This window comes from Burkholderia sp. COPS, assembly GCF_019425585.1.
GTDB lineage: Bacteria > Pseudomonadota > Gammaproteobacteria > Burkholderiales > Burkholderiaceae > Burkholderia > Burkholderia cepacia.
Genome location: NZ_WIXR01000018.1, coordinates 111,847 through 167,733, shown reverse-complemented (window position 1 = coordinate 167,733; position 55,887 = coordinate 111,847). Strand labels below are relative to the sequence as shown.

The window sequence follows — 55,887 nt, the reverse complement described above, 5'->3', positions numbered from 1 at the left end:
AAACTCGGGGGTATGCTGACCGGTTATGAGAAAACCGAGTATGCCGGGCAGCACACTTCGCAAATGGCTGTAGTCGTCCCATGCGAGCGGCGCGAATGGCATGTCGCCCAAGCGACTTCGCGGGTGCATTGTCTGAATCCGTTGATCGTAGAACTCCTCGAAGTAACGCACATTTTCCCCGTAGCTCAAACCTAAGGGCTCGTCGAACGTTCGGTAAAGCCACGCACCCGCATCACGAGAACTTGGCGACGGTACTCCACATCGTTTCAAATGACGTAAAACAAGTTCAAAGGATGCGTCCAACGCGATGAACGTGTTGATCGTGGCTTCCTCGCGAAACTCGTATTCCAATGCAAGCATGTCTGCCTTGATAAGAGCGTAAATTCCGCGAAGAAGCACCAAGTTATGGAGTGAAATTCTATTCCAGAAGACGGCTTGAAGTTCTGTTTGTAGCCAATCGCGGGGGAAACACTGAAATTTTGTCTGCCCGATCGCGGCCCATGCATCTTGCAGACCTCGCCATTCCGCATGCCCTCGTGTTTGTAACAATAACTTCCTGATCTGAACGAGAGTGCCGGCCCTCGTCAGATTCACATCGCCGTTAACATATGCGTGACATCTGGGAAGTAGACGAAAGGTACATCGCTGCCCACCGTCAAACTCCTCGGTCATCATCAGCGATCCGAGCAGGCGGATTTCTTCTGGATTGAGCCACATAACCTCACTATGCGGCAAATGATTCGGCCACTCAGTACAACGGGCTACCATAAATGCCAGATTCTCGTCGGCCCAAAATGCGCTATGACGAGTACTTATCCTTATTTTCGGATAAATCCCAGAAGGCCGAAATAGTGTTATTCGCATCTGATGCCGACCATCGACCGCAACATTCCGCCGACTTTCGAGAACAACCTGATTTATTTCTCTGCACTTTCTTCTCACTTTCCCCTCTGATATTTTTTCTCGAGCAATATTTAATCGCCATTTCTACGGCATGAGACTTTTGGTACAGCATTCTCACTCATGAAATTGTCGAAATCCGATTGTGCCAGACTCGCAGACGAGCAGCGCCCCACGGCTACCCGACTTGCATGAATATGCCCCCTTCCGTACGTTTCCCACCAGTAAATTGGAAAGTGCCTAGCCGCAGGGCGATCAATTGATTTGGCCCCGTATGATTATGTGCCCCCTCCATTTCCGCCGTCAGTAGAGAAAAGACGCGGGTGTGAGCCCCCGCGACTTTGCCCTAGACGCAGGGTCCCCCGCTTTCCAGCGACCCCGACACTTGCGGTCGGCGCAACAATGCCCGATCGGGGCGCATCGCAAACACCCCCTTCGAAAACACGCCTCTGATGCCTGTCAAATGCCGGAGAGCCGCACCCCGTCTAGCTTCGCGGTCGACGCAGACGGTCGACACCTGTCCCCTCAGTGCAAAACGAGTTGGAGATTTGGAGATAAACGCCTGAATCGGCCGCAAAGCCTTGTGGGGTAAGGCCTCGCATGTCTCCAAACGATTTGGAGAACGCTGGAGATACTGGAGATAAACCGGGCTGGATTGTTACGTCTGCGGCAAGATTCTCGGCAACCACCGGCCCGGTTCCATCTGGAGCGGATCGCTCAAAGTAACTTTGACGCACGGGCGAAAAATGCCGCGCAAACGAATGCCCGCCACCGCCCTACCGGACGGCGGCGGCGTCTTTCACAGTTCGAGTGTGAAGATGGACGGCAACACGCGGTAGACCATGAACTTGCCGTGACCGGGGATGTATTCCTGCCGGTACGGGTAGCCGTCGCTACGTGGCATCAGCACGCCCCGCTTCATGAGTGCCTTGGCGACGATCTTGTGATCGAAGCCGGCGCACACGTCCTTCCGAAACACGGCCGCTTCGATCAGGTATTCCGTCTCGACGCTTTCCGCATCGTCGGCGCTCATCTTGCCGCCGAACTCGGCGTAATACTCGCGATCGGAGGCGATGGGCGTGCGCCGCTCGTCGCGCTTCACGTGCTGCTTGAAGCCCGCTCGATGCGGCACGTTCGGCCGATGGTCGTCCTGCGCCCGGTTCATCCACACGAAACGGTTGTCGCCATGTGCGGCGAGGAAATGCTGTACCTGCCGCACGGCTTCGGCCTCGTCCGAGTTGCCCGTGCCGCCGCGCAGTTCGAGCCAGCCTTCGAAGCAGCGACGGGCGGCCTCGACCGCTTCGCCCTGTGGCCACCCGGTCAGCCCGTGCGCCGTCGCCAGCTCGCCGGCCACCGCGACGAGGCAGAACCGCTTGGCGACGCGCGCGACCTGCGAATGCGAACCGTCCGGCACCCATTGCCCGACCAGCTCGTCGACGCGCATGCGCAGATGCTCGGCCAGCTCGCCGGCCTGCGACGACGCCCACTCGATGAACGCGGGGCCGGCCGTGCCGTAGTGCATGCCGGCGTGGCGCTCTAGATGCTCGATCAGCGCGGCCGGCGTCGGGAAGCCGTGCAGCTTCTCCACGACGCCCATTTCGCCCACCTCGGCCGGGATCGCGGGCAAGCGCACCTCGATACCGCCTTTCATCGGCTTGTTGCCCTCAGCCATCAGCGCAGACACGCTCTTTTCGCCGTTCGACAGGAACAGCAGCCGCCACGTGAGCACGGGCTTGGCCGAGCCACGCGATGCACGGGCCTTGCCCGACTCGTTCGCGAGCATGTAAATCACATCGCCAACCAAGCGCGGCTCGACCTGCCCGATTTCGTCGAGGATCAGCAGCGCGTCGCTATGCTGCGTGGCGACGGCTTCGAGCGCGTTGTCGGTCGCCTTCCAGCTCCGCACGTAGTCCGGTGAGCCGAACACGGACGCGGCGATGACACCGCCCGTCGACTTGCCTTTCGACGTCGTGCCGAGCAAGTGAAAGCCGCCCGACTGAAGCCCGGAGAAGTGCAGCAGCGGACCAGCGAAGGCGGTATCCCCGCGCATCACCTCGCGATATCAAAAATCCGAGCCAAGCCTCATTTCGCCTTAAGCGCGACTGCGTCACCCATAAGGGCACGCAGCTCGGCCTCTAATTCATCGATCGACTGCTTGATGTCCTGCGACACACTTTCGTGTACTTTGATCCAACTCTCGTAGGGGTTCTGATTGTTCGGGCTTTTCACTTGCAACTGATATAGGTTTGCGTTGCTCACAAGTTGCTGACGAAGCGCCGCAATATGGTCCGCCGTTGCTTTGCTAAGGAAAATGCGCTTTTCACGGTGACTCTGGTCAAAGCACTGAAAGGTGTCCCAGACCCGCGTTGAGCAGTCCTCATCCGTGTCTCCGCCATTGCGGGTGGTCGGGTCGACCAATTGCCTAACAGCCTCATAAAGTGCGAGAAGTGCGCTATGGACCGCTTCAATTGCATCGAATCTTCTTCGAATCAGTTCCCCGTGGACCGCCAATTGCCGGCTTCCCTCGCGACCAAGGGCTGCACGCAGCTCTTCGAGCTTGTGATCTGCCTCGAAACGCAACGTCGATCGGACGTGCTCGACCGCCAAGTCACTTTCGGTCTTCAGCCTTGCCTTATGTGACTCTAGACGCTGGTCAAAGAGATGGCTAACTGCGCGACTAGCTTGCGCCGCAATCCAGTTCCGAAGCGCCCATACGGCAAGAAAGACGACTACCGATACCCCACCGATCTTCATTAACAACAAGCTCAAGGAGATTCTCCTCACGTAATTTTGGCCGGCGCACGACAACCCGAGACGACTAGCAGCCCGACTGGCTGCACGCATCCAGCAGGCAAAGCACGGTGCAGCATACCGCTTGCATGTACTCCGGCGATATCCCCGGATAGCAATGCGTACGCGCTAACGTCCTCGCTACATGCAGCGACATGTCCGAAACTGTTCCCTTACGGACATAGATGCGCAGCCATGTCCGAAAATAAGGCCTTGATATTTACGGACGTATGGTGATATTCGTACATCCCTTTCGGACAACCCTAAGGCACTGAATGTCCCGCACCTTCGCATACGCCCGCGTCAGCACGGCTGACCAAACACCAGCAAATCAACTTCGTGAAATAGAAGCAGCTGGCTTTGCAATCGACAAACGTCGAGTCGTTACGGAAAGCGTTTCCGGTAGCGTTAGCGCAGACCAGCGACCGGGGTTTGCCGAATTGCTCCTGAAGATGGAAGAAGACGACGTGTTGATCGTCACGAAGCTCGACCGCCTCGGCCGAAACGCAATGGACGTCCGTGCGACTGTTGAGATGTTGGCGGATCGCGGCATTCGGATTCATTGCCTTGCACTCGGAGGCGTCGACCTGACAAGTGCAGCCGGCCGAATGACGATGCAGGTCCTAAACGCCGTGGCCGAATTTGAACGTGACTTGTTGATCGAACGAACACAAGCCGGTATCGCACGTGCTAGAGCCGAAGGAAAATCCATGGGTCGGCCTTCAGCGCTGTCCAAGACGCAGCAGGACGAGGTTCGCCAACAGTTGAGCGAGGGCGTAAGCGTGGCAAGCCTTGCAAAGCTATACAGTACAAGCCGTCAAACAATCATGCGGGTACGCGATGCAAAGTGACTTTTCGCACTAACCACTTACATCTAGTCATTCGATACCGACTAGCTGCCGCCCATTGCACGAAGAAAGCCGCGCGCAAGGCATGCCGGGCGTGCCAATACTTTAGGTTCTTCGCGGATTCCCGTGGATGTCGCTGCCCCCCCGCCGCGGAAACTGAACACTCCGAGAATATAAAATTCAAGTACTGCGACTGAAAATCTCGTATAGACAAGACTACGTCGCAGCTCATTTTCGACTGTCAGTTAGGCTAAATTGTGCCCCCACTTCCTGAAAGCTCATTACTCTGAACGCAACTTGCAGTGTACTCAAATATATAGGTTCCAGCCGGCAAGGGCGCCCCATATACCTCAGACTTCAAATGGACATTGAAATCATGCGTCGTCCCCGTCCCAGCACCAATCCGATAGCGGGGCAATTCGCTTGGCGAATCTATCAATCCGACTCGTAAATTCGGCACAGAAATCAATTGTGGATCAAAGTGCCCACTTGCAGTGAATCTAAAGAGAGGCTTCAGAAGCTCGATCACCAACCTCCCGCTATTTACCGTCTGGCTATTTTGCGACAAGCTTTGCGATGTAACTCTCACTGCATTCGCGGCGGTTCGCAGGCTATCTACCGCTCGAATTTCCTCGACTGCACTCTCATCGGCCTTACCGCCCGTCAACTCTGCAGCGAACTGCAAAAAACGGTCAGTTTGGTAAATAAGGATTCTTTGCTCTGCATTTTCATGCGCGTCTCTTAGCAAGTCCTGCCTAGGTCCGACGGTTCTACCCGACGGACGCTCCCACCAATCTTCCTTCCTTTCAGAAGTGACCAAAATCATCGGAGTCGCGGAAGCTTTAGCGTGCGTGAGTATCTGACGCCACATGAAATAGTCGCCATATGGCCGGTCACCATCCTTTTCATCATCAAGGTAGCCAGGCGCAATCTGATTCTTCTTTCTCCGCTCGCCCTCAGCCCTTGCCACTTTGAGCTCATCCTCAGAGAATGGTTTGCCGACGGCACCTTCAAAAAGAGCGATCAGATCTTCTAGAATGGGATCCTTGTCAAGGTAATTTGGAAATGCCTCACGAGCGACTTCAATATCTTTTCCAGCCTGATCAATCGCGGTCGACAGGGCGGATTCCAATTTTTCGATCAACTCGGCGGAGATTATTCTATTATTCTTGAGTTGCTCGATGTTTGCAGCGTGACTTTTTCGAATCTTTTCAAGCTCATCGGACGCCTGCCTGAATCCATTCGATGAACCAACAATAACTTTAGCCCTATTTCGGAAAAATTCTTCGGCAGTTTGGTTTGACAACCACAGTCGCCCCTTGAAAGACCGAAGGCTGCGAAGAATGCTGTTACGGGTATTTTCGTGGTAACGATAAAGATCGAGCAAGACGTTGGCATCCAACGTTAATAAACCTTTGCCCCATATACCCTTAATCTCCGCCTCGTCTGGATGAAAATACCAGATAAACTCGTTTTTCATTTTTCCCCCGAACGTCTTAAAAATTATTATTCAACAACACCAGAGCGCCAGATCATTCAGTGCGAGCCAACACTCGTTTGAATCGCACCAGATGTCTTGCACGGCAGAAAATTTCCCCTCGGATTCAAAAATTACCATGCCATAGCCCCGTATACCGCACCATCGTCTGCTTTACGGGGTTTTCCCCGAGCAATTGCTGTTGGCCGACCGCCGAGAATCTGCCCCGAGTACACCTGAAATCCGCAAAGAGCCACACTTTAGCCACCATCATCGAGCGCAGCCGGGGTTACTGGAATACCTGACTCCCCCCTGCTCAGGCCAAGGCTCAAGTTCGTGGGGAGATTCTCGATAGCGATGAGTTCAAAGTTGTCGGTGATGATCCTATCGTCGCTCAGAATCGCGTACGAGGGATACCACTTGCTGGCTTCCTTATCGAATTCATATACGAGTTGTCGAGCTGCCGTGCCGCGAGCTTTGAGTTTCCCAATCAAGTGCGCAGCTTGAGCGGCCGCGTCAGACAACGCAGCATGCGCGGCGTAATGTTGGCTTACGTCCTTACCCCGGAGCAGAAACGATACGTCACAATCGTCTTGGTGCGACTGGATCGAGAGTATCGGATTACGACGTTCCGCAAGCCTATCTAGCAACTTTTGAAGCCACGTCCGAAACGCCGCGTATGTTCCCTTGCCAGCCTCAGAAGCAATGGCGGTTATGAAAGGGTTCCAGACAAGCACCACGTATGGAACACCGACCCGAATCAGTTCGTGGACGGAATCCGCAGCATTGTGCGAAAGCTGCAAACGTGTGACGCGGAGTGGCGCATCGCTTGTTGCGCGCGTCAACCACTCTTCATCTACCTCCCTCGGGTCCGTGGCAAAGTCGATCCACGCGCTATCCGGCAATATCGGTAGCCGCACTGGAGGGGGTGCGGCCTCGTCGGTATCAAGGCCCAGCCCGCGAAAATTCAAGACATCGCCGCCCGCGTAGTACCCCAACACGGCAACGACAAACTTGCGTCCTTCCTCTGTCTCGAATTTTGCACTTTCGATAATCCGGCCTTTTGGCCGACCGGGATCGTGGTTATGAAGCAGGGCGTGCGGAGTGCTGTTGATTCGACTGACAAGGATAAACGGATCGACAGGCACCACAAGCTCGCCGTCGTCGCCGCGCACGTCGGACCAGATCACCGCTGGCGAAACCTTTCCGAATATCCCATTCGAGTAGCGCAGAATCGCGGCGTCCAGCCATTCACGGGCCGCAGATGTGTCCCAAAGGTCGGTCATGGCGTTCCCCGTATCGTTTGGTTCTCGACGCTCGGTCTGTGCCTTGCATCGCGTCCATTCCATTCTATAGCGCCCCATCGTATTCAAGATAGCAGCAAGCGATCACCATAAATCAACAATACGCCGGGTAAGCAGCGGCGTGGGGCAATTCTTTGCGCGGAGCGCTCCAGACGGAGGTGTAATTGGCAGAAAGACTGAATGGATGGCGCAGCCCGCCGTGCTACCTATCTCCAACATCATCTCCAAGAAACTGTGTGTTCTGGAGATAGACTTGGAGATAGCCGCAGCCTTGCCAGACAAGGCCGCCAAGCCGAAACAAGTACTTGTCTCCAAATCTCCAAAAAAATTTGCTTCCGGCGGCGTCACAACGGTTACCGACAGCATCTGCCTCGGTCGATAGCGTCTACGCTTCGATGCCTGTTGGTATTTTTGTTGGTATCCATGGGATATCTGCGCCTGAAAATCGCTTCCAGCCTAGAGATATGAATTCTGTCGGGGACCAGTCAGGCCTCAAGCCATTCCCAAGATTCGCACGTATTACCTGCCTGGGCCCATCCAGTGGCCTTCTAGCTCGCAGCGTTAGTCAAAGTTGCTCAGTGACAGCTGGAGACTCTGTCGATCTCTTTGTTGATATCAGAAAATTGAGACAGCAGACGCTGGTGACACGCGCACCAATCTGAAGTCGCCTCGCCAGGGCCGCCATCGGCAACGTCGCCACATGAGGCCCTCACGAACAAGTCGTGCATGAAATTAAGCCGTGTGACAGCTAAGGCAGATATGTATTATGAGATAACTGGTGCCATGACCCTTTAATGCACAGATTGTCCATATATGCCGAACCTGACGCTTTGGAACGACTATAGTCGCGAAGACGTACACGCCATTTTTTCCCCCGATACGAAATTCACACCTCAAGCGGGAACCTGGGGGCTTCAGGGCATGGTTCGGGTCCCTGCTCGACGTGGAGACTGGGTGTTCTTCGTTACGTTTGGGCAGGAGCAAGGAGATCACGTTTTTGATGAGTCGATCACGGAAAGCGGTGTTCTAAGCTGGCAATCCCAACCCAATCAGCGAGTTGCTGACGATGTGATCCGCGAGCTCATTCGTCACGACGAGCGAGTCAACAATATTCACTTGTTTCTGCGCACGAAACGCCGCGCGCCCTACTGCTACCTGGGAACGATCAGCTACGTTACACATGATGCTCTGCGAGAAAAGCCCGTGCATTTCCAATGGCAATTGCACGAATGGCCAGCACCTAAGGAAGTGCTAGATCGGATCGGCTTGGTCCCAACGGCCGATCATTCGATGCCCGCTGAGCCGGCATCTCCGCATCCAGCAGGCATCACGTTTGTCAATCCAGCGTTACCGAAACGTTCCCGAGAAGGGGTAGCGTCCGAAGACTTTCGTCGTAGAAAGTCGCCCGACTATTCTGCACAAGACGCTCGAAATCGCGCGTTGGGCTTGGAAGGCGAACTGCTTGTGATCGAGCATGAGAAAGCAGCGCTTATTGCTGCTGGCCGCAACGATCTAGCAAATCGAGTAACCCACGTCTCTGTGGTGGAAGGCGACGGTGCAGGCTATGACGTTAGATCTTTCCGCCCCGACGGACGCGATCGATATATTGAAGTGAAGACGACCCAAGGCGACGCTCATACCGCCTTTTATATTTCTCCCAATGAGATCGCGTTCAGCGTCAAGAACCCTGAAGCCTATGCCTTGTATCGACTGTATCAATTTGATCGCAATTCGCAGTCGGCACAAGCATTCGTCCTTGAAGGCGATCTGACTGCGCAGCTCAGCTTGAGTCCGATGGCATACAAGGCCGAGCTTCAAGGAGGGCCGAAGGTCACCGAGGGCCCAACTGTTCCATAACAGTCGCGGCGCGCAGCACAAGTTACGAATCGGTTGACTCCCCGCCCTCACCCAAGTACACTTCGCGCCGCGGGGTGGAGCAGTCTGGCAGCTCGTCGGGCTCATAACCCGAAGGTCGTAGGTTCAAATCCTACCCCCGCAACCAATACCGAAGCCCGCTTTGCGAAAGCAAGCGGGCTTTTTGTTTTCCGCATGCACTGCTGCGTGTGCACCGCCTGGCAGGCATCGCAGACAAATCGCGGAACACGCAGCCGCCGGCACCGCCTGCGACACACGATCGCATCCGGCCCGATCGCCACGGCTCCGCACCAGACATTGCGTAGAATTCCGAACCTTCTTCAGCATCCGGACTTCCGCAATGATTCGAACGATCGCGGCACTCGCCGCGCTTTCCGCGATTACCGGCACGGCGAACGCCGCCGACACCGTCACCGCGCCCGCGAAGCAGCGCTATGTCAGCCCCGGCATCGCCAACATCGCGAACGCAGCGGCACCGCGCCCGGATAACCCCTCCCCCGACTCACGGTGCCGTGAACTATCCGCCGGCATCGACGCCGTGACGCACACCCCCGACCGCGGCCAGAAGGTCGTGCGCGGGATGGGCCCGGACGGCAAGCCGCGCAACGAACTGCGCGCTTACGACAAGCGCGCCGATCTCGAAGCCGAGCATCAACGGCTCGGCTGCCGATAACGAACGCCACGCCGCCCGGTCCACTCACACCGGGCGTCCGCCATCACGCGATCACGCGTTCGCGCCGCCGTCGATCGTCAACCCCGTCCCGTTGATCGACCGCCCTTCCGGCCCGACGACGAATGCGACGAGCGCCGCGACGTCGTCGGCCTTGCCGTACTGCGGGATCGCCATCCGCGAACGCTGCGCGCCGGCGTGTTCGCCGTCGGCCGGATTCATGTCGGTATCCGTCGACCCCGGATGCACGATATTGACCGTGATGCCGCGCGGACCCAGATCGCGCGCGAGCCCCTGAGTCCAGCCGATCAGCGCGGCCTTGCTCGCCGCATAGAGGCTCATCCCCGCATCGGGCACGCGCGTGGCGAGGCAACTGCCGGTCGACACGATGCGCCCGCCCTCGCCGAGATGCCGCGCCGCCGCCTGCGACGCGACGATCGCCGCGCGCACGTTCACGTTCAGCGTCGCGTCGATATCGTCGAGCGTGAGATCGTCCAGCCCGCCGGCCCGGAAAATCCCCGCGTTGTTGACGAGGATGTCGAGACCGCCGAACGCCTCCGCGGCACGATCCACTGCGTCGCGCACGGCCACCGGATCGGCGCTGTCGGCCTGGATCGCGACGGCGCGCCGGCCCAGCGCCTCGATGCCGGCAACGACGGCCTGCGCCCGATCGGCCGATTTCTCATAGGTAATCGCGATGTCCGCGCCGTCGGCCGCCAGCCGTTTCGCGATCGCCGCACCGATGCCGCGGCTGCCGCCCGTGATGAGTGCACGCTTGCCCTGAAGTCGATTCATGTCGGTTCCTTTCCTCATTTATGTAACGACCAGCACAGAATGTGGCAAGTTGCGCGACACAGTCAATTGATTTATTTTATCGATCGATACAGATATCGACGAAGGAACGGACGCAATGGCTGAACGGGGCCGACCGAGGAGCTTCGACAAGGAAGCGGCGCTGGAACGCGCGATGGAGGTGTTCTGGCGCCTCGGCTACGAGGGCGCGTCGATGACCGACCTGACGGCCGCGATGGGCATCGCATCGCCGAGCCTGTATGCGGCGTTCGGCAGCAAGGAAGCATTGTTCCGGCAGGCGCTCGAGCACTACCGCGCAACGGAGGGAAAAGAAATCTGGGGGGGCGTCGAGGAGGCCGGCAGCGCACACGACGCCGTGCGGAACTACCTGATGGATACCGCACGCGTGTTCACGCGGCGATCGAAGCCGGCTGGCTGCCTGGTCGTGCTGTCGGCGCTGCATCCGGCCGAGCGCTCGGATACGGTTCGGCAAACGCTGATCGCGATGCGCGAGGGTACGGTCGAGAGCCTGCGCGAGCGCCTCAGGCAAGGTGTCGCGACCGGCGAGATCTCGGCGCACGCGAACCTCGACGCGATCGCGCGGTACTACGTAACCGTCCAGCAGGGGATGTCGATCCAGGCGCGCGATGGTGCGAGCCGTCGCGATCTCGAGGCCGTCGCGATGGCTGCGCTGGCCGCGTGGCCAGCGCTCGTCGGTATGGGCGGCGCGTAGCGGCAGGACGCCGCCGCACACGGCCGCCCCGCGCGTTACTGCCTTTCAGCGTGCTGCACGTCCTTCGACGCATGCCACACGCGATAACGCACCTCGAAACCGTCCGGCACATAGACGACGAGCGGCAGGCGGCTGTTGTAGCGCAGCAGCTGGCCATCGCCGCGCACCTGCACGAACCGCTGCTGCGGCGCCTGGCCCGGGCACGCCATCAGCGTCGACGCCGGGCCCTTCACGTCGGTGAGCTGGTAGTACGTATAACCCCAGCCCTTCACGTCCTCGGCGGTCAGCTCGCCGCCGAACCACTGCTGGTTGCAGTCGGTCTGCAACGTCTTGCCGATCATCAGCTCGACGCGCGCATCGCCTTCGTTCTCGAGCGCGGGCAGCGCGATCACGACGCGCTGCTGGCCGGCCGCTGCCTGCGGAAACATCTTGATCGACTCGGCCGGCACGGCGGGCGCCGATGCAGGCGCGGCCACGCAGGCGGCGGCTGTCGTCACGCACAAGGCGGCCAGCGCGGCCCGGATCGCGAATTTCATCGAGGTACTCCTGAAAAACAAATGAGCTCCGGATGCTAACACTTTCGTCGCATCACCTTACGGCGCAGTAATTTGACGACACAATTGCAAACAGCTGGCAATCCCCTTGCGCGGTACTTATAGGGGAACCAACGGAGAACATCATGCTGAAGCTCATTGCTGCCGCCGGCGTTGCGACCTTGCTGGCCGGCTGCGTCGTCGCCCCGGACGCCGGATACGGCTACGGCCAGCCCTACTATTCCGATCCGGGCTACGCATACGCGCCGTCCCCCGTGTACGGCACAGTCAACATCTGGGGCGGTGGCGGCGGACGCGACTGGGATCGCGGCCGGCGCGACTACCATCGCTGGGACGGCGATCGCGGCAACCGCGGTAACGGCTGGGGGCACGGCGGCGGACGCCGCGGCGACTGGAACGATGGCGGCGGAGGCGGCGGCCATCGCCACTGACGCACAATTGCAACCGTTTGTATCCGCGCACGGCCCGCCGATGGGTGGTCGTGCCGGTCTTGTGTTACTCAGACGAACGGACTCCCGCGCAAAAAACAAAGGCCCTCGCACGAAGCGAGGGCCTTTTGTCGTCCGGTGCGGCGAAGCGAACGGCGGCGGCGCAGGCCGCCCGGCACCGGCCGTTCACGCGTCACGCATCCGCCCGCTTACCACCCGGCCGGCTGCGCGTAGCCGCCCCGCACCGGCGCGCCGCACACGTACGCACGCTGGTAGCGGTCGTAGCAATAGTTCGGGCCGTCGTCCTGGTACTGTGCCTGCTGGTAGGTCGGATAAGCAGGCTGCTGGTACGCGGGGGCCTGGTAGTACGTCGGCGGCTGATAGGCCGGTGCCTGGTACACGGGCGCCTGATACGCGACGGGCGGATTCATCGCGGACGTCACGATCGCGCCCAGCACCGCGCCGCCGATCAATGCGCCGATGACGGCGCCGCCGTCGCGGCCATGCGCGGACGCCGGACCCGCCACGGCAAGCGAACCGGCGAGGACACACACTGCGGCAATTTTTTTCATGATGGGCTCCCACGCGAAGTGGTACTGGATGCGATGCATTGTGGCGGCAGGCGGCCGTAATAGATGCAGCAAGTGGTAACGCGCGATTACCGCTGTCACGCACACCGAAATGCGGCGCCGCCATGCTAGGATTTTCGGCATACAGGAGACGCCTTCATGCAGCCCGAAACCGCCCGCCGTTTCGATACAGAATTCGCCCCGCGCATCGCACAGGCGATCGCCGCCTTCTTCGCCGATCACGTGCTGACCGACGTCGTCCCGTATGGCGGCCACGGGCACCCGACGCGCGTGCAGATCCGCAGCGCGCCGCACGAGCATGTCAGCGGCTTCGAGCATCCGCTGAATCTCGAACTGACCTGGGACACCGACGAAATCGAGCGGCTGATGGAACCGGACGGCCCGCGGCGCTTCGAGCACTACCTGGCTGCCCTCCCGAAAAAACTGGGCGCATGGGAAGGTGCGCGCGACATCGATCTCCTGTCGCGCACGCAAGCCGACCCGCTCGTGCGGCTCGGCGGCCTCGACTTCGAAGGCTGAGTGCCGGCGTCGCGCCATGCGGCCCGGTGATACACTCGGCCGGCCACGCCTCGGCGCAGTTGCGCCGGCCGGGCCGCTCATCGCCGCCTCCACCCTCCCGCATGGTTGCGCACGCAACCGGCAGCCGGGCGCGCGGACAACCACGCATCTGCTCCCGCCATGAACGCCGATACCGGCCTGCCGCTTCCGCAACGCTACTGGGCGATCGTCTGCGTCGCACTGGGCATCACGCTCGCCGTGCTCGACGGCGCCATCGCAAACGTCGCGCTGCCGACGATCGCACGCGACCTGCACGCGTCCGACGCCGCATCGATCTGGATCGTCAACGCATACCAGCTCGCGGTCACGATCACGCTGCTGCCGCTCGCCTCGCTCGGCGAGCGCATCGGTTATCGCCGCATCTACGTCGCGGGGCTCGCGCTGTTCACCGCGGCGTCGCTCGGCTGCGCGCTCGCCGGCTCGCTGCCGATGCTGGCCGTGATGCGCGTGATCCAGGGTTTCGGCGCGGCCGGCATCATGAGCGTCAACGCGGCGCTCGTGCGGATGATCTACCCGTCGCCGATGCTCGGGCGCGGGCTGTCGATCAACGCGATGGTCGTGGCGCTGTCGTCGGCGATCGGGCCGACGGTCGCGTCCGCGATCCTGTCGTTCGCATCGTGGCCGTGGCTCTTTGCGGTCAACGTGCCGATCGGCATCGCCGCGGTGATCGGCAGCCTGCGCGCGCTGCCGTCCAACCCGCTGCACGATGCGCCGTACGATTTCCCGAGCGCGCTGATGAACGCGTGCGTGTTCGGTCTGCTGATCACGGCGGTCGACGGGCTCGGCCACGGCGAAGGCCATGCGTACGTCGCGGCCGAACTGGCCGTCGCGTTCGTCGTCGGCTACTTCTTCGTGAAGCGCCAGCTGTCGCAGCCGGCGCCGCTGCTGCCCGTCGACCTGATGCGCATCCCGATGTTCGCGCTGTCGATCTATACGTCGATGGCGTCGTTCACGTCGCAGATGCTCGCGTTCGTCGCGCTGCCGTTCTGGCTGCAGCACTCGCTCGGCTTCTCGCAGGTCGAGACGGGCCTCTACATGACGCCTTGGCCGCTCGTGATCGTGTTCGCCGCGCCGCTCGCGGGCGTGCTGTCGGATCGTTATTCGGCGGGCATCCTCGGCGGAATCGGGCTCGCCCTGTTCGCGGCCGGGCTGCTGTCGCTCGCGACGATCGGCGCGCACCCGGGCACCGTCGACATCGTGTGGCGGATGGCGCTGTGCGGTGCAGGCTTCGGGTTGTTCCAGTCGCCGAACAACCGCGCGATGCTGTCGTCGGCGCCGCGCGAGCGCAGCGGTGGCGCGGGCGGCATGCTGAGCACCGCGCGGCTGACCGGTCAGACGCTCGGCGCCGCGCTCGTCGCATTGATTTTCGGGCTCGTCCCCGATCGCGGGCCGACGATCGCGCTCTATGTCGCCGCGGCATTCGCGGCGGTGGCCGCGCTCGTCAGCATGCTGCGCATCGCGTCGCCGCGACCGGACGCGGCAACCTGATACCGTCGCGCGCCGCCCCGCGCGTCATTCAGCGTCGAGCGCGTCCATCACGAAACGCACGCGCGCCTGCACGCTCTCGCGCGGCAGTTCGATCAGCCGATAGCCATACGACGTATAGCACTCGACCATCGCGTCGTAGGTGCGCACGGCTTCCGCGAAATCCTGCCGGCGCTCGGTGTCCTGCGCATAGATGTCCGGCCACGGCGGCGCGATGAACACGCGCGGGTGATAGCGGAAATGGTTGGCCGCGGCCTCCGCATGCGCGGGCACGGCCAGCCCCGTCAGCCGCAGATAGCCAATCACGTCCGGCACGCCGCGATCGAAGAACACGGGCCCGCGCGCATGCCGCGCGAGATCGTACGAGCGCATCTCCCAGCTCAGCATCAGCTCGGCAAACGCGGCCGGGTCGCGCCACGGCAACGCGTGACCGTCGATCGCCATCTGGTCGCGGATCACGCCCCGCCCGGCTTCCTGCGAGCGCGCGCAACCGGCGCGCTCGAGCGCATCGAGCAGCGTGCTCTTGCCCGAACCCGGGCCACCGGTCACGACGAAAAAGCGGCGGGTGGCGTCGTCGCTCGTGTCGTCGGCGGTGCCGGGCCCCTGCGTGACCTCACGCATGCACGACCCGCCGGCCCGCGCGCCGCGTGACCGACGCGGCGGCCGCGACACTGCGCAAGTCGGCGACGAACGTATCGCGCCAGACCGACAGGTCGTTTCCGCGCAGCCGCGCGAGGTTCTCCTCGTGGCGCGCCTGCCGCTCCGCGAGCGGCATCGACAGCGCGCGCTCGAGCGCCTCGGCCATCTGCGACAGGTCGTACGGATTGACGAGGAGCGCGCCAGTCAGCTCGGCCGCCGCACCCGCGAACTCCGACAGCACGAGCACGCCCGGATCGGCCGGATCCTGCGATGCCACGTACTCCTTCGCGACGAGGTTCATCCCGTCGCGCAACGGCGTCACGTAGCCGACCTGCGACATCCGGAAGAACGCCATCAGCAGGTTGCGCTCGTACTTGCGGTTCAGGTACTGGATCGGCGTCCAGTCGAGCTGCGAGAAGCGGCCGTTGATACGGCCGGCCTCGCCTTCGAGCGTTTCGCGAATGTGCTGATAGGTCTGCACGTCGGAACGCGTCGGCGGCGCGATCTGCAGCAGCGACACGCGCCCCTGCCAGCCGGGCGCATTCGCGAGCATCCGCTCGAACGACTGGAAGCGCTCGACGAGTCCCTTCGAGTAATCGAGGCGGTCGACGCTCATCACCAGCCTGCGGCCGTCGAGCGCCTCGCGCAGCATCTTCACCGGCTTGCGCGCGCCGTACTGGACGGCCGCCTGCGCGATCGCGTCGGGATAAACGCCGATCGGATAGGCGGCGACCTTCACGACACGCCCGTGCGCATGCAGCATCCCGTCGTCGCTCGCCGCGCCGATTCCGCGCCGCTCGATGTAGTCGGTGAACGCCTGCTTGTCGGCCTCGGTCTGGAAGCCCGCGACGTCGTATGCGCACATGAACTTCACGAGTTCCTCGTGCGGCGGCACGAGACGCAGCATGTCGGGCGACGGAAACGGAATGTGCAGGAAGAAGCCGATCGGGTTCTTCACGCCGAGCTCGCGCAGGTAATGCGCGAACGGCAGCAGGTGATAGTCGTGCACCCAGATCAGGTCGTCGGGGCGCAGCAGCGCGGCAAGCTGCTTCGCCAGCATCGCGTTCACGCGCAGATAGCCCGCGTACTCCTGGCGGTCGAAGCGCGCGAGATCGCCGCGGTAATGGAACACCGGCCACAGCGTCGCGTTCGAGAAGCCGCGGTAGTACTGGTCGTAGTCGCGCCGGGTCAGCCCGACCGTCGCATAGGTCACGTTGCCGTCTCGCTGGATCGCGGGCTCGGCATCCGGCGCACCGACGATCTCGCCGTTCCAGCCGAACCAGACGCCGCCCGTTTCCTTCAGCGCGTCCATCACGCCGACTGCCAGGCCACCGGCGCTCGGGCGCGTGTCCTCGCCGGCGGCGACACGGTTCGATACCACGATCAATCTGCTCATGCGGCTTTCCCTCCTCGATTCGATGGGCTGGCGCGCGGCGCGCGCCAAGGCTGGCACGGCGGCCCGAAGGCGGCCGTGCGGCGATTCAGACGTGAGAAATGCAGGTGTGAAAGGCTGCGGCGGAATACGACGGCAACGACATCAGGCGTCCTGCTCCTGACCGAGATCCCGCTGATAGTCGAGCCCTTCCGGGCGGGCACCGCCCTGGTTGTGATCGCCGTCGGACGGCGTCTCGCCGGGCGCACCGGCAGGCGGTGCCGATGGCGCGTCGGTCTGCGGATGCGGGCGATCCGCCCCTGCGTCGGGCGGCCGGGGCGAAAACCGTTTCGAACGTCGCATGGCCGGGTGTCTCATGTGCGGCGCGGCCCGAGGCCGTCGTAGAAACATTCCATAACTGAAAAGTCTAGGTCGCTTCCTTGCACGCCAAAGTAACAATTACCTTCAATTTGTAACGTTTCGACCCCTCCCGATCCACCTGTCCGACAATAGCGCCGCGCGTACGCGCGCGGGATGCCGTCCGGCGATTTGTCAAAGCTTTGCATTTTTCCTATGACAATTGCGAAACAATGACGCGGCATGAGGGCGCGCACGCGTTGCCGCTCACCCAGACAGGACTTGCACTCAGGGATGAACATTCGTTTCGAATCGCCGCGCCGGGCCATCCCGGCGCGCGTCGTGCTGGCCGCGATCGCCACGGCCGCACTGCTGTCCGGCTGCAACTCGCTGTACAGCGAGGGCGCGACAGCCGGCGCCGGTATCGCGGGTGCCGCGATCGCCTCCAAGGTCACCAACAACGCCGCCGTCGCGACGGGCATCGGCCTCGGCGCCGTCGCCGGTGCGCGTGCGGGCGTCCAGTACTCGCAGCGCGTCGCACACCGTTACACACAGGAACAGATCGCGAAGGCGGCCGGCCCGCTCGACGTGGGCGGCGTCGCGCCGTGGTCGACGCACCACTCGTTCCCGATCGAGGACGACGAACAGGGCCGCGTGACGGTCAGCCGGATGATCAGCATCGGCCCGCTCGACTGCAAGGAAATCGTGTTCGCGGTCGACACGCCCGCGAAAGCCGACAAGGCAGCGCAATCGGCGTTCTACGTCGCCACGATCTGCCGCGACGGCCCCGTGTGGAAATGGGCGTCGGCGGAACCGGCAACCGAACGCTGGGGCTCGCTGCAATGAGCGTCGCGATCCGTATCGCGGCCATCGGCGCGCTGTGCGCGGCGGCGGCCACGCTGTCGGGCTGCGGGTCGGTCGGCGCGGCGAGCGGCGCGCTTGCCGGTGCGGCGACGGGCCTCGTCACCGCGAACCCGGCGGTCGGCGTCGGCGTCGGGATCGCCGTGCAGGCCGCGACCGACGAAGCCGTCAACCGCACGATGAAGCAGCTCCATCAGAATCAGCAGGACGCAATCGCGAAGACGGCCGGCAGTCTCGCCGTCGGCGAAGTGAAGCCGTGGAAGGTGAAGAACACGCTGCCGCTCGAAAACGGCGAAGGCGAAGTGCGGGTCACGCGCGCGTACTCGTCAGCGCTCGCGCTGTGCAAGGAATTCGCGTTCTCGGTGAAGGACGGCGACAAGGCCGACTGGTTTTTCGCGAATGCGTGCCAGCAAGGCACGCACTGGAAGTGGGCGTCGGCGGAGCCGGCCGTCGATCGGTGGGGGAATTTGCAGTAGCGGTGCGGTGTGCGGCGCGTCGGTCAATCAATGCGCGTCGCTCATCGGACACACTGGTGGTCCGGGCGATCAGATCGATGCGCCTGTACGTCGATTGAACGCAGCCCGCATGATATCCGGGGCGATCATTTCCATTCGACTCAGTTCGGCAAGCACCGCCGCAAGCATGCCATCGACATCAGGATCCACCGCCCTCATGTGCTTCAACACTGCGGGCCGAAAGGCTTCGTCTTCGTTGATACCCGACTCCCCCGTCTGGCGTCGCGCACGATACAGCACGCCCACCCAATAACGAGTGCGCTCGATTGCGCTCCATCCCGCATACGTATTCGGGAACTTTGCTCGTTCGATTGCCTGCCGAACGACCGGCTCGGGCTCGTCCAGAAACGGCACAAAGAACATCTGTTCGCCGACGGCAAGCTTCGACGACGTCACCGGATCGTGTGCGGTATAGGTTTCATAGCGAACGTCGGTATCGGCCTCGAGCCTATTGCCTACGTGCACGCGGATCCCGTCTTGCAGCACCATCTGACGCTCCGGCGGAAATTGCGCTTCGCGCTCGCCGCGCGACAGTAGACGCCCTAGCCTCGGGGAAAACTCGATTTCATGCTGACGACCGATTCGCGCGTCGACATACCAAACGATGACGGTTTGCGACTCCGCATTCTCGAACGCCGTCAGAAAATCAGTCTCTGAGATCAATGCTGCCAACGATGAAGGCAGCACGGAATACGGCAAGCTGTCCCGCTTCAACATCATTACTCCCTCAATTCGCCCGGATTCTTCCGGGCCGGGTACCGCACACTTCACATCCGGAGGCAGCCGTTACAGACGCGCGCGAAGCTGCGCCACCCTTTCCTTGATCTTCGCGGACAGCGCATCGTCCGGGTCGTAAGTCAGGCACCGCTCGAGATCGGCGATCGACGCGCTGATATCACCCAGCGTCTGGTATGCCCTGGCGCGATTGAAATAGACGAAAGGCTGGTCGGGATTGAGCTTCAGCGCCTCGTCGAAGCAATCGAGCGACTTCTGGTAGGCGCCGCCTTCGAGGTAAATCGTCGCGAGCGTGCAATACGCCGACGGATCCGTGTAGCCCAGCTCGATGGCCCGGTTCAGATCGTTCAGCGCGAGCGCTGTCTTCTTGACCATTGCGAAGGTCGTGCCGCGATCGGCATACGTCGCCGCGTCTTCCGGCGCCACCTTCAGGATGTCGCCGTACAGTCCGAGCGCATCCTCGATGCGCCCCTGCGACACGAATCCGCGTGCCCGCATGCGCATCGGTGAAAAATCGGGATTCTTATCGGTCATTCAATTCAGCGCCAAAAACTTCGCACGCGCATTATCCGCTTCGCTGTCCGGAAGCCGCCCCGGCTCAGCGAACCGCTTTCTCGATGAGCCCTTCCAGGTAGTTCTCGAGCGCACCGAACCTGACAATCGATGCGTTTCGCCTGGTTGGATGAGGAGCCGCCGCAGCTTTCACGGCTTCCGGCAGATCGTCCCTCGACCACAACTCGGGAATCTGTAATCGGGCGTACGATTCACCGTCAATTTCCTCCAGAACCATGTGGCCGCGCCATGGATATTCGTTAAACACGCCGGACACCTGATGCACGAAGAGCAACGCCCGCTCCCCGATCTGGAGCGGTACGTTCCCCCACGTCGCAGGCCCGCTGTAAAACTCGAACTCCGTTCCGAGACGATCCGGCGTGATGCCCTTCCCGCAGGAATAGATCTGCTCGATTTTTGCGCGAAAAACGTGCGGACTCGGCGAATCGATGACGGTCACGACCACCAGGTCGTGCATACCAGCAGCGACAGAATAGAGGCTCTCTGACATGTGGTGAAGTGGAGAACGGTGTCCGAGGTGAACGAAGCGTTGTCGCCGAAGAGTGAAACCGGGCGCGGCATCGTCGCCGAACACCATTCGCAGCGCTTCCGGCAGGCGCACGATCAGACAATCAGGTATCCATGGCCGGGCGCCCGTTGCGAACGCCGGGGTCGGGCCGCGGGCCCTTGGCCCGCGACGGCAGCATCGAGCCGCTGGGGGCATCCGGGCGATTCCGGCGGGATACGCAGGAGTCGCCCCGCCAGCATCAGGACTCGACGTCCTCGAGACTGAAAATCTCCGTCTGGTCGTTGTACGAGAAGATCTCGCCGTAACGCCCCCAGTCGATCACCGCGTCGAGCGTCTCCTCGGCGGCACCGTCCGACAGGAAATCCTCCAGCTCCTGCTCGAAGCGCACGCGCGGCGCGCGATGGCCGGGACGCTCGTTCAGCACCTTCTTGATCCGCGCGGCCAGCGGCACGTGCTTCAGCAGGTGATCCGCGAACATCAGCTTGCGCTCCTGCGTGCCGAATTCCGCGAAGACGCGCCCCGGCGGCGTCAGGAACACGTCCCCTTCCCGCACGTCCGCGAAGCCGAGGTATTGCAGCACTTCGGCGATCGGGAACAGGTCGTCGACCTCGAGGTGCAGCGTACGCGCGATTTCCGGCATGTCGGCGCGACCGTGGTACGGCGCCATCGCGAGCGTCTCGATCAGGCCGGCCATCAGGTTGGTCGACACCTGCGGCAGCCAGCTGCCGAGCTCGAGCCCCTTCTTCGTCGCTTCGCCGGTCTGCCGCGCGGTCATCTTCGCGTAGATGTCGTCGACGAGCTTGCGGAACGCCGGGTCGAGCCGGTTGCGCGGATGCTTGAACGGCACCTTGATCTCGGCGATCACGCGGCCCGGGTTCGACGACAGCACCAGGATCCGGTCGCACATGAACACCGCTTCCTCGATGTTGTGCGTAACGATCAGCACCGACTTGATCGGCATGCGGCCTTGCGTCCACAGATCGAGCAGGTCGGTACGCAGCGTCTCGGCGGTCAGCACGTCGAGCGCGGAGAACGGCTCGTCCATCAGCAGGATCGTCGGATCGACGACGAGCGCGCGCGCAAAGCCCACACGCTGGCGCATGCCGCCCGACAGCTCGCGCGGGTACGCGTTCTCGAAGCCGTCGAGGCCGATCAGGTCGATCGCGGCGAGCGCACGCTCGCGCCGCTCGCGCGCGCCGACGCCGAGCGCTTCCAGCCCGGCTTCCACGTTCTGCAGCACGGTGAGCCACGGGAACAGCGCGAAGGTCTGGAACACCATCGCGACGCCTTCGGCCGGGCCGCGCAGCGGCTTGCCGAGGTAGGTCACCTCGCCGCCGGTCGGCTCGATCAGCCCGGCGATGATGCGCAGCAGCGTCGATTTGCCCGAGCCGGAACGGCCGAGCAGGCCGACGATCTCGCCTTCGCGCAGCGACAGGTTCGCATCGTCGAGCACGAGCAGTTCGCCCTGCGTCTTGTTGAAGCCGCGACAGACGTGATCGACGCGCAGGATTTCCTCACCGAGGCGCGGCGGCTGGTTCGTCTGGACGGGGGCGTTTACAGCATTCGGATTGTGCATCGCGTTTCGCTCTCAATCGGTCTCAGTCGAGCCGCAGCTTCGCTTCGGCGAAGGCATACAGCGGACGCCACAGCAGGCGGTTGAACAGGGTAACGAACAGGGACATCACGGCGATGCCCAGGATGATCTTCGGAAAATCGCCGGCGGCGGTGGTCTGCGCGATATAGGCACCGAGGCCGTGCGCCTCGATCCTGGTATTGCCCCACTGCACGGCTTCCGACACGATGCTCGCGTTCCACGCGCCGCCCGATGCGGTGATCGCGCCGGTCACGTAGTACGGGAAGATGCCGGGCAGGATCGCCTGCCGCCACCACTGCCAGCCGCGGATGCGGAAGTTCGTCGCCGCTTCGCGATAGTCGTTCGGGTAGGACGTCGCACCGGCGATCACGTTGAACAGGATATACCACTGCGTGCCGAGCACGATCAGCGGCGACAGCCAGATATCGGCGTTCAGGTGGAAACGCGCGATCACGATCACGAACACCGGGAACAGCAGGTTCGCCGGGAACGCGGCAAGGAACTGCGCGAGCGGCTGCAGCTTCTCGGCGAGCCGCGGGCGCAGCCCGATCCACACGCCGATCGGCACCCAGATGACCGACGCGATCGAGATCAGCACGACCACGCGCAGCAGCGTGATGAGCCCGAGCACGAGGACGTGGCCGACCTCGGCCATCGTCACGCCGGTCGCGACGAAGCTGACGACGCGCCACACGATATAGGCCGTGCCGAGCAGCACGAGCGCGGCCCATGCGATGTCGACCGTGCGCGACGCCTTCTTCTCGACTTTCGGCAGCGTGAAGCGCATCGCGCCCGACAGCGGCAGGCGCAGCGGAATCCGCGCGGCCTTCGCGAAGAACCAGCCGGCCGGCACGAGCAGCTGATGAATCAGGCGCGTGCGGCGGACGAGGTCGAGCAGCCAGGATTGCGGCGCGTCGCCCGACGCGGTGTTCTCCATCCGGAACTTGTCGGCCCACGCGATCAGCGGGCGGAACAGGAACTGGTCGTACGCAAGGATCACGACGGTCATCGTGAGGATCACCCAGCCGATCGCACCGAAGTTCTTGTCCGAGATCGCCTGCGCGAGATACGCGCCGATGCCCGGCAGCGTGATGGTCTGGTTGCCGACGGTGATCGCCTCCGACGCGACGACGAAGAACCAGCCGCCCGACATCGACATCATCATGTTCCAGATCAGGCCGGGCATCGAGAACGGCACTTCGAGCTTCCAGAAGCGCTGCCAGGACGTCAGGTGGAAGCCTCGCGACACTTCGTCGAGGTCGCGCGGCACCGTGCGCAGCGACTGGTAGAAGCTGAACGTCATGTTCCACGCCTGGCTCGTGAAGATCGCGAAGATCGCCGCGAGCTCGGCGCCGAGCACGCGGCTCGGGAACAGCGCGAGGAAGAACGTGACGGTGAACGAGATGAAGCCGAGCACCGGCACCGACTGCAGGATGTCGAGGATCGGGATCAGCACCATGCCGGCACGGCGGCTCTTGGCCGCGAGCGTGCCGTAGACGAGCGTGAACGCGAGCGACGCGACCATCGCGGCGAGCATCCGCAGCGTGGTGCGCAACGCGTATTCGGGCAGGTTCGACGGGTCGAGCGAGATCTTCTGCGTCTGCAGGGTGCCGATCGGCGCCATCGTTTCGTGGAAACCGACGACCGCCATCGCGATCAGGCAGATGATCAGCGGAAACGCGATGAAATCCCACCGGTTCGGCAGAACGCGCCACGCGGACGCGTTGGCGGTCCGGTTCGGATTGAAGAATCCGACGTCCATCAGGCGCCCTCCCCGGTAAGGCCGAACGAAGCCGGCAGTCGATGTTGATTCATGGCAAAGCGCACGGGTGCGGTAATTCGATTGACTGACGATCGCGCGCGAGCGCGGTGCGCCGTGCGTGCACGCGCTGCCGCGCGCCGGACGTGCCGGCCCGCGACGGCACGACACTACACCAACCTGTATTTCAGGTACAACCGTCCGGGAACGGCGCAGGCGGCGCACGGATCGTGCCTGACGCGCGGGCGAATGACGGGTGCGCGGTACAAGCAGCCCGGCCGCACTCCTTCGGCCGGCACGCAGGCCCGAATTATGCCGTGATCCGGCCCGGCCGGGAACCCGCCCGCCGCACGCACGCGCAAACCATGTCGGGCGTCATCGGCCCGATACGACTAAGCGGGTATGATCGGGGCTGGCCCCTGGGGGTCGGTTGCGGCCGTACCGATGGCAACGCATGCGCGTTCCCGGTGTCCGCAGGCCCTGGGGATCGATCGACGAGCGGGAGGAAAGGGAATGGCAGGAAACTTGGTGATCGTCTGCCGCGATCAGGATGCCGACGCGTTCTACGAATTGATGCAGGAATACGGATCGTTCCAGACGCGGCTGTCGTCGACGGCATGGTACCTGAACATGAACGTCGTGCCTGAATCGCTGCAGGAAGAAATCCTGGAGCGCCTCGGCCGGTATACGACCGTCTACATCTTCGAGGCCACCAGCGTGACCTACAACACCATCGACAGCAACGCGGCCGAGACGCTCGGCACGCTGTTCGGCGAATGATGCCACGCGGCGCCAGCCCGGCCGGGCCGGCGCCGCAGCCGCTCATGCGGCCTGTGCGTGGGGTTCGTCCTTCGGCACGGCCTCGAACGGGAACGTCATCGCGACACGCAGGCCGCCTTCGGGGCGGTTGCCGATGTCGCACGCCCCGCCCAGCCTGAGTACGAGCCGCTCGACGATCGCGAGCCCGAGCCCGCTGTGGCCGTTTCCGCCGCGTGCGGGATCGAGCCGCACGAACGGCCGTGTCGCCGCCGCGAGATCGCGCGGGGCGATCCCGCCGCCGCTGTCGCTGACCGACAGCACATAACCGGCCGGCGTGCGTGCCGTCTCGACGAGCACGGGCGGCGCACCGTACGCATGCGCGTTGTCCAGCAGGTTCGACAGGATCCGGTCGAGCGTCGCCGTCGGCAGGCGGAAGCCCGGATCGGCGTCGAGCCGGGTCTGGACCGTCGGCGCGTTCGGCGCGACCGCGCGATAGCTGCGTGCGATCCGCTCGCATGCCTGATCGACCGGCACCGGCTCGCTGCGATCGGACCCGCCGTGGGCAAACACCAGAAACTGGTCGACGATGTGCGACATCGAATCGACGTCGCGCACGACGCCGTCGCGCAGCCGGACGTCGTCCATCATTTCCGCCCGCAGCCGCATTCGCGCAAGCGGCGTGCGCAGGTCGTGCGCCACGCCCGCCAGCATCACCGCACGGTCGCTTTCGGCCTGCGACACCTGCTCCACCATCTGGTTGAAACCGTGCGTAAGCTGGCGCAGCTCGCGCGGGCCGCGCTCGCGCAATGGCGGCACCGGCTGGCCGCGGCCGAAGCGCGCGACCGCGCGCGCAAGCGAACGCAACGGCTGCTGCAGCTGCCAGGCCGCGAACAGCGCGGCAATCACGCCGGCCGAGAAAATCGTGCCGAGCCACAGCAGCATCCGGTCGAGCGAGCGCGGCGGCCGCAGCGGCTGCACCGGCACCACGATCCAGTTGCGGTCGGTCGGCTCCTTCACCCACAGCACCGGCGGATGGCCGGGTGCGCCAACCTCGACGCGCGTGCCGGGCGGCATCCGCTCGCTCACGTCGTCGCGGAACCGCCGGAGCGCCGCCGGCAGGTTCGACGGATCGCCGTTCGGCACGTCGGCGCTGTCCGGCGCCACGAGCCGCACACGCGACGGCAACGGCTGGTCGGGCGTACGCTCGACGTGCTGGCGTACCGCGTCGACCAGGAACGCGGCCTCTTCGACCGCGTAGCGCGTCTGCATCTGGCTGCGCTCGAGCCGCATCGCGAAAAACCACGCGAAGTGCGACAGGAGCAGGACACCAACGACGAGCAGCGCCAGCCGCCCGAACAGTGAATCAATGGGTTTGCGCATGGGCCTCGCCGTCGGGCACGAACACGTAGCCGCGCCCGCGCACCGTCTGGATGAAGCGCGGCGTCGACGGATCCGTTTCGAGAATGCGGCGCAGGCGCCACACCTGGACGTCGATGCCGCGGTCGGTGCCGTCGTACTCGGGCCCGTGCAGCAGCTCGAGCAGCCGCTCGCGCGTGAGCGTGCGCAGCGCATGGTTCACGAAGATCTTCAGCAGCGCGAATTCGCTGCTCGACAGCGTGGCCGGCTTGCCGTCGACCGACAGCGTACGCGCCTGGAAGTCGAGCACGAAGCGGCCGAATCCGAACGGCTCGCGCTGCTCGGGCGCCGCCGCCGACGGCGTCGCGCGGCGGCGGCGCAGCACGGCCTGCACGCGCGCGAGCAGCTCGCGCGGGTTGAACGGCTTGCCGAGGTAATCGTCCGCGCCGAGCTCGAGCCCGACGATGCGGTCGACGTCGTCCGCCCGTGCGGTCAGCATGATCACGGGGATGTCGTCGCCGGCCGCGCGCAACTGGCGCAGCGCGGTCAGGCCGTCGACGCCCGGCATCATCAGGTCCAGCACGATCAGGTCGGGCCGCTCGCGCTCGAGGCGTTTCTCGAGCGTCGCCGCGTCGTGCAGCACGGACACTTCCATCCCCTGGCGCACGAGATAGTCGCGCAGCAGGTCTCGGAGTTCTTGGTCGTCGTCGACGATGAGGATCTGGGTAGTCATGGCTCGAAGTTTACCGCGCGAGGGCGGAGTCGAAGAACGAAACAAAGGGACGAAAGGGTTACTGCGGGTTACCGCGCAAGGGAACTGTAATGCGCGGTAACCGGGCCGCCGCCCCACGTAACACCGGCCGGAGCCTGCATCGCTAACCTGCGTCTTACCGGATGCGGTACCCGACTTTCCCGGCACCGCATCGCCGGACCCTTTGGATACAAGGAGTTTCTGAAATGTATAAGAAGACTTCCCGCGTGGCCATCGCGGCCGCCACCGTGCTCGCTCTCGCATTCGGCACCGCGCACGCCGCGCAACCCGGCGACATGCCGCCTCCGGGCGGCCCCGGCGCCCACCAGATGCACGGCGGGCACGACGGCGGCCCGTTCGGCGTGATCATGAAACTGCACGACCAGCTGAAGCTCAACGCATCGCAGGAACAGCAGTGGCAGGCCGCCGTCAACACGATGAAGCAGAACCATGACGCGATGCGCAAGAGCCACGAGCAGATGCGCGAACAGTTCAAGGCGCAGCAGAACCAGCCGATCCTCGACCTGAGCGCGATGCACGCCGCGCGCCAGCAGGCCGAGCAGCAGAACGCGCAACTGCGCGAGCAGACGTCCGCCGCGTGGCTCGCGTTCTACAACGGCCTGAACGACCAGCAGAAGACCACGGTCAGCACGGCGCTCAAGCAGCAGTTCGCGAAGATGGAACAGCGCCACGAGAAGATGAAGGAGCGCTGGCAGCAGCATCGCGCGGCCAAGGCCGCGTCGGCACCGGCGCAGTAAGCCGGCAGGGCCGCTCCGCGGAGCGGCATCCTCGAAGGGGACGCGGGCACCGCCCTGCGTCCCCTTTTGCGTTTCAGGCGACGTCGAACAGCAGCACCTCGGCCGCCCGGCCGCGTGCGAACGCCACCGCGTCCACGCCGCCGATCCGCGCGCCGTCACCCGCGGCCAGCGCGCGGCCGTTCACCGCGACGTCGCCGCGCACCACGTGCACATAAGCACGGCGCCCGGCCCGCAGGTCGAACGCCGCCGCCTCGTCGCCGTCGATCAGTCCCGCAAAGATGCGTGCGTCCGCATCCAACGGCAGTGCGCCGCCGCCACCGTCCGGCGCCGCGACGAGCCGCAGCCGCCCGCGCTTCTCGTCGTCGGCAAAGCGCGTCTGCGCGTAGCCGGGCCGGCCGGCCGCCCCGGCCGGCGCGAGCCAGATCCGCAGCAGGCGCAACGGCTGGTCGCACGACGCGTTGGCTTCGCTGAGCATGACGCCGGTGCCGGCACTCATGCGCTGCACGCCGCCCGCACGCACGATTGCCCCGTTGCCGAGGCTGTCGCGGTGCGCGAGCGCGCCGTCGAGCACGTAGGTGACGATTTCCGCGTCCCGGTACGGCCGCATCCCGTAGCCGCGGGTCGGCGCGATGCACTCCTCGTTCAGTTCGCGCAACGCGCCGAAGACCGGCGGCCCGCCCCGGCCGGACGCGCAAGGAAAGCTGTGAAGGAATTCGTGCCAGCCATGGCTGCGCTGGTCGCGATCGGCGGCGCGGCGGATCTGGAACATGGGGCGGACACTCCGTGAGAGGCGTTGTTCTGGTATGCCGACACTGTATGAGTGTGCCAATCGCGCCACAATCCACCGCTCGCGCACTGCATCGTTGCATCCGCGGATGCAATTGACCCAATGCCCGCTGAGAATGCGACGATTATCGCAACAGCCGGATCAATGCCTCGAGGAATCGATCGGTCGACCCGGATTGCCGGTTTCCGGGTATCGCGTTCGGGTAAAATACCGCCCTTTTGGCGTTCGCCGTTCCGGCGGCCGCCATCGCCAGAACGCCGATCGGCGAATTTTGGCCGTCTAGAATACGCCGCGGCGCCCGGTTCGACCGGCCGCGAGCGCCCCCGGAAAGTCAGCAACAGAAGGATCGAAATGAAGAAGGCCGCCCTGTGCGCCGCCCTCGCCCTCGTGGCGGGCAGCGCCTTCGCGAAGGAGTGGAAGACCGTGCGGATCGGCGTCGACGCCAGCTACCCGCCGTTCGAGTCGACCGCGCCGAGCGGTGAGATCGTCGGGTTCGACGTCGATCTCACCAAGGAAATCTGCAAGCGGATCAACGTGAAATGCGTGTGGGTGGCGCAGGATCTCGACGGGATCATCCCGGCGCTGAAGGCGAAGAAGTACGACGTCATCGTGTCGTCGCTGACCGTCACGGACAAGCGCCACGAACAGATCGACTTCTCCGACAAGGTATACGACGCGCCGGCGCGGATGATCGCGAAGGCCGGTTCGCCGCTGCTGCCGACGATCGCATCGCTGAAGGGCAAGCGCGTGGGCGTCGAGCAGGGCTCGACGCAGGAAACCTACGCGAAGGCGTACTGGGAGCCGCAGGGCGTGACGATCATTCCTTACCAGAACCAGGACCAGGTCTATGCCGATCTCGGCTCGGGCCGCCTCGACGCGACGCTGCAGGACGAGCTGCAAGCCGACTACGGCTTCCTGCGCACGCCGCGCGGCAAGGGCTTCGCGTTCGCCGGGCCGGAAGTGAAGGATCCGAAGACGATCGGCGACGGCACCGCGATCGGCCTGCGCAAGGAAGATACGGACCTGAAGCTCAAGATCAACAAGGCGCTGGCCGACATGCACAAGGACGGCACGTACGACCGGCTGTCGCACAAGTATTTCGCGTTCAGCGTCTATTCGGCTTCGGCCCGCTGAGCGTCGAAAAGAAGCGGCAACGGACGCGGGGGCGGCCCCGTGTCCGCGCAGTACAGGCAGTCGACCACGCGCCGCCCGCCCCCTCGCCCGCCGCTCGCGCGACGGGCTGGCCCGGCACCGATGCCGGGGCGGACGGTCATGATACGCACGGGGCGTTCCGCGCAGCTTGGCGGGCGCGTCTTTCGCGGCGCACCGCGTGCGCCCTACGGGACCACACTAGGGACCACCCCAGGGACCACATATGTTTCTACAAGGTTACGGCCCGCTGATCCTCGCTGGCACCTGGCAAACCGTCAAACTGGCGGTGCTTTCGCTCGCGCTGTCGTTTCTGCTGGGGCTGCTCGGCGCGGGCGCGAAGCTGTCGCGCAACCGCTTCACGAACGGCGTCGGCACCGTCTACACCACGCTGATCCGCGGCGTGCCCGACCTCGTGCTGATGCTGCTGCTGTTCTACAGCCTGCAGATCTGGCTGAACATGGCGACCGACGCGCTCGGCTGGGACCAGATCGACATCGACCCGTTCCTCGCCGGCGTGCTCGTGCTCGGCTTCATCTACGGCGCGTACTTCACCGAGACCTTCCGCGGGGCGTTCCTGTCGGTGCCGCGCGGCCAGCTCGAGGCCGGCAGCGCGTACGGGATGACCAACTGGCAGGTGTTCACGCGGATCATGTTCCCGCAGATGATGCGCTTCGCGCTGCCGGGCATCGGCAACAACTGGCAGGTGCTCGTGAAGTCGACCGCGCTCGTGTCGATCATCGGCCTGGCCGATGTCGTGAAGGCGTCGCAGGACGCCGGCAAGGGCACGCTGCGGTTCTTCTTCTTCACGCTGATCGCGGGTGCCGTCTACCTCGCGATCACGACGATCTCGAACTTCGTGCTGATGTGGCTCGAAAAGCGCTACTCGACCGGCGTCCGCAAGGCTGACCTATGATCGACCTCATCCAAGAATACTGGCGCAACTACCTCTACACCGACGGCTACCGCATCACCGGCGTCGCGATCACGCTGTGGCTGCTGGTCGTGTCGATCGGCCTCGGCTTCTGCCTGTCGGTGCCGCTCGCGGTCGCGCGCGTGTCGAAGAAGAAGTGGCTGTCGGGCGCCGTGTGGCTCTATACGTACGTGTTCCGCGGCACGCCGCTCTACGTGCAGCTGCTGCTCTGCTACACGGGCCTCTACAGCCTGCAGGCCGTGCGCGGCACGCCGATGCTCGACGCGTTCTTCCGCGACGGGATGCACTGCACGCTGCTCGCGTTCACGCTGAACACCTGCGCGTACACCACCGAGATCTTCGCGGGCGCGATCAAGGCGACGTCGTACGGCGAGATCGAAGCCGCGCGTGCCTACGGGATGTCCACGTTCACGATGTATCGCCGCGTGATCCTGCCGTCGGCACTGCGTCGCGCGCTGCCGCTGTACAGCAACGAAGTGATCCTGATGCTGCACGCGACCACCGTCGCCTTCACCGCGACCGTGCCGGACATCCTGAAGATCGCCCGCGACGTGAACTCGGCGACCTACATGTCGTTCCATGCGTTCGGCATCGCCGCCCTGCTCTACCTCGCGATCTCGTTCACGCTCGTGTGGCTGTTCCGCCAGGCCGAGCGTCGCTGGCTCGCGTATCTGCGCCCGCAAGGCAAGTAAGTTTTCGCAGGACTATTGATGAATTCCCAGACTCAGAAGCTTTTCGTCGACGATCTGCACAAGCGGTACGGCGACAACGAGGTGCTCAAGGGCGTGTCGCTGAAGGCGAACTCGGGCGACGTGATCAGCGTGATCGGCTCGTCCGGCTCCGGCAAGAGCACGATGCTCCGCTGCATCAACTTCCTCGAGCAGCCGAATGCGGGCCGCATCTTCGTCGACGGCGAGGAAGTGCGCACCGCGCTCGACAAGTCGGGCGCGCTGCGCGCGGCCGATACGAAGCAGCTGCAGCGCGTGCGCACCAAGCTGTCGATGGTGTTCCAGCACTTCAATCTCTGGTCGCACATGAACGTGATCGAGAACGTGATGGAAGCGCCCGTGAACGTGCTCGGCATCCCGAAGAAGGAAGCCGAGGAGCGTGCGCGCGCGTATCTCGAGAAAGTCGGCCTCGCGCCGCGCGTCGAGAAGCAGTATCCGTCGCACCTGTCGGGCGGCCAGCAGCAGCGTGTCGCGATTGCGCGCGCGCTGGCGATGCATCCGGACGTGATGCTGTTCGACGAACCGACGTCGGCGCTCGACCCGGAACTGGTGGGTGAAGTGCTGAAGGTGATGCAGAAGCTCGCCGAGGAAGGCCGCACGATGATCGTCGTCACGCACGAGATGGGCTTCGCGCGCAACGTGTCGAACCACGTGATGTTCCTGCACCAGGGCCGCGTCGAGGAAGAAGGCGTGCCGTCCGAGGTGTTTGCCAACCCGAAGAGCGAACGCCTGCGCGGGTTCCTGTCCGGCAGCCTCAAGTAACGCGCACGAAACGCACGACGTTCGAACGGGCGCCTCGCGGCGCCCGTTTTGCGTTTACGTGGCGTCTATGTGGCGTTCATGCGGCGCTCACCGGCGCGCTGTCGGCGAACGCGCGCAGTTCGTCGCCCGCGAGCCGGTAACGCACCCATTCGCTCTGCGGCGCCGCGCCGACGCTCTCGTAGAAGCGGATCGCCGGCTCGTTCCAGTCGAGCACGCTCCACTCGAAACGCCCGCAACCCGACTCGACCGCGATCCGCGCGAGCGCCTTCAGCAGCCGCAGCCCGGCGCCCGCGCCGCGAAAACGCGGCGACACGTACAGATCTTCGAGATACAGCCCCTGCCGGGCGAGCCACGTCGAATACGAGAAGAAATACACGGCGAAGCCGGCCGGCTCGCCGTCGACCTCGCAGATCAGCGCACGCGCCGGCGATCCGTCGCCGAACAGGCTGCGCTCGAGCGACGCGGGCGTCGCGACCACCTCATGCTCGGCCTTCTCGTAGACGGCCAGTTCGGTAATGAAACGCAGGATCTGCGGCACGTCGGCGACGGTGGCGGAACGAATGTCGATTTGCACGGGATGAGCCCTCCTCCGGCCCGGACTTGAAACGGAAAGCGGCGCCGCGCAGCCGCGCTGGCGCCAATCAGATCGTCATGCTACGTTCACGCAGCGCCTGCAGGAAGTGCAGGTTTTTCATCCTGACCTGAACATGATGCATCCCGATCTGCGCCGTCTCGACCTGAACCTGCTGCTCGTGTTCGACGCGCTGTACCGCCACCGGTCCGTCGCCGCGGCCGCGCACGAGCTTGCATTGAGCCCGTCCGCACTGAGCCACGCGCTCGCGCGGCTGCGCGACGCGATCGGCGATGCCCTGTTCGTGCGCCTCGGCAACGAGATGCAGCCGACCGTGCGCGCCGACGACATCGCCACCTGGGCCGGCGACGCGCTCGACGCGATGTCGAAGGGGCTTGCCCGCGCGCGCCGCTTCGATCCCGCGCAAAGCGACCGCACGTTCGTGTTCGCGGCGACCGACTACACGGCCTTCGCCGTGCTGCCGGCGTTTCTCGCGCGCATCCAGCATGTCGCGCCGCGGTTGCGGATCCGCATCGTGCATTCCGACCGGAAGATTTCCGTCGACGAACTCGCGGCTGGCCGCATCGATTTCGCGCTCGGCTACCACGAGGAATCGGCGGCCGACGCGCCGGGCATCGAGGACTTCGACTGGTTCTCCGACGACTACGTCGTCATCGCGAGCGCCGCGCATCCGGACATCCGCCGGCGGCTCACGCTCGACCAGTACCTGGCGGCACGCCACGTGGTCGTCACGCCGTGGAACGAGTCGCGCGGCGTCGTCGACCACGTGCTCGACCGGCTCGGCCTCGCGCGGCAAGTCGCCGTGCAGCTGCCGACCGTGCTGGCCGCACCGTTCGTGATTGCGGAATCCGCGCTGCTGATGACCGTGCCGAACCGCGCCGCGCAGGCGCTGCGGCACGCGGCGCCGATCCGCATCTTTCCGGCGCCGTTCGAGATCCCGCGCTACACCGTGAAGGTCTACTCGCACGCGAAGCACGCGCGCACCGATGCGCATCGCTGGATTCGCACGCAGTTGCTCGAAGCGAGGCCGGAGCCTGCCTGACCGGAGCGCGCCGGTGCACCGCGTCGCGCGTCGCCGTGCCAGCGCGACGGGCACGGGCCGGCGACGTCCGGTGGCCGCCCATTCATTACGAAATGCTTACCAATTTCTCCTCTCTGGCGCATACGCCCGCGCCCCCTGCAACGTCAATAGTGGCAATCCTTGATCCCTGTTTGCGAAAGCCGTGTCTCCCTTGTGGCACAAGGGTTTTCCGTTAATTGCAAACCCTCGGCGCACCTGTTGCCCACCGTGTTGCATGGCAATTTGGCGACAGGTGTTAGTCAAACAACGATTTCCATCGCCACAAAATTGTATTTTTGCTAAATTAGTAACCAAAGTAGCAAAACGAAGTTCGTGAAATGTAGTTTAGCTTCACGACACTACAAGGAGACCCCGCAGGCCGACCCGGCTGCGCGGGACCGCTCAACGGTTTTCCGTCCGCTTGCCCGCGTGCTGCGCTTACCGGCCCTGCACGAGGTCTCCCTGGTTATCCCGCTTTTGCCCGGCGCTCGCGCTCCGGGCATCTCGTGCAGTCTGGGTTGACTTTTTGACAGGGTATGGAGGAGATGATGAAGAAAGCTTTGGTCGCGGCCGCGCTGATGGCTGCTGGGGTGGTGACGGCGCACGCGCAGAGCAGCGTCACGCTGTATGGTCGCCTGGATGCCGGCCTCGAGTACCTGAACGGCCTGCAAAACGGCCACCAGGTGCGCGCGGAAAGCGGCGACTGGGGCACCAGCCTGTGGGGCTTGAAGGGCACCGAAGACATCGGCGGCGGCAACAAGATCCTGTTCCACCTCGAAGGCGCGTTCAACACGATGACGGGCGGCTTCAGCGGCTCGATCTGGGATCGTTTCGCGACCGTCGGTATCTCGAACGACCGTTACGGTACGCTGCTGTTGGGTCGTGAACTCGCGATCGCCAACGGCGTGTGGGACTTCGACCCGTTCGGCCAGTCGGCCTGGTCGACTGCCTCGCTGGTGCGCGGCCGCAACTGGAACAAGACCAGCAACAACGTGTCGTACCAGTCGCCGCAGTTCTACGGCCTCGACTTCTACGGCCAGTTCTCGTTCTCGAACTCGACCAGCTTCAACGGCAACACGACGGCCGGCCAACCGGGCCGTGCAGCCGGCGCACAGGTCACCTATACGAATTCGCTGTTCCAGTTGCGCGGCATCTACGACGAAACGCGCGACAGCAACGGCCGCTTCTCGGACGTGTTCAACTACTCGCGTGAATACTTCGCGGGCGTGAACGTGTTCCTCGGCCAGTTCAAGGTTCAGGCCGCTTACCAGGCCTCGCGCGCGGACGGCAGCGGCGGCCCGGCGGTGAACGCCGGCGTGACGGGCACCCAGCAGGTCTGGGGCGGCGTGACGTGGCAGGCAACGCCGGCAGCGGCGCTGATCGCGGCCGTGTATCACGTGAACGCGAACCACGGCGGCGGCAACGCGAACATCTACACCGTCGGCGGCTCGTACAACATCTCGAAGCGCACGCTGTTCGACCTGCAGGTCGCGACGGTGCGCAACAGCAAGAACGCCAACTTCGGCCTGAACGCGAACGGCGCCGGTACGGCCGTGTCGACGGGCAACCCGAATCCGGGCGGCAGCCAGACCGGCGTCTACGCCGGCATCCAGCACCTGTTCTGATCAGGCGCCGTCAAACAACGATTCGACAACACTTTCCACGCTGCTGCGAGAGGCGCGTATCGGTGCGGTACCCCAACGGGTATCCGCACCGTTTTTTCTTGGCGGGGCCTGAAACGGCCCGCTGACGAATACGGCGCTCAGACGGCCGCTTCGTTCTCTTCGCCGGTGCGGATGCGGATCACGCGCTCGACATCCGACACGAAGATCTTGCCGTCGCCGATCTTGCCGGTGCGCGCCGCGCCGATCACCGCGTCGATCACCTGGTCGACCTGCGCTTCCGCGACGACGACCTCGATCTTCATCTTCGGCAGGAAGTCGACGACGTATTCCGCGCCGCGATACAGCTCGGTATGCCCCTTCTGGCGGCCGAAGCCCTTCACTTCCGTCACGGTCAGGCCCGTGAGACCCACTTCGGCGAGCGCTTCGCGGACTTCGTCCAGCTTGAACGGCTTGATGATGGCAGTGATGCGTTTCATGGTGGTTGTCCCCCAATGCTCGTTTGGATGAAAAATCGCGACCCCGATTGTAAGCCTGCGAGCCGCATGCGGCCCAGCACGGATCAGTCGAGGCGTTCGGTAAAACGTGACGTGATCGGGTAGCGCCAGTCGCGCCCGAATGCGCGATGCGTGACGCGAATGCCGATCGGCGCCTGGCGGCGCTTGTATTCGTTGATCTTGATGAGCCGCGTCACGCGTTCGACGTCCGCCTGCGCATAACCGGCCGCGACGATCTCGGCGAGCGGCCGATCTTCTTCCATGTACATCCGCATGATCGCATCGAGTACGTCGTAAGGCGGCAGGCTGTCCTGGTCGGTCTGGTTCTCGCGCAGCTCGGCCGACGGCGCACGCGTGAGGATCCGCTCGGGAATCACGTCGCGCAGTGCATAGTCGGCCGTTTCGTTGCGATAACGGCAGAGCCGGTACACGAGCGTCTTCGCGATGTCCTTGATCACCGCAAAGCCGCCGGCCATGTCGCCGTACAGCGTGCAGTAGCCGACCGCCATCTCGCTCTTGTTGCCGGTCGTCAGCACGATCGAGCCGAACTTGTTCGACAGCGCCATCAGCAGCGTGCCGCGGATACGCGCCTGGATGTTCTCTTCCGTCGCGTCTTCCGCGCGGCCCGCGAACTCGCCCGCGAGCGCCGCGCGGAATGCGTCGAACATCGGCGCGATCGCGATCTCGTCGTAGCGCACGCCGACGCGCCGCGCCATGTCCGCCGCGTCGGTGGTCGAGATGTCGGCCGTGAAGCGCGACGGCATCATCACCGCGCGCACGCGCCCGGGCCCGAGCGCATCGCATGCGACCGCGAGCACCAGCGCCGAATCGACACCGCCCGACAGCCCGATCAGCACGCCCGGAAAGCCGTTCTTGCCGATGTAGTCGCGCACGCCGGTCACGAGGGCGCGGTACACCTGCGCGTCGGTCGACAGCTCGGGCGCGATCGCGCCGGGCAGCGGCCGCGCGCCGTCGAATTCGACGATCGCGTGCCCTTCGTCGAACTGCGGCATCCTCGCGACGAGCGCGCCCTGCGCGTCGAGCACGAACGAGCCGCCGTCGAATACGAGTTCGTCCTGGCCGCCGACGAGATTCACGTACACCATCGGCAGCCCGGTTTCGCGAATCCGCGCGCGCAGGATGTCGACGCGCACCGCTTCCTTGTTCATGTGGTACGGCGAGCCGTTCGGGATCAGCAGCACCTGCGCGCCGGCCGCCTTCGCGATCTGCGCGGCCGATGCATGCCACGCATCCTCGCAGATGATCACGCCGTACTTCACGCCGTTCAGCTCGAACACGAGCGGCTCGGTGTCGGTCGCGAAGTAGCGCTTCTCGTCGAACACCTCGGTGTTGGGGAGGTCCTGCTTGCGGTAGGTGCCGACGATCTCGCCGCCGACGATCAGCGATACCGCGTTGTAGGTATCGGTGGGCGGCACGCCGCGCTCGATCGGGCGGTTTGCATTACCATCGACGGCTGGCGCATGCGGATCGCCGCCCGGCGCGCCCGCGCCGCGCAACGGATGGCCGACCAGCACCGCGAGCCCGTCGAACGCCTTCAAGGCGCCGGCGAGCGCGTCGAGCGCGGCCGCTGCCGCCGCGTAGAACGCCGGACGCAGCAGCAGGTCTTCCGGCGGATAGCCGGACAGCGCAAGTTCGGGTGCGATCATCAGCTGCGCACCATCGTTGTGCGCGGCGCGCGCGGCCGCGATGATCCGCGCGACGTTGCCGGCGAAATCGCCAACGGTGACGTTGATCTGGGCGAGAGCGAGTCGGGTCTTCATGGCGGGATCGGCGCAGCCCGGCGGCGCGCCCTGAACGGCTGACGAAATCGTCCCGGTGCGGGCCCGCGCAGGCCCTCGCATCCGGCGACACAGAATGGTACGGATTCACGCTTGAAACACGAACGCATCGATTATCGCACGGGCATCCTGTCGTCCCCCGCGGAGGTGCCGGCCGACGAATGGAACGCGCTGCTCGCCCGCGACGCGCAGCCGACGCCCTTCCTGCGCCACGAATTCCTCGACGCGCTGCACGTCGCGCGCTGCGCGGTCGACGACACCGGCTGGTCGCCGCATTTCGTCACGCTGACCGACGAGCGCACCGGGCGCCTCGCGGCCGCCGCGCCCGTCTACGCGAAGCAGCATTCGTACGGCGAATACGTGTTCGACTGGGCCTGGGCCGACGCGTACCAGCGCAACGACCTGCCCTACTACCCGAAGCTGCTGTGCGCGGTGCCGTTCACGCCCGTGCAGGGCACGCGCCTGCTCGCGGCCGACGACGATGCGCGCCGCCGGCTCGCGGCCACGCTGCTCGCATTCGCCGAGCAGAGCGACGTGTCGTCGCTGCACGTGCTGTTCCCGACCGGCGACGAAGCGGCGCTCCTCGAATCGATGGGCATGATGCTGCGCGAAGGCGTGCAGTTCCACTGGATCAACGACGGCTACCGCCACTTCGACGATTTCCTCGGCACGCTCGAGCAGAAGAAGCGCAAGAACATCCGCGCTGAGCGGCGCAAGGTGCACGAGGCGGGCGTGACGTTCCGGCGGCTGACCGGCGACCGGATCACCGACGCCGACTGGCGCTTCTTCTCGCGCTGCTACCGGCAGACCTATCGCGAACACTATTCGAGCCCGTACCTGAACCTCGACTTCTTCCGCACGATCGGCGCGACGATGCCCGAGAACCTGCTGCTCGTGATCGCCGAAGCCGGCGGCCAGCCGATCGCGAGCGCACTCGCCGTCTACCGGCGCGGCGAGAACGGCGGCGGCACGCTGTACGGCCGCTACTGGGGCGCGGTCGAGCACGTGCCGTGCCTGCATTTCGAAACGGCCTACTACCAGCTGCTCGAGTTCTGCATCGAGGCCGGGCTCGACACGTTCGAAGGCGGCGCGCAGGGCGAACACAAGCTCGCGCGCGGCTTCCTGCCGACCGTCACGCACTCCGCGCACTGGCTCGCGCACCCGGCATTCTCGGACGCCGTCGCGCGCTTTCTCGAACGCGAGACCGAGCACATCCACGCGTACGTCGACGAATTGCGCGAACACGATCCGTTCCGGCGCGGTGGCGGGTAACGGCTGCGCGCCGGAAGCCGCCGGAACGTGGCAGTCCGTGCCGGCACGCGACGAGACCACGACCGGCCTCGCCGCGTGCCGCGTGGCCGCCCGGCTCAGTGCGCGGCGAGCGTCACCGTCGTCGACTGCGCCTGCGGGTCACGCGACGAAGCCGCCGCCGACAGCCCGTAGCTGCCCGCGGCGATCCGCCACGCATGCGCATTCGCATCCCACACCGCGAAGCGCTGCGCCGGCACCGCAACGCTGACGGTACGCGCCTCGCCCGGCTGCAGCACGACCTTGGTCCAGCCGACGAGGCGCTTCGGCGGTTCACCGAGCGACGCGGGCAGTGCCGCGTAGATCTGCACCGTCTGCGCACCGGCCCGCGCGCCGGTATTCGTCACCGTCACGCCGACCGTCACGTTGCCTGCCGCATCGGCCCGCGCGGACATCGCCGACAACGCGTACGTCGTGTACGACAGCCCGTAGCCGAACGGGAACAGCGGCTCGATCGCCTTCGCGTCGAACCAGCGATAGCCGTACGCGAGCCCTTCCGCGTAGACGGTCTGCGTGCGCGACGGATCGATCGCCGGCTGCGGCAGGTCGGCCTCCTGCTTCGGGAACGTCAGCGGCAGCCGGCCCGACGGGTTCGCATCGCCGAACAGCAGATCGGCGATCGCCTGGCCGCCCTGCGCGCCGGGATACCACGCTTCGAGCACGCCATGCACGTTCGCGAGCCACGGCATCAGCACGGGGCTGCCGTTCTCGAGCACGACGATCACGCGCTTCGCCTTCGCCGCGACCGCCGCAATCAGCGCGTTCTGGTCGTATTGCTGGTTGTACGGGTCGGCCTTCGCATCGGGCAGCGACAGGCTCGCGAGGTCGAGCCCTTCCGTCTGCCACTGCGTCGCGAACACGATCGCGACATCGGCCTGCGCGGCCGCGCTCGCCGCGGCATTCGCATCGGTTCCGTCGAGGTAGCTGACCGCCGCGTTCGGCGCCTTCGCGCGAATCGCCGCGAGCGGCGCGGACTTGTACCACGTCGCACAGCCGCCGAACAGCGTGTCGGCGGGTTGCTGGCAGGTCGTCACCGCATTGCCGTCGATCGCCGGCACCGCGCCAGAGCCGCCGCCCGACAGCACGCCCGCGTCCGCATGCCCGCCGATCACGACGACCGACTTCAGCGCGCCGGCCGCCAGCGGCAGCACGGGCTGCGCATCGCCGGGCGCGGCCGCGTTCTTCAGCAGCACCGCGGATTGCCGCGCGATCGCGAGCGCATCGGCGTTGCCGGCCGCTTCGTCGATCGCGCCGCCCGGCTTCGGCGGTGCGTCCATCACGCCGATGCGGATCAGCGTGCGCAGCTTGCGCTGCACCATGTCGTTCAGCCGCGCGGCCGACACGCTGCCGGCCTGCAGCGCCGCCCGCAGCTTCGTGTTGAAGAACGAGCCGAGCGGCGCGTTGTTGTCGTCCGCCGCGCCCGGCTCCTCCTCGTCGAGCCCCGCCTGCACGGCCGCGACCGTCGAATGCGTCGCGCCCCAGTCGGACTGCACGACGCCCTTGAAGCCCCATTCGTTCTTCAGCACCGTGGTCAGCAGATACGGGTTCTCGCACGCATACACGCCGTTCAGCTTGTTGTACGAGCACATCACGTTGCCCGGCTGGCCGTCCTTCACGCCGATCTCGAACGCGAGCAGTTCGGCCTCGCGCATGGTTCGCTCGTCGACGACCGAATCGATCGTCATCCGGTTGGTTTCCTGGTCGTTGAACGCGAAATGCTTGATCGTCGCGATCACCTTCTGCGCCTGCGTCGCCTGCGTGCGCGCGGCGCTCAGCGTGCCCGCGAGCACCGGATCCTCGCCCATGTATTCGAACGTGCGGCCGTTGCGCGGCTCGCGCGCGAGGTTCACGCCGCCGCCGAGCCCTTCCGCGAAACCGAGCGCGCGCAACTCGAGCGCGATGCGCGTGCCGTAGGTGCCGGCGAGCGCCGGGTCCCACGTCGCCGCGAGCGCGACCGGCGCGGGCAGCGCGGTCACGCGCGCGTTCTTCACGTTCACGCCGCCCGCCGAATCGGCACTGCTCACGGCCGGAATGCCGAGCCGCGGCACGCCCGGGATGTAGCTCGCGCCGTTCAGCGCGTCGGCCGGGAACGGGCCGCCCAGGTCGAGCGCCGGCAGGCCCGTGCCGTGCACGAGCTGCAGCTTTTCGTCGGTCGTCAGTTGCGCGACGAGCGCGGCCGCGCGCTGGTCGGCTGCCGCGTCGGGGTCGGCCGGCGCGTGGATGTCGTCGCCGCCGCACGACGCGAGCAGCACCGTGAGCGCGCACGCGGACGCAATCGTCGAACACCGGAACAGCGAAGTTTTCATTGATCCTCCTGAATCGATCTGTTGTACTTGTCGCCACACTCCAGCGTCCGAGTCTAAAAATCGACCGGTCACCACGCTTGACCGGCAGGAGCATGCGTTGACCTCTCGCAGCGGGGACAAACCCGAACGGCATGACGAAGGGGGACAGACATGGAGTTGCAACAGAAGTCGGTATCCGTGCGGATCTACCGCTGGCTGTGCGAAGACGCGCGCGCGAACGGCATCGATCTCGCGCCGCTGTATGACACGCTCGGCATCGGCCCGGCCGAACTCGCCGACGACACGCGCCGCATCGCGGGCGACCGGCACGTCGCCGCGATGCGGCTCACGAACGAATGGCCGCTGTCGTGGCATCGGCCGCCGCCGCAGGTCATGCCGTGGCTCGTCCCGTTTCCGGAGCTCGCGGGCATCACGTGCAACGCGGCGACGCTGCGCGACGCGCTGCACGACTACCTGCGCTATCGCGAGCTGATCGGCAACGTCGACTGGGTGTTCGCGCACGAGAACGGCGACGCGATCGCGCTCGAATACGTGAACGAAGGCGACGGCCGGCACGCGGGCAGCGCGTTCGCGAACCTCGCGATCCTCACCGCGCTCGCCCGCCTGTACGATCCGCACGTGTGCGTCGACGAAGCCGCCTTCGCCGGCCGCGCGTTCGCACCCATCGCCGCGCTGCGCGACATGCTCGGCGCACCGCTGTCATTCGACGCCGCGCACAACCGCATCGTGCTGCGTTCCGCGCACTTCGACACGCCGTTCGAACGCTACAACGCGCCGCTCGCCGGCATCCAGCGCCATGCGGCCGACGCCGCGCGCGAGCGTGTACGCGTGCGCTCGACGTTCGGCTCGTCGGTCGAGCAATGCGTGCGCGACTGGCTGCGTACCGCCGACGAAGCCGATGTACCGACCGACACACTGATGCAGCACGTGTGCACGCGCTTCGCGATGTCGCGCTGGACGCTGCGCCGGCGGCTGCATCGCGAGGCGGTCGGCTTTCATGCGCTCGTCGCGCAGGCGCGGCTCGGCGAGGCGCGCGACCTGCTGCTGAATACGCAATTGCCGATCGGCGAGATCGGCGTGCGCGTCGGCTTCCGTTCGACGAGCGCGTTCACGCGCTTCTTCACGCGCGAACTCGGCGCGGCACCGAGCCGTTTTCGCGACGGGCACAGCGATCGATGGCGTTGACGCGCGCCTTTTCTGAGACACTGGCGGCTTCGCATCCCGCCGCCCTGCCATGTCCTGGTTTCTGTACCTGATCGAATGCGCCGACGACAGCGTCTACACGGGCATCACGACCGATGTCGCCGCGCGCTTCGACGAGCACGCGTCCGGCAAGGGCGCGCGCTACACGCGCTCGCGCAAGCCGCGCGCGGTGCTCGCGTCGTTCCCGCTGCCCGACCGGTCGATCGCATCGCGTGCCGAGTACTGGGTGAAGCGGCTCACGGCCGCGCAGAAACGCGAACTGGCGGCCGGGATCCGGACGCTCGAGTCGGTGTTGCCGGCCGGGATGTCGATCGACGGAAACGTCGATGCGGCCGGGTTGAAGGCCGAACTGAAGGCCGGTAAGCGCGGGCGGAAGAAGGCAAAGGCGCAGTCGGCCGACATCGCGACGCAGGCCGCTGAAACGGACAAGCCCGTCAAGAAAGCCGCGAAGGCCGGGAATGACGGGAAAGCGTCCACGCCCGCAAAAACCGTGAAGCGCGGGCAAGCCGCGCAGGTGCCCAAGAAAACCAAGGCCACGCCCGCCACGAAGCGTGCAAAGACCGACGACGCGGCCGAACTGAAAAAGGGCGCGCCTCGCGGCAAGTCGGCCACGAAAGCCACGAAAGCCACATCGAAGCAGAAAGCGCCGGCAGCCGGCGGCAAGTCCGCCGCAAAACCACGCACCGACGTTGCTTCCGCGCCGACGCGCAGCCGTGCACCGGCAACAAGGACCACCACCGACACGATCGAAACCCCGGCGAATCCCGTCACCGCCATCCGCCGCGCCACACGCGCGAATCGTGCGAGAAGCGCAGCGAACGCCACCGCCCTGCCTGCGCCGGCCCCCGCGCGTGCCCGAAAGAAGACCACCCCGGGCGCCGGCCCGCGCACAAAACAAAACCGCGCGGCCTCCTGACGAGACACGCGCGGTTTGCGTTCCGAACGAACCGGCCGCGAGGCCGGCCAGCCAGCTTACTTCTTGTAGTTCGCTGCGCCGTCGGCGATTTCCTTGTGCGCGGCTTCGATGCCGGCCCAGCCTTCGACCTTCACCCACTTGCCCTTCTCGAGCGCCTTGTATTGCTCGAAGAAGTGCTTGATCTGATCCTTCAGGTACTCGGGCACGTCGTCGATCGACTTCAGGTTGGCCGTCATCGGGCAGACCTTGTCGTGCGGCACCGCGACCAGCTTCGCGTCGACGCCCGACTCGTCGGTCATCTGCAGCATGCCGAGCACGCGCGAACGCACGATCGAGCCGGCCAGCAGCGGGAACGGCGTGATCACCAGCACGTCGACCGGATCGCCGTCGCCCGACAGCGTCTGCGGGATGTAGCCGTAGTTCACCGGATAACGCATGCCCGTGCCGATGAAACGGTCGACGACGAGGAGGCCCAGTTCCTTGTCCGCCTCGTACTTCACCGGGTCGCTTTGCGCGGGAATCTCGATGATCACGTTGAAATCTTGCGGCAGGTCCTTGCCGGCCGGAACATGGTTGAAGCTCATGAGCACTCTCTGTAGGTCGATGGGAATTCGGGACAGGGCGCCGCGGCCGATGCATCGCCGCAGGCGTCCCCCAACGGAATGCGCCATTATAGCCAATCGACCGGTGGCGTCCGGATGACGATCGGCGCGATAATCGTTCCCGATGTCCGGCCGTCGAACCACCGGCCGCGTTGCATGGAACCGGCGTCGGCGCCAGAGCACCGTCGGCGGTCGACGCGAAGACAGGAGCACGCATGGAAGAGGCGAAGCACTTCATCGCAGGCGAATGGACGTTGCCTGCGCAACTGGAAACCATCGCGGTCGTCGATCCGTCCGACGGTCAGCCGTTCGCAGCCATTGCCCGCGGCACGGCGCCCGACATCGAGCGCGCGGTCGCCGCGGCCCGCGACGCGTTCGCGGGCCCATGGGGCGCCAAAAGCGCCGCCGAGCGCGGCCGTGTGCTGATGCGGCTGTCGGCGCGCGTGGCCGATTCCCTCGAGGAACTCGCCACGATCGAGGCACGCGACACCGGCAAGCCGCTCAAGCAGGCACGCGCGGATGCCGCCGCGCTCGCGCGCTACTTCGAGTTCTACGCGGGCGCGGCCGACAAGCTGCATGGCGAAACCCTTCCCTACCAAGCCGGCTACACCGTGCTGACGGTGCGCGAGCCGCACGGCGTCACGGGCCACATCGTGCCGTGGAACTACCCGATGCAGATTTTCGGGCGCAGCGTCGGCGCCGCGCTCGCGGCCGGCAACGCATGCGTCGTCAAGCCGGCCGAGGATGCATGCCTGTCGTTGCTGCGCGTCGCCGAGCTGGCCGCCGAGGCCGGGCTGCCGGCCGGCGCGCTCAACATCGTCACCGGCTACGGCCATGAGGCCGGCGCCGCGCTCGCGCGCCATCCCGGCATCGACCACATCTCGTTCACGGGCTCCCCCGCTACCGGCAAGCTGGTCACGCAGATGGCGGCCGAGAACCACGTACCCGTCACGCTCGAACTCGGCGGCAAGTCACCGCAGATCGTGTTCGCCGATGCCGACCTCGACGCGGCGCTGCCCGTGCTCGTGTCGGCGATCGTGCAGAACGGCGGGCAGACCTGCTCGGCCGGCAGCCGCGTGCTGATCGAGCGCGCGGTGTACGAGCCGCTCGTCGAGCGGCTCGCCACCGCGTTCAACGGGCTGCGCGTCGGCCCGAGCCGCGCCGACCTCGACTGCGGCCCGCTGATCAACGCGAAGCAGCAGCAGCGCGTGTGGGATTTCCTGTCCGACGCGCAGCACGACGGCATTCCGATGGCCGCGCATGGGCAGGTCGTCGCCGAGGCACCCGAAAGCGGCTTCTACCAGGCACCCGCGCTGTTGCGCGACGTGCCGCCGTCGCACCGGCTCGCGCAGGAGGAAGTGTTCGGCCCCGTGCTCGCCGCGATGCGTTTCGTCGACGAAGACGAAGCCGTCGCGCTGGCGAACGGCACGCCGTACGGCCTCGTCGCGGGCATCTGGACGCGCGACGGCTCACGCCAGATGCGTGTCGCGCGGCGCCTGCGGGCGGGCCAGGTGTTCATCAACAACTATGGCGCGGGCGGCGGCGTCGAGCTGCCGTTCGGCGGTGTCGGCCATTCGGGGCATGGCCGCGAGAAAGGCTTCGAGGCACTGTACGGCTTCACCGCGCTGAAAACGATCGCGATCCGGCACGGCTGAACGCGCGGCAAGCAGGACGCGGCATGCGGCCGGCAGCACGCGGCCGCATGCCGAAGCACGACGACACTAGATCCAGCACAGGAGACACACCATGCGGTTGAGCGGCAAGACGGCAATCGTCACGGGCGGCGGCTCGGGGTTCGGCGAAGGCATCGCGAAGACGTATGCGCGCGAAGGCGCGAACGTCGTCGTCAACGACCTGAACGGGGCAGCAGCCGAGCGTGTCGCGAGCGAGATCGCGCTCGCGGGCGGCAAGGCAATCGCGGTGGCCGGCGACGTGTCGCGGCAGGAAGACTGGCACGCGCTGCTGCAGGCGACGCTCGACGATTTCCACGCGGTGCAGATCGTCGTGAACAACGCGGGCACCACGCACCGCAACAAGCCGGTGCTCGACGTGACGGAAGCCGAATTCGACCGCGTGTACGCGGTCAACATGAAAAGCCTGTTCTGGTGCGTGCAGACCTTCGTTCCGTACTTCCGCGAGCGGGGCGGCGGCGTGTTCGTGAACGTCGCGTCGACGGCCGGCGTGCGGCCGCGGCCGGGCCTCGTCTGGTACAACAGCACGAAGGGCGCGATGATCACCGCGAGCAAGTCGCTCGCGGCCGAACTCGGCGCCGACCGCATCCGCGTGAACTGCATCAACCCCGTGCTCGGCGAAACCGCGCTGATGACCGAATTCATGGGCTGCGAGGATACCCCCGAGAACCGCAGCCGCTTCCTCGCGACGATCCCGCTTGGCCGCTTCTCGACGCCGCAGGACATCGCGAACGCCGCGCTGTACCTGGCATCCGACGAGGCCGAGTTCATCACGGGCGTCTGTCTCGAAGTCGACGGCGGGCGCTGCATCTAGCCGTATCCCCCTTGCGGCAGCGTGCCGCGGCCGGCAACCGCCGCGGCACACGCGCATGGCTTCGCACGACTCCGGACAGGCACCGCTACGCCTTCTCCGGCCAATGACAAGGACAGGAGACAACATGGCAACATCGACGCAATCGCTGCCGGGCTCGTCCGGCGCATTCGAGGAAGCAACCTATCGCAAGGTGTCGTGGCGGCTCGTGCCGCTCCTGCTGCTGTGCTACGTGGTCGCGTATCTCGACCGCGTGAACGTCGGCTTCGCGAAGCTGCAGATGGCGAGCGACCTGAATCTCAGCGACACCGTCTACGGGCTCGGCGCCGGGATCTTCTTCTTCGGCTATTTCCTCTTCGAAGTACCGAGCAACATCATCCTGCACAAGGTCGGCGCGCGCGTGTGGATCGCCCGCATCATGGCGACGTGGGGCGTGATCTCGATCCTGACGATGTTCGTCACGACACCCGCGATGTTCTACGTGATGCGCTTCCTGCTCGGCGTCGCCGAGGCCGGCTTCTTCCCCGGCGTGATCCTCTACCTCACCTACTGGTATCCCGCGCATCGTCGCGGCCGGATGACGACGTTCTTCATGACGGCGGTCGCGTTGTCCGGCGTGATCGGCGGGCCGATCTCGGGCTTCATCCTGAAGGCGTTCGACGGCGTGAGCGGCTGGCACGGCTGGCAATGGCTGTTCCTGCTCGAAGGCATCCCGTCGGTGCTCGCCGGCGTGCTCGTGTTCTTCTCGCTCGACGAGCGGATCTCGAAGGCGAAGTGGCTGACCGACGAGGAAAAGGCGCTGCTCACCCGCAACGTCGACGCGGAGGAAGCGACCAAGGAAGACCTGCCGCTCGGCACCGTGATGTCGAGCCCGCGCGTGTGGCTGATGGCGCTGATCTATTTCTCGTTCGTGATGGGGCTCTACGGCGTCGGCTTCTGGCTGCCGACGATCATCAAGGCCACCGGCGTGACCGACACATTCATGATCGGCCTGCTGTCGGCGATTCCGTATGCGGCCGCGGTGGTCGCGATGATCCTGATCGCGCGCAGCGCGGACCGGCACCGCGAACGCCGCTGGCACGTCGCGATTCCGGCCGCGATCGGCGCGCTCGGGCTCGTGCTGTCGGTGGTCTGGGCACACCAGACCGCGCTCGCGATGCTCGGCCTCACGCTCGCGACGATCGGCATCCTGACCACGCTGCCGCTGTTCTGGAGCCTGCCGACCGCGTTCCTCGGCGGCACGGCGGCCGCGGCCGGCATCGCGATGATCAACTCGATCGGCAACCTCGCCGGCTTCCTGAGCCCATACCTGATGGGCTGGCTCAAGCAGGCGACGGGCGCCAACGATTCGGGCATGTACATGCTCGCCGGGTTCCTCGTGCTCGGCGGGCTGCTCGCGCTGTCGGTGCCGAAGCGGCTGGTCGACAAATGACGCGGGGCGCATCGGCGCCCCCCTGCCGGCGGACGATCCGCCCCGGAAACGCCCCGCTGGCCGGAACCGCTCCGGCCAGCGGGGCGTTTCCGCTTCCACCTGCGTGCCGACCGGACGATGCCGGCTCGGTATCCAGCCAGCTCTGATGCCATGATTCCCACAATACTCCCTATTGATCCTTATTTCATGGAACAATAGGGAACATATTGAGCATCACGAGCCGATCATGTTCCATACCGTCGACGAGTCCGCCGCCCGCCTGCGCCTCCACCCGAAGACCGTCCTGCGCTTCATCCGCGAGGGCAAGCTGCATGCGACGCGGGTCGGCCGCGCCTACCGCATCCTCGACGCCGACCTCGCCGCGTTCGCGCAAACCGAGCCGGCCGCGCCCGTGCCGCGTGCGGTGCGCGTCACCAGCATCGTCGACATTCCGGACGCGTCGCAGTCGCTGCACCAGTACCTGTCGCGATCGCTGCATGCGATGGCGTCCGGCCGCACGTCGTACGTCGACCCCGTGCGGATCGACGTCACGTTCGATCCCGCCGCGAGCCAGGTCAAGATCATCGTCGCCGCGACGCCAGCCGACACGGCCGTGCTGATGTCGTCGCTCGAGGCTTTGCTGCAGCAAAGCGGGACATGAGCGCGATCTTCAAGTCGCCGCGGCATGCACGCGCCATTCGCGCGGCTTATGACACCGCGCTGTCGCACTGGCCGGCCGGGCATCGGCGCGTCACCGTGCAGACGCGCCATGGCGCGACACACGTGATCACCTGCGGCCCCGAGCACGCGCCGCCGGTCGTGCTGATCCACGGCGCGCAGACGACGGCGGCGAGCTGGCAGCATTACGCGACGCAATGGTCGACACACTTCCGGCTCCATGCGATCGACGTGATCGGCGAAGCAGGACCGAGCGCGCCGTCGCGACCGCCGCTTGCGGGCGACGCGCATGCGCAGTGGCTCGACGACGTGCTGGACGGCCTGCAGGTGTCACGTGCCGCGTTCGTCGGCATCTCGCTCGGGGCGCGAACGGCGCTCGACTTCTCGTTGCGGCGGCCGGCACGCGTGACGCGGCTCGCGCTGCTCTGCCCGTCCGGCATCGGCCGGCAGAAGCGGTTTCTGTGGTGGGCGCTGCCGTTGTTGCTGCTCGGCGATGCCGGGCGCGCATGCGTGCGACGGCGCGTACTCGGCCGCCTGCCGCCCGCGTCGACGGCGGTCGAGCGTGACACGCTCGCGCTGATGCACGCCGTCGACCGCGGGTTTCGCCCGCGCATCGAACCGATTCCGGTGTTCGCCGACGACGTGCTGCGCACGCTGTCGGTGCCCACGCTGGCGATCGTCGGCGGCCGCGACGTGATGCTCGACTCGCAAGACACGCGTGAGCGCCTGACGCGTCTCGTGCCGCACGCGCAGATCCTGTTTCTTCCCGAGCAGCCCCACTTCATCCGCGGGCAACGCGACACCGTACTCGCGTTTCTCGCGTCGACGGAAACCATCGACATGCCCCACCGAATCGTTCAGGCAGCCGGCCGCCGCGTGCTGGTCCGCGCCCCCTCCGCTCCCGTCGTGCAGCGGGAAAGCGATGCGCTCGACCTCGTCGCCCTCGCGCACGAGCATGAAGCCGACTGGATCGCGGTGCCCGCAGATGCGCTGCACGACGACTTCTACCGGCTCGAAAGCGGCCTCGCGGGCGCCGTCCTGCAGAAGCTCGTCAACTACGGCGTCAGGCTCGGCGTGGTCGGCGACATCGAGCGCTGGCTCACGCGCAGCGAAGCGTTCCGCGCACTCGTGCGCGAATCGAATCGCGGGCAATCGGTGTGGTTCGTCGCCAGCGAGGACGACCTGCTGCGCCGGTTGGGCGCATGACGAGTCGTCCAGGCCCGCCCTCGACGAAAAAAAGCCCCGAAGGCCTTCCGGCATTCGGGGCTTTCTTGCGCGGGTTGCGCGGGTTGCGCGGACCGCCTGCGGCAGGCGGCCACGCCGCCCGCGTCAGACCACGGTGATCGCGAGCGCGCTTTCGCGGTAGTGCTTCGCGGCCTTGTCGGTTTCGCCGAGATGCTCGAACAGGCGCGCGAGCGCACGATGCGCACGCACCTTCAGCGCTTCGTTGTCGGCGAGCTTCAGCGCCGATTCGAGGAACGACTGCGCCTTGCCCCACAGCTGCTGCTGCTGGCACAGGCGGCCGAGCGCGAACAGCAGGTCGGCATCCTCCGGGTGATCCTTCTTCCACCCTTCGGCCTTCTGGATCAGCGGCAGCGCATCGGCACCGGCCGTATCCGGGTAACGGCGCAGCAGGCGCGCATCCCAGTTGTGGGCAAGCGCGTCCTCGACGATGCGACGCGCTTCGTTGCGGCGCTCGAGCGGAACGAGAAGATCGGCCGCGAGATCGGCGAGACGCGGCGACTGGCGCTCGACCAGCGACAGCGACTGCCACACCTCGAGCAGCGCGTCCGGGTCGTGCCGGCGTTCGCGCAGCAGGTTTTCCGCAGCCTGCTGGCGCAGCCGCACGGCCGCGGCCGGATGCAGTGCCTCGCGCTTCTCGAGCGCCTTCGCAAGCTTCAACACCTCGGCCCAGTTCTTCAACTGCTGCTGCGCGCGCAGCGCAACCTGCTGCGCATGGATACGCTTGCCGCCCGCCTGCAGGTCGGCCAGCGCGGCGAGCGCGCCGTCGGCATCGCGCGCATCCGCGCGCATGTCGGCCGCGGCGAGCAGCCGTGCATCCTGCCATTCGGGTGCGTCGACCTTCGACAGCCAGTCGTCGCGACGCGTGTACTCGTGCATCCGGTGCGCGGCAGTCGCCGCGACGAGACTCGCCGCGCCCTGGTTCGCGTCGACCGACAGCGCTTCACGCGCGGCCTTCTCCGCGCGCGAGAAGCGGCCCGCGTACAGGTTCGCGATCGCGTCGCGCAGCGATGCCTGCGCCTTCTCGTTGCGCGAACGCGCACGATACGCGGCGACCCGCTGCGGCATGCGCCAGATGTTGCGCACGATGCGCAGCAGCGCATACACGACGATGAACAGCACGACGATGGCGATCACGAACAGGTTCAGCGACACGTCGATCCGGTACGGCGGATAGACGAGCAGCACCTGCCCCGCGTCGAAACGGCCGACGGTGGCGAGCGCCGCGGCGATCGCGAACAGGACCGCGAGCCAGACGATTCCTCGAAGCGTCATCGTTACCCCCGGCTCTTGAACTGCTGAACGGCGTTCAGGCTCGTGTTCAGGTTCGGCACCGCGACCGTCAGCGATGCGCCGTCAACCTGCTTGAGCAGATCCTCGACGGTCTGCGTGTCCTTCGATGCCTGGTCGAAATACTTCCGGAGCGACGCCTGCGCGGCGTGCAGGTCGGCCTTCATCGCGCCGTCGTTGCGCGCGAGCAGCGACAGGCGCGCGGTCAGCAGGCGCAGCTTCACGTTCTCGCGCACGAAGTAACCCTGGTCGGGCGACGCGAGCATCGCGTCCGCATTGTCGATCCGGCGCACCTGCACGAGCCCCTTCAGCTGCTGGCCGAGGCCGGCCGAGAAGTCGTGCCACCACACCTTCCAGCGCGGCTCGCCGGCCAAGGCCGACGATGCGGCGTCGGCCGGCGCGGCCTTCGGCGCTTCGTGCGGGACGATCGCCTCGCCGGACAGCGGCAGCGCGTCGATCTTCGCGATCGCGTCGTCGAGCTTGATCGCGAGACCCGTGAGGTCGGCCGCCGGTGCGGCCTTCAGCTTCTCGATGTCCAGCGCGAGCGCCTTGCGCACCGTGACGGCCTGCGCGCTCTGCGAGGTGGCGAGGCGCGCGTCGGCATTCTGCAGCGCGATCAGCGCGAGCTGCGTGTTGCCGGTCAGCTGAAGCTGCTGGCTCGCGCTCGACAGCATCTGGTCGACTTCCTCGAGCATCCACGCATCGCGGTTGCGCGACAGGTCCTGGTATTGCTGCTGCAGCGCCTGCTGCGCGCTCTGCGCGTCGGCGAGCTTGCCGTCGAGCTGCGCGAGCTGCGTGTCGACCTGGTGCGTGCTCGCCAGCGCCTGCTCGGTCTTCATCCGCGTTTCGGCCGTCTGTGCGTCGAGCGCCTTCTGGCGCGCGACGAACGTGCCGTCGAGCCGGTCGATCTTGCGGTTCAGCGCGTAGCCGCCGACGCCCGCCGCGCAGCCGAGCACGACGACGACGAACCACAGCACCGCGCTGCCGCCGCGGCGCGCGGGCGGTTCGGACGCCATATAGGCGGGACGGGACGGCGGTGCGGATGCAGCGGCCGGCTGGGAAGCGACGCTTTTGGAATCGTTGGTATCTGTCATGCGTTTAGTCACCGGTGCGGCTGTCGCCGGTTGGACGGCCTCGTCGGCCATCGTTCGAAACGCGCGGACGATGCGCTCATCGCCCGCGCCGGTCAGCGTAATCCTATCAAAACCCAATGCGCGCGCGGTCTGCTCGATGCGCGGATGCGGCGTGACGAGCGGCGCATGCTTCAGCGCGGCGATCTCGGCATCGTTCAGATGCGCCCGCGCGAGTTCGTGCAGGTTGCGCACGCCTTCCGAGCTCGTGACGAGCCACGCATGCGGTTCGCCGTCGAGCAGCGCGTGCACGCGCTCCCACGCGCCGACGCGCGGCTCGGGCACGACGCGCCGGTACGCGGCGACGAGCGTGACGTCCGCGCCGGCCTCGCGCAGCCGGTCGGCGAGCCATTCGCGCCCGCCGTCGCCGCGTACGATCAGCACGCGCTTGCCCGCCAGCGCGGGCGCGCCGCCGAACTCGGCCTCGATGCGCGCGAACAGGCTTTCCGAATCGTAATGGGGTACGCCGCCGTCGGCCGGCGCCTGCGGCGCGATCACGCGATGCGCGGGCGCCGCGATGCCGTGACGCTCGAGCGCCGCCACGCTGCCGGGCCCGACCACGCCGACCGGCAGCGCATTCGGCCAGATCGCGCCGTACTGCGCGAGTGCGCGGTCGATCGCGTTCGGCGACACGAAAATCACCAGCGCGTAATCGGCGAGCGCCGCGAACGCGGCGTCGAGCGGCGCCGGATCGTCGACGGGCGCAATATCGATCAACGGGAATTCGAGCACGTCGCAACCGGCCTCGGCCAGTTGCGACGCGAGTGCGCCGGACTGGCCGTCCGGGCGCGTCAGGACAGCGGTGAACGCGCGCGCGCCGCCCGCCATCAGGCGTCGCCCTTGCCGGCGGCCTGCGAGCCGGCGAGCAGCGCCTGGACGATCTCGAGCGCGCCTTGCGCCTCGAGTTCGTCGGACACGGCGCGGCCGAGCGCGAGCGCATCGGCGACGCTCATGACGGCCCCGCACGCCTCGGCGGTCAGCACGCGCTTGCCGTCGGTCGTCGACACGCGGCCCGTCAGGTACAGCTCGCCCGCGCGCCACACCGCATGCGCGGCGAGCGGCACCTCGCAGCTGCCGCCGAGCGCGCGCGACACCATCCGCTCGGCCTCGACCGCGAGCGCGGTCTGCGAGTCATGCAGCGGTGCGAGCCACGCGGCGACGTCGTCGCGGTGCGACGCGATCTCGATGCCGAGCGCGCCCTGGCCCGCGGCGGGCGGGCTCGCGTCGACGTCGAGGAGCGCGCGGATCCGCGCCTCCAGGCCGAGGCGCTTCAGGCCGGCGGCCGCCAGGATGATCGCCGCGTAATCGCCGCGATCGAGCTTCGACAGGCGCGTATCGAGGTTGCCGCGCAGCGGCAGCACGTCCAGGTGCGGGTAGCGCGAGCGCAGCATCGCCTCGCGGCGCAGGCTCGACGTGCCGACCACGGCACCGGTAGGCAGCGCGTCGAGCGACGCGTAGTCGTTCGACACGAAGGCATCGCGCGGGTCCTCGCGCTCCATGATCGCGGCAAGCGAGAAGCCTTCCGGCAGCGCCATCGGCACGTCCTTCAGCGAATGCACGGCGAGATCGGCGCGGCCGTCGGCCAGCGCGGCCTCCAGTTCCTTCACGAACAGGCCCTTGCCGCCGACCTTCGACAGCGTGCGATCGAGAATCTGGTCGCCGCGTGTCGTCATTCCGAGGATTTTCACGTCACAAGCTGGATATAATTTGCGCAGCGCATCACGCACATGTTCGGCTTGCCACATCGCCAGGCGGCTCTCGCGCGAAGCAATCGTCAACGTCGCGGGCGGCTGTGCCTGTTGCGGCCCGGCCGCAGGAGTCTCGGAATTCATTGCTGGAACATCGAAGGACGGGATTGAAGATCGAACAATGGTAGCACGCACGCCCCCGCCCGCCCGGGCCCGGAGCCTGCGTCCGGCCTGCCGCCGGGCGGGTCGCGGCGCCGATGTGCGGATGTGCCGCACGTAGCTGGTTGCTTGACCGCAGTTTCGCAGTTTCCGCAGTTCCTTTTGACTCGAGCTTTCCCAAGGAAACCCATCGTGAAGTCTTCCGGATCGGCGCGTACGGCGCGCCGCAATGCTGCCCTGTCCTCCTCCGACGCCTCGACGGACACCGTCGCCACCGCCGCGAACGGCCGTGCGAAAACGGCAACGAAACCGAAAGACCCGATACGTCAGACAAAACGCACGACGAAAGCCGCCGGCCCGGCCGCCCGCACGGCCGGTGCGACGAAGGCCGGCACCCGCACGCGCGACGACAAGGACGGCCCGCTGTTCGACGACATCCGCTTTCTCGGCCGCCTGCTCGGCGACGTCGTGCGCGAGCAGGAAGGCGACACCGTGTTCGACGTCGTCGAGACGATCCGCCAGACCGCCGTCAAGTTCCGCCGCGAGGACGACAGCGAAGCCGCGCAGACGCTCGAGAAGAAGCTGCGCAAGCTGACGCCGGAGCAGACGGTGAGCGTCGTGCGCGCGTTCAGCTATTTCTCGCACCTCGCGAACATCGCGGAAGACCGCCACCACAACCGCCGCCGCCGCATCCACGCGCTGGCCGGCTCCGCGTCGCAGCCCGGCACGGTCGCGTACGCACTCGAGCAACTGAAAACGACCGGCAATGCGTCGAAGCGACTGCTGCAGCGCTTCTTCGACGATGCGCTGATCGTGCCGGTGCTGACCGCGCACCCGACCGAAGTGCAGCGCAAGAGCATCCTCGACGCGCAGCACGACATCGCGCGCCTGCTCGCCGAGCGCGACCAGGAGCTGACCAGCCGCGAGCGCCAGTACAACGAATCGATGCTGCGCGCACGCGTCACCACGCTGTGGCAGACGCGCATGCTGCGCGACGCGCGCCTGACGGTCGGCGACGAAATCGAGAACGCGCTGTCGTACTACCGCGCGACGTTCCTCGACGAACTGCCGGCGCTCTACGGCGACATCGAGGCCGCGCTCGCCGAGCACGGCCTGTCCGCGCGCGTACCCGCGTTCTTCCAGATGGGCAGCTGGATCGGCGGCGACCGCGACGGCAACCCGAACGTGACCGCGTCGACGCTCGACGAAGCGATCAACCGCCAGGCCGCGGTGATCCTCGAGCACTATCTGGAACAGGTGCACAAGCTCGGCGCCGAACTGTCCGTGTCGAACCTGCTCGTCGGCGCGAACGACGCCGTGAAGGCGCTCGCGGCCGCGTCGCCCGACCAGTCGCCGCACCGCGTCGACGAGCCGTATCGTCGCGCGCTGATCGGTATCTACACGCGGCTCGCCGCAAGCGCGCGCGTGCGTCTCGGCGAAGGCACGGTGCCCGTGCGCAGCGCGGGCCGCGGCGCGCCGCCCGTGCGCGCGATCCCGTATGCGGATTCCGAAGCGTTCGTCGCCGACCTGAAGGTGCTGACCGCGTCGCTCGACGAACACCACGGCACGTCGCTCGCCGCGCCGCGCCTCGCGCCGCTCGTGCGCGCGGCCGAAGTGTTCGGCTTCCATCTCGCGAGCATCGACCTGCGCCAAAGCTCCGACATCCACGAAGCCGTGGTCGCCGAGCTGTTCGCACGCGCGGGCGTCGAGGCCGACTACGCGGCGCTCGCCGAGGAAGACAAGCTGCGCGTGCTGCTCGCCGCGCTCGCCGATCCGCGTCCGCTGCGCTCGCCGTACCTCGAATACTCCGCGCTCGCCCAGAGCGAACTCGGCGTGTTCGAGAAGGCGCGCGACGTGCGCGCCCAATTCGGCGCGCGCGCGGTGCGCAACTACATCATTTCGCACACGGAAACCGTCAGCGACCTCGTCGAGGTGCTGCTGCTCCAGAAGGAAACGGGCCTGCTCGAAGGCGCGCTCGGCG

53 protein-coding genes, 1 tRNA gene and 1 pseudogene (2 of these 55 cut by a window edge) are annotated in these 55,887 nt (G+C 65.7%); 28 read left to right on the top strand and 27 right to left on the bottom strand.

The features are described 5' to 3' along the window. The 3 genes and pseudogenes from FOZ70_RS18280 to FOZ70_RS18270 all read right to left on the bottom strand — a co-directional run. Positions 1-717: the 5' portion of a hypothetical protein gene (locus FOZ70_RS18280; RefSeq protein ID WP_219706396.1), read on the bottom strand. 51 nt of this gene lie to the left of the window's left edge; only the first 717 of its 768 coding nucleotides appear in the window; it begins with the start codon at positions 715-717; its stop codon lies off the left edge, out of view. 982 nt (positions 718-1,699) lie between these two features. After that, positions 1,700-2,938, bottom strand: a pseudogene (locus FOZ70_RS18275) (DUF927 domain-containing protein); the annotation flags it as partial. A 44-nt stretch (positions 2,939-2,982) separates the two neighbouring features. Next, the gene (locus FOZ70_RS18270; RefSeq protein WP_219706395.1) at positions 2,983-3,669 is read right to left on the bottom strand and encodes a hypothetical protein; all 687 of its coding nucleotides are present in this window, start codon (positions 3,667-3,669) and stop codon (positions 2,983-2,985) included. 296 nt (positions 3,670-3,965) lie between these two features. On the opposite strand from FOZ70_RS18270, the gene FOZ70_RS18265 reads away from it, so the two are divergent. Next, positions 3,966-4,541, top strand: coding sequence for a recombinase family protein (locus FOZ70_RS18265; RefSeq protein ID WP_219706394.1), 576 nt, complete (start codon positions 3,966-3,968; stop codon positions 4,539-4,541). A gap of 247 nt (positions 4,542-4,788) precedes the next feature. On the opposite strand, the gene FOZ70_RS18260 is transcribed toward FOZ70_RS18265, so the two are convergent. Together FOZ70_RS18260 and FOZ70_RS18255 are read right to left on the bottom strand one after the other, a co-directional pair. Further along, positions 4,789-6,018, bottom strand: coding sequence for a PIN domain-containing protein (locus FOZ70_RS18260; protein ID WP_155638915.1), 1,230 nt, complete (start codon positions 6,016-6,018; stop codon positions 4,789-4,791). Positions 6,019-6,275: 257 nt separating this feature from the next. Beyond that, positions 6,276-7,301, bottom strand: a complete 1,026-nt coding sequence (locus FOZ70_RS18255) for a hypothetical protein (protein ID WP_219706393.1) — start codon at positions 7,299-7,301, stop codon at positions 6,276-6,278. Between the two features lie 202 nt (positions 7,302-7,503). Here FOZ70_RS18255 and FOZ70_RS18250 point away from each other — a divergent pair, with 202 nt between their 5' ends. The 4 genes from FOZ70_RS18250 to FOZ70_RS18235 all read left to right on the top strand — a co-directional run bounded on the left by FOZ70_RS18250 (position 7,504) and on the right by FOZ70_RS18235 (position 9,867). Next, positions 7,504-7,701 carry a hypothetical protein gene (locus FOZ70_RS18250; RefSeq protein WP_219706392.1) on the top strand — a complete coding sequence of 66 codons (198 nt, stop codon included), beginning with the start codon at positions 7,504-7,506 and terminating at the stop codon, positions 7,699-7,701. Positions 7,702-8,132: 431 nt separating this feature from the next. Continuing rightward, positions 8,133-9,176 carry a DUF3427 domain-containing protein gene (locus tag FOZ70_RS18245; protein ID WP_081058860.1) on the top strand — a complete coding sequence of 348 codons (1,044 nt, stop codon included), beginning with the start codon at positions 8,133-8,135 and terminating at the stop codon, positions 9,174-9,176. Between the two features lie 68 nt (positions 9,177-9,244). Beyond that, a tRNA-Met gene (locus FOZ70_RS18240) sits at positions 9,245-9,321 on the top strand. Between the two features lie 213 nt (positions 9,322-9,534). Further along, positions 9,535-9,867 (top strand): hypothetical protein, encoded by a 333-nt coding sequence (locus FOZ70_RS18235; protein WP_021158527.1) that lies wholly within the window; start codon positions 9,535-9,537, stop codon positions 9,865-9,867. 51 nt (positions 9,868-9,918) lie between these two features. Here the strand turns inward: FOZ70_RS18235 and FOZ70_RS18230 are convergent, their stop codons facing one another. After that, complete coding sequence (locus tag FOZ70_RS18230) at positions 9,919-10,659, bottom strand: SDR family NAD(P)-dependent oxidoreductase (protein ID WP_219706391.1); 741 nt, start codon at positions 10,657-10,659, stop codon at positions 9,919-9,921. Between the two features lie 115 nt (positions 10,660-10,774). Here FOZ70_RS18230 and FOZ70_RS18225 point away from each other — a divergent pair, with 115 nt between their 5' ends. Next, positions 10,775-11,389, top strand: coding sequence for a TetR/AcrR family transcriptional regulator (locus tag FOZ70_RS18225; RefSeq protein ID WP_021158525.1), 615 nt, complete (start codon positions 10,775-10,777; stop codon positions 11,387-11,389). Between the two features lie 35 nt (positions 11,390-11,424). Here the strand turns inward: FOZ70_RS18225 and eco are convergent, their stop codons facing one another. Continuing rightward, the gene (gene eco / locus FOZ70_RS18220; protein ID WP_021158524.1) at positions 11,425-11,925 is read right to left on the bottom strand and encodes a serine protease inhibitor ecotin; all 501 of its coding nucleotides are present in this window, start codon (positions 11,923-11,925) and stop codon (positions 11,425-11,427) included. Between the two features lie 143 nt (positions 11,926-12,068). Between eco and FOZ70_RS18215 the strand changes: the two genes are divergently transcribed. Beyond that, positions 12,069-12,374, top strand: coding sequence for a hypothetical protein (locus tag FOZ70_RS18215; protein ID WP_021158523.1), 306 nt, complete (start codon positions 12,069-12,071; stop codon positions 12,372-12,374). 206 nt (positions 12,375-12,580) lie between these two features. Here the strand turns inward: FOZ70_RS18215 and FOZ70_RS18210 are convergent, their stop codons facing one another. Further along, positions 12,581-12,982, bottom strand: coding sequence for a hypothetical protein (locus tag FOZ70_RS18210; protein ID WP_021158522.1), 402 nt, complete (start codon positions 12,980-12,982; stop codon positions 12,581-12,583). 117 nt (positions 12,983-13,099) lie between these two features. Between FOZ70_RS18210 and FOZ70_RS18205 the strand changes: the two genes are divergently transcribed. After that, on the top strand, positions 13,100-13,480 hold the full coding sequence (locus tag FOZ70_RS18205) for a DUF5594 family protein (RefSeq protein WP_059816053.1): 381 nt from the start codon (positions 13,100-13,102) through the stop codon (positions 13,478-13,480). 159 nt (positions 13,481-13,639) lie between these two features. Continuing rightward, positions 13,640-15,007, top strand: a complete 1,368-nt coding sequence (locus FOZ70_RS18200; RefSeq protein ID WP_219706390.1) for an MFS transporter — start codon at positions 13,640-13,642, stop codon at positions 15,005-15,007. Positions 15,008-15,031: 24 nt separating this feature from the next. On the opposite strand, the gene FOZ70_RS18195 is transcribed toward FOZ70_RS18200, so the two are convergent. The 3 genes from FOZ70_RS18195 to FOZ70_RS18185 all read right to left on the bottom strand — a co-directional run bounded on the left by FOZ70_RS18195 (position 15,032) and on the right by FOZ70_RS18185 (position 17,378). After that, positions 15,032-15,625, bottom strand: coding sequence for an AAA family ATPase (locus FOZ70_RS18195; RefSeq protein WP_219706389.1), 594 nt, complete (start codon positions 15,623-15,625; stop codon positions 15,032-15,034). Next, a complete protein-coding gene (gene otsA, locus FOZ70_RS18190; protein ID WP_219706388.1) occupies positions 15,618-17,039 on the bottom strand; it encodes an alpha,alpha-trehalose-phosphate synthase (UDP-forming) in 1,422 nt (473 codons plus the stop codon). The genes FOZ70_RS18195 and otsA overlap by 8 nt, the downstream gene beginning before the upstream one ends. Positions 17,040-17,180: 141 nt before the next feature. Continuing rightward, positions 17,181-17,378, bottom strand: coding sequence for a hypothetical protein (locus tag FOZ70_RS18185; RefSeq protein WP_021158517.1), 198 nt, complete (start codon positions 17,376-17,378; stop codon positions 17,181-17,183). A 288-nt stretch (positions 17,379-17,666) separates the two neighbouring features. On the opposite strand from FOZ70_RS18185, the gene FOZ70_RS18180 reads away from it, so the two are divergent. Continuing rightward, on the top strand, positions 17,667-18,218 hold the full coding sequence (locus FOZ70_RS18180) for a hypothetical protein (RefSeq protein WP_027786774.1): 552 nt from the start codon (positions 17,667-17,669) through the stop codon (positions 18,216-18,218). Then, the gene (locus FOZ70_RS18175) at positions 18,215-18,709 is read left to right on the top strand and encodes a hypothetical protein (protein WP_021158515.1); all 495 of its coding nucleotides are present in this window, start codon (positions 18,215-18,217) and stop codon (positions 18,707-18,709) included. The genes FOZ70_RS18180 and FOZ70_RS18175 overlap by 4 nt, the downstream gene beginning before the upstream one ends. A 69-nt stretch (positions 18,710-18,778) precedes the next feature. Here FOZ70_RS18175 and FOZ70_RS18170 read toward each other — a convergent pair whose 3' ends face one another. From FOZ70_RS18170 to FOZ70_RS18150, 5 genes are all read right to left on the bottom strand, one after another. Next, positions 18,779-19,465 (bottom strand): hypothetical protein, encoded by a 687-nt coding sequence (locus FOZ70_RS18170; RefSeq protein ID WP_027786772.1) that lies wholly within the window; start codon positions 19,463-19,465, stop codon positions 18,779-18,781. Positions 19,466-19,534: 69 nt separating this feature from the next. Beyond that, positions 19,535-20,017 (bottom strand): tetratricopeptide repeat protein, encoded by a 483-nt coding sequence (locus tag FOZ70_RS18165; RefSeq protein ID WP_219706387.1) that lies wholly within the window; start codon positions 20,015-20,017, stop codon positions 19,535-19,537. A gap of 64 nt (positions 20,018-20,081) precedes the next feature. After that, positions 20,082-20,657 carry a hypothetical protein gene (locus tag FOZ70_RS18160; RefSeq protein ID WP_219706386.1) on the bottom strand — a complete coding sequence of 192 codons (576 nt, stop codon included), beginning with the start codon at positions 20,655-20,657 and terminating at the stop codon, positions 20,082-20,084. 145 nt (positions 20,658-20,802) lie between these two features. Continuing rightward, positions 20,803-22,140 carry a nitrate/sulfonate/bicarbonate ABC transporter ATP-binding protein gene (locus FOZ70_RS18155; protein WP_021158501.1) on the bottom strand — a complete coding sequence of 446 codons (1,338 nt, stop codon included), beginning with the start codon at positions 22,138-22,140 and terminating at the stop codon, positions 20,803-20,805. A gap of 22 nt (positions 22,141-22,162) precedes the next feature. Further along, the gene (locus tag FOZ70_RS18150; protein ID WP_069253714.1) at positions 22,163-23,920 is read right to left on the bottom strand and encodes an ABC transporter permease subunit; all 1,758 of its coding nucleotides are present in this window, start codon (positions 23,918-23,920) and stop codon (positions 22,163-22,165) included. Positions 23,921-24,430: 510 nt separating this feature from the next. Between FOZ70_RS18150 and FOZ70_RS18145 the strand changes: the two genes are divergently transcribed. Then, a complete protein-coding gene (locus tag FOZ70_RS18145; RefSeq protein WP_027786765.1) occupies positions 24,431-24,697 on the top strand; it encodes a hypothetical protein in 267 nt (88 codons plus the stop codon). A 42-nt stretch (positions 24,698-24,739) separates the two neighbouring features. Here FOZ70_RS18145 and FOZ70_RS18140 read toward each other — a convergent pair whose 3' ends face one another. After that, entirely contained in the window at positions 24,740-26,056 is a 1,317-nt protein-coding gene (locus FOZ70_RS18140; protein WP_021158496.1) for an ATP-binding protein, read from the bottom strand. Next, positions 26,040-26,765 (bottom strand): response regulator, encoded by a 726-nt coding sequence (locus FOZ70_RS18135; protein WP_021158495.1) that lies wholly within the window; start codon positions 26,763-26,765, stop codon positions 26,040-26,042. The genes FOZ70_RS18140 and FOZ70_RS18135 overlap by 17 nt, the downstream gene beginning before the upstream one ends. Before the next feature lie 224 nt (positions 26,766-26,989). On the opposite strand from FOZ70_RS18135, the gene FOZ70_RS18130 reads away from it, so the two are divergent. After that, a complete protein-coding gene (locus FOZ70_RS18130) occupies positions 26,990-27,541 on the top strand; it encodes a periplasmic heavy metal sensor (RefSeq protein ID WP_027786763.1) in 552 nt (183 codons plus the stop codon). A gap of 73 nt (positions 27,542-27,614) precedes the next feature. On the opposite strand, the gene FOZ70_RS18125 is transcribed toward FOZ70_RS18130, so the two are convergent. Then, positions 27,615-28,310: a pirin family protein gene (locus FOZ70_RS18125; RefSeq protein ID WP_059816343.1), complete on the bottom strand. Its 696-nt coding sequence runs from the start codon at positions 28,308-28,310 to the stop codon at positions 27,615-27,617. 369 nt (positions 28,311-28,679) lie between these two features. Between FOZ70_RS18125 and FOZ70_RS18120 the strand changes: the two genes are divergently transcribed. The 4 genes from FOZ70_RS18120 to FOZ70_RS18105 all read left to right on the top strand — a co-directional run bounded on the left by FOZ70_RS18120 (position 28,680) and on the right by FOZ70_RS18105 (position 31,901). Then, positions 28,680-29,462 carry an ABC transporter substrate-binding protein gene (locus tag FOZ70_RS18120; RefSeq protein ID WP_219706385.1) on the top strand — a complete coding sequence of 261 codons (783 nt, stop codon included), beginning with the start codon at positions 28,680-28,682 and terminating at the stop codon, positions 29,460-29,462. Between the two features lie 241 nt (positions 29,463-29,703). Beyond that, positions 29,704-30,393, top strand: a complete 690-nt coding sequence (hisQ, locus tag FOZ70_RS18115; RefSeq protein ID WP_021158491.1) for a histidine ABC transporter permease HisQ — start codon at positions 29,704-29,706, stop codon at positions 30,391-30,393. Continuing rightward, positions 30,390-31,103, top strand: coding sequence for an ABC transporter permease (locus tag FOZ70_RS18110; RefSeq protein WP_042974080.1), 714 nt, complete (start codon positions 30,390-30,392; stop codon positions 31,101-31,103). Before hisQ ends, FOZ70_RS18110 begins: the two co-directional genes overlap by 4 nt. Before the next feature lie 18 nt (positions 31,104-31,121). Next, positions 31,122-31,901 carry an ABC transporter ATP-binding protein gene (locus tag FOZ70_RS18105; RefSeq protein ID WP_059486218.1) on the top strand — a complete coding sequence of 260 codons (780 nt, stop codon included), beginning with the start codon at positions 31,122-31,124 and terminating at the stop codon, positions 31,899-31,901. Positions 31,902-31,977: 76 nt separating this feature from the next. Here FOZ70_RS18105 and FOZ70_RS18100 read toward each other — a convergent pair whose 3' ends face one another. Continuing rightward, on the bottom strand, positions 31,978-32,475 hold the full coding sequence (locus FOZ70_RS18100; RefSeq protein ID WP_021158490.1) for a GNAT family N-acetyltransferase: 498 nt from the start codon (positions 32,473-32,475) through the stop codon (positions 31,978-31,980). Positions 32,476-32,608: 133 nt separating this feature from the next. Here FOZ70_RS18100 and FOZ70_RS18095 point away from each other — a divergent pair, with 133 nt between their 5' ends. Both FOZ70_RS18095 and FOZ70_RS18090 read left to right on the top strand, forming a co-directional pair. Further along, complete coding sequence (locus FOZ70_RS18095) at positions 32,609-33,535, top strand: LysR family transcriptional regulator (protein WP_059676490.1); 927 nt, start codon at positions 32,609-32,611, stop codon at positions 33,533-33,535. Between the two features lie 563 nt (positions 33,536-34,098). Further along, positions 34,099-35,178 (top strand): porin, encoded by a 1,080-nt coding sequence (locus FOZ70_RS18090; RefSeq protein ID WP_021158488.1) that lies wholly within the window; start codon positions 34,099-34,101, stop codon positions 35,176-35,178. Between the two features lie 137 nt (positions 35,179-35,315). On the opposite strand, the gene FOZ70_RS18085 is transcribed toward FOZ70_RS18090, so the two are convergent. Beyond that, entirely contained in the window at positions 35,316-35,654 is a 339-nt protein-coding gene (locus FOZ70_RS18085; RefSeq protein WP_006398637.1) for a P-II family nitrogen regulator, read from the bottom strand. Between the two features lie 83 nt (positions 35,655-35,737). Continuing rightward, a complete protein-coding gene (locus FOZ70_RS18080) occupies positions 35,738-37,453 on the bottom strand; it encodes an NAD+ synthase (RefSeq protein WP_219706384.1) in 1,716 nt (571 codons plus the stop codon). Between the two features lie 111 nt (positions 37,454-37,564). Here FOZ70_RS18080 and FOZ70_RS18075 point away from each other — a divergent pair, with 111 nt between their 5' ends. Then, complete coding sequence (locus tag FOZ70_RS18075) at positions 37,565-38,743, top strand: GNAT family N-acetyltransferase (RefSeq protein ID WP_059496628.1); 1,179 nt, start codon at positions 37,565-37,567, stop codon at positions 38,741-38,743. A gap of 95 nt (positions 38,744-38,838) precedes the next feature. On the opposite strand, the gene FOZ70_RS18070 is transcribed toward FOZ70_RS18075, so the two are convergent. After that, positions 38,839-41,085, bottom strand: a complete 2,247-nt coding sequence (locus tag FOZ70_RS18070) for a glycoside hydrolase family 3 C-terminal domain-containing protein (RefSeq protein ID WP_219706383.1) — start codon at positions 41,083-41,085, stop codon at positions 38,839-38,841. 150 nt (positions 41,086-41,235) lie between these two features. On the opposite strand from FOZ70_RS18070, the gene FOZ70_RS18065 reads away from it, so the two are divergent. Together FOZ70_RS18065 and FOZ70_RS18060 are read left to right on the top strand one after the other, a co-directional pair. Then, on the top strand, positions 41,236-42,270 hold the full coding sequence (locus FOZ70_RS18065; RefSeq protein ID WP_219706382.1) for an AraC family transcriptional regulator: 1,035 nt from the start codon (positions 41,236-41,238) through the stop codon (positions 42,268-42,270). 49 nt (positions 42,271-42,319) lie between these two features. Next, on the top strand, positions 42,320-43,204 hold the full coding sequence (locus FOZ70_RS18060; protein WP_219706381.1) for a GIY-YIG nuclease family protein: 885 nt from the start codon (positions 42,320-42,322) through the stop codon (positions 43,202-43,204). 56 nt (positions 43,205-43,260) lie between these two features. On the opposite strand, the gene ppa is transcribed toward FOZ70_RS18060, so the two are convergent. Beyond that, positions 43,261-43,788, bottom strand: a complete 528-nt coding sequence (ppa, locus tag FOZ70_RS18055; protein WP_027786751.1) for an inorganic diphosphatase — start codon at positions 43,786-43,788, stop codon at positions 43,261-43,263. Between the two features lie 233 nt (positions 43,789-44,021). On the opposite strand from ppa, the gene FOZ70_RS18050 reads away from it, so the two are divergent. The 5 genes from FOZ70_RS18050 to FOZ70_RS18030 all read left to right on the top strand — a co-directional run bounded on the left by FOZ70_RS18050 (position 44,022) and on the right by FOZ70_RS18030 (position 49,603). Continuing rightward, positions 44,022-45,461 carry an aldehyde dehydrogenase family protein gene (locus FOZ70_RS18050; protein ID WP_219706380.1) on the top strand — a complete coding sequence of 480 codons (1,440 nt, stop codon included), beginning with the start codon at positions 44,022-44,024 and terminating at the stop codon, positions 45,459-45,461. Between the two features lie 91 nt (positions 45,462-45,552). Further along, positions 45,553-46,311: an SDR family oxidoreductase gene (locus FOZ70_RS18045; RefSeq protein WP_021158432.1), complete on the top strand. Its 759-nt coding sequence runs from the start codon at positions 45,553-45,555 to the stop codon at positions 46,309-46,311. A 124-nt stretch (positions 46,312-46,435) separates the two neighbouring features. After that, a complete protein-coding gene (locus tag FOZ70_RS18040) occupies positions 46,436-47,740 on the top strand; it encodes an MFS transporter (RefSeq protein ID WP_027786748.1) in 1,305 nt (434 codons plus the stop codon). Between the two features lie 226 nt (positions 47,741-47,966). Continuing rightward, complete coding sequence (locus FOZ70_RS18035; protein WP_059709655.1) at positions 47,967-48,380, top strand: helix-turn-helix domain-containing protein; 414 nt, start codon at positions 47,967-47,969, stop codon at positions 48,378-48,380. After that, positions 48,377-49,603: an alpha/beta fold hydrolase gene (locus FOZ70_RS18030; protein ID WP_219706379.1), complete on the top strand. Its 1,227-nt coding sequence runs from the start codon at positions 48,377-48,379 to the stop codon at positions 49,601-49,603. Before FOZ70_RS18035 ends, FOZ70_RS18030 begins: the two co-directional genes overlap by 4 nt. A gap of 123 nt (positions 49,604-49,726) precedes the next feature. Here FOZ70_RS18030 and FOZ70_RS18025 read toward each other — a convergent pair whose 3' ends face one another. Genes FOZ70_RS18025 through hemC form a run of 3 tightly spaced genes read right to left on the bottom strand, consistent with a single transcriptional unit; the run spans position 49,727 to position 53,891 of the window. Further along, on the bottom strand, positions 49,727-50,914 hold the full coding sequence (locus FOZ70_RS18025) for a heme biosynthesis protein HemY (RefSeq protein ID WP_219706378.1): 1,188 nt from the start codon (positions 50,912-50,914) through the stop codon (positions 49,727-49,729). A gap of 2 nt (positions 50,915-50,916) precedes the next feature. Continuing rightward, positions 50,917-52,887, bottom strand: a complete 1,971-nt coding sequence (hemDX, locus tag FOZ70_RS18020) for a fused uroporphyrinogen-III synthase HemD/membrane protein HemX (RefSeq protein WP_219706377.1) — start codon at positions 52,885-52,887, stop codon at positions 50,917-50,919. Beyond that, entirely contained in the window at positions 52,887-53,891 is a 1,005-nt protein-coding gene (gene hemC, locus FOZ70_RS18015) for a hydroxymethylbilane synthase (RefSeq protein ID WP_060069641.1), read from the bottom strand. The genes hemDX and hemC overlap by 1 nt, the downstream gene beginning before the upstream one ends. Positions 53,892-54,098: 207 nt before the next feature. Between hemC and ppc the strand changes: the two genes are divergently transcribed. Further along, on the top strand, positions 54,099-55,887 hold the 5' portion of the coding sequence (ppc, locus tag FOZ70_RS18010) for a phosphoenolpyruvate carboxylase (protein ID WP_060049674.1). It continues 1,226 nt past the right edge of the window; only the first 1,789 of its 3,015 coding nucleotides appear in the window; its start codon is at positions 54,099-54,101; its stop codon lies beyond the right edge, outside the window.

Excerpts from the sequence above, each read along its gene's own strand:
- FOZ70_RS18185 (WP_021158517.1), bottom strand. The coding sequence starts at position 17,378 with ATGCGACGTTCGAAACGGTTTTCGCCCCGGCCGCCCGACGCAGGGGCG.
- FOZ70_RS18060 (WP_219706381.1), top strand. The coding sequence starts at position 42,320 with ATGTCCTGGTTTCTGTACCTGATCGAATGCGCCGACGACAGCGTCTAC.
- FOZ70_RS18155 (WP_021158501.1), bottom strand. The coding sequence starts at position 22,140 with ATGCACAATCCGAATGCTGTAAACGCCCCCGTCCAGACGAACCAGCCG.
- ppa (WP_027786751.1), bottom strand. The coding sequence starts at position 43,788 with ATGAGCTTCAACCATGTTCCGGCCGGCAAGGACCTGCCGCAAGATTTC.
- FOZ70_RS18175 (WP_021158515.1), top strand. The coding sequence starts at position 18,215 with ATGAGCGTCGCGATCCGTATCGCGGCCATCGGCGCGCTGTGCGCGGCG.
- FOZ70_RS18065 (WP_219706382.1), top strand. The coding sequence starts at position 41,236 with ATGGAGTTGCAACAGAAGTCGGTATCCGTGCGGATCTACCGCTGGCTG.
- FOZ70_RS18050 (WP_219706380.1), top strand. The coding sequence starts at position 44,022 with ATGGAAGAGGCGAAGCACTTCATCGCAGGCGAATGGACGTTGCCTGCG.
- FOZ70_RS18125 (WP_059816343.1), bottom strand. The coding sequence starts at position 28,310 with ATGTTCCAGATCCGCCGCGCCGCCGATCGCGACCAGCGCAGCCATGGC.
- FOZ70_RS18030 (WP_219706379.1), top strand. The coding sequence starts at position 48,377 with ATGAGCGCGATCTTCAAGTCGCCGCGGCATGCACGCGCCATTCGCGCG.
- FOZ70_RS18135 (WP_021158495.1), bottom strand. The coding sequence starts at position 26,765 with ATGACTACCCAGATCCTCATCGTCGACGACGACCAAGAACTCCGAGAC.
- hisQ (WP_021158491.1), top strand. The coding sequence starts at position 29,704 with ATGTTTCTACAAGGTTACGGCCCGCTGATCCTCGCTGGCACCTGGCAA.
- FOZ70_RS18090 (WP_021158488.1), top strand. The coding sequence starts at position 34,099 with ATGATGAAGAAAGCTTTGGTCGCGGCCGCGCTGATGGCTGCTGGGGTG.
- FOZ70_RS18120 (WP_219706385.1), top strand. The coding sequence starts at position 28,680 with ATGAAGAAGGCCGCCCTGTGCGCCGCCCTCGCCCTCGTGGCGGGCAGC.
- FOZ70_RS18040 (WP_027786748.1), top strand. The coding sequence starts at position 46,436 with ATGGCAACATCGACGCAATCGCTGCCGGGCTCGTCCGGCGCATTCGAG.
- FOZ70_RS18110 (WP_042974080.1), top strand. The coding sequence starts at position 30,390 with ATGATCGACCTCATCCAAGAATACTGGCGCAACTACCTCTACACCGAC.
- FOZ70_RS18170 (WP_027786772.1), bottom strand. The coding sequence starts at position 19,465 with ATGTTGAAGCGGGACAGCTTGCCGTATTCCGTGCTGCCTTCATCGTTG.
- hemDX (WP_219706377.1), bottom strand. The coding sequence starts at position 52,887 with ATGGCGGGCGGCGCGCGCGCGTTCACCGCTGTCCTGACGCGCCCGGAC.
- FOZ70_RS18235 (WP_021158527.1), top strand. The coding sequence starts at position 9,535 with ATGATTCGAACGATCGCGGCACTCGCCGCGCTTTCCGCGATTACCGGC.
- FOZ70_RS18245 (WP_081058860.1), top strand. The coding sequence starts at position 8,133 with ATGCCGAACCTGACGCTTTGGAACGACTATAGTCGCGAAGACGTACAC.
- FOZ70_RS18250 (WP_219706392.1), top strand. The coding sequence starts at position 7,504 with ATGGCGCAGCCCGCCGTGCTACCTATCTCCAACATCATCTCCAAGAAA.
- FOZ70_RS18165 (WP_219706387.1), bottom strand. The coding sequence starts at position 20,017 with ATGACCGATAAGAATCCCGATTTTTCACCGATGCGCATGCGGGCACGC.
- FOZ70_RS18045 (WP_021158432.1), top strand. The coding sequence starts at position 45,553 with ATGCGGTTGAGCGGCAAGACGGCAATCGTCACGGGCGGCGGCTCGGGG.
- FOZ70_RS18085 (WP_006398637.1), bottom strand. The coding sequence starts at position 35,654 with ATGAAACGCATCACTGCCATCATCAAGCCGTTCAAGCTGGACGAAGTC.
- FOZ70_RS18105 (WP_059486218.1), top strand. The coding sequence starts at position 31,122 with ATGAATTCCCAGACTCAGAAGCTTTTCGTCGACGATCTGCACAAGCGG.
- FOZ70_RS18195 (WP_219706389.1), bottom strand. The coding sequence starts at position 15,625 with ATGCGTGAGGTCACGCAGGGGCCCGGCACCGCCGACGACACGAGCGAC.
- otsA (WP_219706388.1), bottom strand. The coding sequence starts at position 17,039 with ATGAGCAGATTGATCGTGGTATCGAACCGTGTCGCCGCCGGCGAGGAC.
- FOZ70_RS18230 (WP_219706391.1), bottom strand. The coding sequence starts at position 10,659 with ATGAATCGACTTCAGGGCAAGCGTGCACTCATCACGGGCGGCAGCCGC.
- FOZ70_RS18130 (WP_027786763.1), top strand. The coding sequence starts at position 26,990 with ATGTATAAGAAGACTTCCCGCGTGGCCATCGCGGCCGCCACCGTGCTC.
- FOZ70_RS18255 (WP_219706393.1), bottom strand. The coding sequence starts at position 7,301 with ATGACCGACCTTTGGGACACATCTGCGGCCCGTGAATGGCTGGACGCC.
- FOZ70_RS18210 (WP_021158522.1), bottom strand. The coding sequence starts at position 12,982 with ATGCATCGCATCCAGTACCACTTCGCGTGGGAGCCCATCATGAAAAAA.
- hemC (WP_060069641.1), bottom strand. The coding sequence starts at position 53,891 with ATGAATTCCGAGACTCCTGCGGCCGGGCCGCAACAGGCACAGCCGCCC.
- FOZ70_RS18180 (WP_027786774.1), top strand. The coding sequence starts at position 17,667 with ATGAACATTCGTTTCGAATCGCCGCGCCGGGCCATCCCGGCGCGCGTC.
- FOZ70_RS18095 (WP_059676490.1), top strand. The coding sequence starts at position 32,609 with ATGATGCATCCCGATCTGCGCCGTCTCGACCTGAACCTGCTGCTCGTG.
- FOZ70_RS18150 (WP_069253714.1), bottom strand. The coding sequence starts at position 23,920 with ATGGACGTCGGATTCTTCAATCCGAACCGGACCGCCAACGCGTCCGCG.
- FOZ70_RS18215 (WP_021158523.1), top strand. The coding sequence starts at position 12,069 with ATGCTGAAGCTCATTGCTGCCGCCGGCGTTGCGACCTTGCTGGCCGGC.
- FOZ70_RS18070 (WP_219706383.1), bottom strand. The coding sequence starts at position 41,085 with ATGAAAACTTCGCTGTTCCGGTGTTCGACGATTGCGTCCGCGTGCGCG.
- FOZ70_RS18205 (WP_059816053.1), top strand. The coding sequence starts at position 13,100 with ATGCAGCCCGAAACCGCCCGCCGTTTCGATACAGAATTCGCCCCGCGC.
- FOZ70_RS18225 (WP_021158525.1), top strand. The coding sequence starts at position 10,775 with ATGGCTGAACGGGGCCGACCGAGGAGCTTCGACAAGGAAGCGGCGCTG.
- FOZ70_RS18265 (WP_219706394.1), top strand. The coding sequence starts at position 3,966 with ATGTCCCGCACCTTCGCATACGCCCGCGTCAGCACGGCTGACCAAACA.
- FOZ70_RS18145 (WP_027786765.1), top strand. The coding sequence starts at position 24,431 with ATGGCAGGAAACTTGGTGATCGTCTGCCGCGATCAGGATGCCGACGCG.
- FOZ70_RS18200 (WP_219706390.1), top strand. The coding sequence starts at position 13,640 with ATGAACGCCGATACCGGCCTGCCGCTTCCGCAACGCTACTGGGCGATC.
- eco (WP_021158524.1), bottom strand. The coding sequence starts at position 11,925 with ATGAAATTCGCGATCCGGGCCGCGCTGGCCGCCTTGTGCGTGACGACA.
- FOZ70_RS18140 (WP_021158496.1), bottom strand. The coding sequence starts at position 26,056 with ATGCGCAAACCCATTGATTCACTGTTCGGGCGGCTGGCGCTGCTCGTC.
- FOZ70_RS18025 (WP_219706378.1), bottom strand. The coding sequence starts at position 50,914 with ATGACGCTTCGAGGAATCGTCTGGCTCGCGGTCCTGTTCGCGATCGCC.
- FOZ70_RS18035 (WP_059709655.1), top strand. The coding sequence starts at position 47,967 with ATGTTCCATACCGTCGACGAGTCCGCCGCCCGCCTGCGCCTCCACCCG.
- FOZ70_RS18260 (WP_155638915.1), bottom strand. The coding sequence starts at position 6,018 with ATGAAAAACGAGTTTATCTGGTATTTTCATCCAGACGAGGCGGAGATT.
- FOZ70_RS18080 (WP_219706384.1), bottom strand. The coding sequence starts at position 37,453 with ATGAAGACCCGACTCGCTCTCGCCCAGATCAACGTCACCGTTGGCGAT.